We start from the raw sequence: 46,926 nt of genomic DNA, 5'->3' as shown, positions 1-46,926 counted from the left end.
GGGCAACAATCATGCCGGACCCGACAGGCCAACTCCCTCAGATACTCACACCATCCGAGGTTACAAACAAGGTAACGGGGGATCTGGGCGCGCAGAAGGATAACGTTCAGACCCAGGACGGCCGCGAACGGCGGCAGGGCGATGGGGGCGAGCAGTAGGGCGCCGACCGCTCGCGGCCAAGGCACGTCCCCGAACGTGAGCGCTCGGGCGGCAGCCGCCCCGAGCGGCGTCGCGACGATCGCCACGATCAGGCTGAGGACGAGCGACGCCCCGAGCGCCGGCACCGCCCCCTGGGCAATCGCGCTCTCGACGCCGTCGAACCCCCACGCGGTGGGCACCGCCGCCGGAAAGGACCACCGATCGGCGAAAGCCCACAGCACGAGCGGCGCGAAGGGCAGTAGGAACCATGCGGCGACGAGCATCGAAGTGAGGATGCGCACCAGCCGGCTTGGGCCGCGAGAGCGCGTCAGCGTGCTGCCGGAGTCTCCCAGCAGACGGATCCGCTCGCCCGTCGTCGCTACACCGCCGTTTTCCGCAGTGCCCGGAAACAGAGGCCGACGACCAGGAAGGAAACCAGGGTGCTGAGCACAGCCGCCGCGGCGGCTTCAGGCCGGGCGGTGAGCGTCACGGAATTGAACAGACGCAGGGCCATCACCGCGAGGGGCTCCGGGTACGTGCGCCCGAGAAGCCAGGCCACCTCGTAGGAGCCCAGTGTGTACACGAACGCGATCGTCGACGAGATGGCCAAGGCAGGCAGGGCCAGCGGCAACATCACGAAGCGAAACCTCGGCCAGCGTCCCGCGCCCAGCATCGCTGCCGTCTCATCGAAGCGGGCGACGCGGGTGATCAGTGTTCCGGCGACAACCAGTCCGATGAAGGCGGATTCCTTCCACGCGTACTCGGCGACCACGGCTATCCACCAGGGGTCGCCGACCAGAGCTCTGCCGGCACGCCGAGCACCCGGGTGAGCAGGCCGGAGTCGGCCAGAAGCATTCCCACGGCAGCGGCCCCGATCAGGTGCGGGATGGTCACCGTGGCGGCGCTGGTCGCCGCCACGATGCGGCCGCACCACTGACCGTCGACGATTAGAAGCGCCGTTGCCATTCCCACGAGCGCGGCGATCACGGTTGAGGCCAGCGCGATGGCCAGGGAGAGTCCGAGTGCACGGATCAGCTCGTTGGCCTGACCGGTGTAGGCATCGAGGCTGAGCCGCACGGGTCCGACCAGCGGCATGAGCCCCAGGCTCTGCAGCGCGGCCGCGCCGACCCCGCCGACGACCACGAACACGGCCGGGACCATAGCAGGCAACACCAGGAAGGCGCTGCGCATCCGTGCCCTGCGCTTCGACGTCGCTTCCCTGCTCGGCGTGCCGCGTGTGGTCGGTGTCATCGGACTGACTCGGCGGCTATTTGCCGGCGAGCACGGAGGTGAGCCAGCCCTCATCGAGCAGGGGCACCCAGGCCGCCGCCAGCTCGGGGTTGGCGTTCCTCGAGAGCACGTCGTACGGCGGCACCACGGGGGAGGACGGCAATGAGTCGAACTTCGCCCGGTCCTCTGGGGTGAGGGCGTCCCGGTCGAGCACCGTGAACTGGCCCCACGTCGTCGGGTTCGCCTTCGCCAGCTGCTGCTCCACCGACAGGGCGACGTTGGTGACGACCATGGCGCCGGCTGACGATGCTGCGTTAGCGGGGATACTGAGGAAACTGGCGTTAACCACGGTCCCCTCCTCCAGCGTGAGCACCCGGGTCCCCGGCGGGAAGGTGCCGTCCTCGACGAGGTCGGTCAGGGTGGCCGGGCCGTAGGTCATGGTCAGGTCGATCTGACGGTCGGCGAAGAGCTTGCCCAGTTCCTGTTCGTTCGCCGGGTAGGTGCTGCCCTGCCGCCAGAGCGACGGTGCCAGATCGCTCAGCCGGTCGAACAGGGCCGGCGTCAACGCGTCGTAGGCGGCCTGATCGAACACGACGGGAACGTTCTCGTACCCGCCGGAGACGCTGTAGAGAACCTCGCGGGTGAAAACGGATCCGGTGAAGTCCGGCGGCGCCGGGTAGGTGAAACGACCCGGATACGCCCGGGACCACTCGAGGACGCCCTCCAGCGTGGTCGGCGGGTCCACTATGACGTCGGAGTTGTAGACGAAGGTGAACTGGGCTTTGCACCACGGGGCCTCGCAGCCGTCCACGGGGGTACCGAAATCGTTGGTGAGGAGCGGGTCGTCAGCTCTGGTCAGAGCCAGGTTGGGCATCAGGCCCGTCCAGTCGCATAGCCACGCCCCGGCTTCCTTCCCCGTGCGAAAATTGTCGCCGTTCACCCACACCAGATCGACCGTGCCGTCGTCGGTACTCCCGGCCTGCCGCTCGGAGAGAACCCGGTTGAGCGCGTCCCTCGTGTCGGTCACTGGCACCCGCTCCAGGGTGACGCCCTCGGCGGCCACGGCCGGGGCGAGCACCTCGTCGATGTAGGCGTTAGCCTGCGTGTCACCGCCGTACATCCACAGTCTGACGGTCTGGCCCTGGGCCGCACTGACGACGTCGGCCCAGCTGCCGAACGTGCTGCGGGTACCCTCGCGGGCGGGAGCGGCGCACGCGCTTAGCGTGAGGGCCGCGGCAGTGCCGAGGCCCACGAGCATGCCGGCTCGGGCTCGGCGGGAACCCCGACGGCGGCGCGGGGTCAGGGCGAGATGCATCGGTTTGTCTCCATTCGAGCGGAACAGGATCGGGCAGTGACCGGTTGAATCACGAAGAGCGACCGATGCTGCTCGACTCGGGTAAGCCGCGGAAGAAAGCATCTATTCCACCGGGAGGACCAGTTAAGCAGCCACAGGGAAGACCCCGGGAGTACTCCGGCCTCCGTTTCGGCCTCACTGACGGGCCGCCGGAGAGCACTGTGGCGCCTCGTCGTGCTCGCAATCTTCATCGTTGCGGTGATCGTGGTAGGAATCGTGGTGCCGGTGCCCAGCGTCGATCAGATTCGGGCCGCCGCCGCCAGCGCCGGAACCGTGGGGGTCCTCTTCTTCGTCCTGGGCTATGCGGCCCTCACCCTCACGCCCATGCCGAAGAACGTGCTCAGCATGGCCGCCGGGCTGACCTGGGGGTTCGCTGGCGGAGCGCTTCTCGTCTACCTTGGCGCCCTGCTCGGGGCGACGCTCGCCTTCGTGATCGGGCGCTCGCTCGGCCGCGACGCGGTCGAACGGTTCACGGGCGCCCGGGTGGCCCGCGTCGACGCACTGCTCCGTCGTCAGGGACTCGCCACGGTCATCGGCGCCCGGCTCATTCCCGTGCTGCCGTTCACTGTCATCAACTACACCGCCGGCCTGACCGCGGTACGACGCGGCGACTACGCGATCGGCACGGCCCTGGGAATCATCCCGGGCACCCTGGCCTATGTCGCCATCGGGGCCTTCGGCTTCGAATTGGGCTGGCCGTTCTGGCTCGCCGTTGGCGTTCTCGGCGGCCTGACAGTGATCGGGCTGTTCTTCGCCAACCGGGCACGTCGCACCACCCGGGCGGCCGACGAGGTACCGCAGGCCGGGACTTCTGCTGTTCCCGGGGACGAAGCGGATGTTTGACACCTCCCTGCGCCGGGCGCTCGCCGCGCTGGCGTTCGACCGTGCCTGGATCACGCCCGACCGGCTGACCATCGCCGGTCTGGTCCTGGGCCTCGGCAGCGCGGCGACGGCGGCCGCCCAGCTATGGTGGGTCTCGCTCGCGCTCTGGTTGGTCTCCCGCGTCTTCGACGGCCTCGACGGCTCCCTGGCCCGGTTGCGACGGGAACGCGCTGACGCCGCGGACGGCGAGACCGGCCACAGCGAGGCCGGCGGTTTCCTCGACATCGTCGCCGATTTCACCGTCTACGGCTTCACCGTCTTCGGGGTCGGTGTCGGGGCCACCGCGGGATTCGACGCCCCGTGGTGGCCGTTCGTGCTCGTCCTTGTCGGGTATTACCTCAACGGCGGCGCGTTTCTAGCGTTCTCCTCGATCGCCGAACGCACCAACCGCCAGATCGATGACGGGCGCTCTCTGTCGTTTCTCGGCCGCATCGCTGCGGGCACGGAGACTATCATCGTGCACAGCCTGTGGCTGATCTTCCCGTTCGTCGCCTGGCAGATAGCGGTGGTCTGGGCCGTTTTCGTGGGCATCAGCGCGGTACAGCGGATGTTCGCCGGCTATCGGGCGCTGCGCTGACGCCCAGCCTCGCTCTCGAGCTCACTCCTGACGATCAGCGCAGACGAGCGCTCCGCAGCCGCCGTAGAGTGCGGGTCGCCGTGAGAACGAGGCCGGAGCCCAGTCGGTGGCGCACATCGGCCACGGCCACATTCCAGAGACCGTCGTTGTAGGTGGGGTAGGCGTGGGTGGTGCCGGCTATATCACTCGTGGTGAGCCGGTTCTTCACCGCCAGAGAGATCTCGCCGAGGGTCTCCCCGGCTCGGGGACCGACCACGGTGCCGCCGAGCACCCGACCGCGCTTGTCGACGACCAGCTGCGTGTAACCATCCGTTTGTGCCTCCGTCACGGCTCGGTCGACGTGCTGGTGGTCGCGGGTGACGATGCGGTAGCCCCGGGTTGCGGCATCCTGGGTTTGCAGGCCGACGGCGCCCACCTCGGGGTGGGTGAACGTGACCCGGGGGATCGCCGCAGTGTCGAAGCTGCGGGTCAGGCCGAGGATCGCGTTGGTCGCGGCGACGCTGGCGTTTACCCCGGCGGTGTGGGTGAACTGCGGCAGCCCGGTCACGTCTCCGGCAGCCCAGATGCGCGGGTTGGAGGTGCGCAGCCGAGAGCTGACCAGGACGTTGCCGTAGGAATCGAGTCGCACCCCCACCCGCTGCAGGTCTAGTCCGGTCGTGTTCGAGCGGCGGCCCAGAGCCGCGAGCACTCGGTCGAACGCAAGGGTACTTCCGTCGCTGAGGGTGAGCGTGCCCGAGCGGCGGTCGGCCGAGGAAACCCCGGTCACCGTGGAAGTTGTGCGCACGTCGACGCCGTCCGCGAGGAGCGCGGCCTGGATGATGGTGCTGGCCCGTTCGTCTTCCTTGGACAGGATGCGTGGCCCGCGGTGAACGAGCGTCACGGCCGAGCCGAGCCGGGCCATCGCCTGGGCGATCTCACAGCCGATCGCGCCGCCGCCGAGCACCACGAGCCGCTCGGGGAGGGTACGCAGGTCCCAGAATGTTTCGCTGGTCAGTAGATCGACCGCGTCGATTCCGGGGATGACCGGCAGGGCAGGTGTGGCGCCGGTGGCGATCAGGGCCTGCCGAAACCGGAGTTCGCGGCCGTTAACGTCGACGGTGTCGGGGCCGGTGAAGCGTGCCCGGCCGAGCACCACCTCGATGTTGTCCCGCTCGAGCGACTCCGCGGAATCAACCGGGGCGATTTCGTGCATCGCGTCGTGTACGTGCGCCATAACCTGGGCGAAGTCGACGACGACGTGGCTCGCGCTCACTCCGAGGCGAGCTGAGGATCGAGCCGTCGTGGCGGCATCCGCGGCAGCGATCAAGGACTTGGAGGGCACGCAGCCGGTCCACAGGCAATCCCCGCCGAGACGGTTGTCTTCGATCAGGAGCGCGCTCGATCCGAAGCTGGCCGCGGTGCGGCTGGCGACGAGGCCGGCCGTCCCGCCCCCGATGACGACCAGGTCCCATTCGTTCGTTTCGCTCATGACTGCGAGCGTAGACGGTAACCGGGTGCGTCGAAGGACGCCGAGGCTGATTAGGCTGACCGGAACGAAAGGCTAGGTCTGCACCATGGTGAACGTCTACGAGGCCGCGGCCAAGTTCTACGACGCGCTCTCCGGAGAACGCTGCGTCTACCGAGCCGGCCGAGAATTGGGTGTGGCGCTGCTGGCGCTGCGTGCCGGCGACACGGTGTTGGACCTCGGCTGCGGCACCGGGCTGAACCTGGCCCTGCTCGTCGACGCCGCCGGGCCCTCGGGCACCGTCATCGGGCTCGACCGCAGCCCGGAAATGCTCGAGATAGCCCGCCGCCGCGTGGAAGCCAACGGGTGGACATCCGTTCGCCTGATCAAAGCGGATGCCACCACCTTCAACCCGAGTGTCGTCGCGAAGGAGCTGCCGGCAGCGTCGGGCGGGCACGTCGACGCTGTTTTCTCGAGCTACGCGATGAGCGTCTTCGACGACTGGCACCCGGCCTGGGACCGGATGCGGGCGTTACTTTCGCCCGGGGGCCGCGCCGGCATCGTCGACATGCAGCTGCCCGTGGGCCGCGCCCGCGTGTTCTCGCCGCTCGTGCGGCTGGCCGCAGCGGTCGGCGGTGCCGACCTGGCGGCGTGGCCGTGGACCGTTCTGGAGCGTGAGGGCGTGCAGGTGCAGCACGAATCCGTGCGGGGCGGCCACATCCAGGTAGTGGCGGCCACGATCCCGTAAACGACGAATTGGGGATTATCTGTTCCAGATCGCAGAACTCCGCGCAGGGAAGATCTACAGTTCGTGGATAGATATTTCGCGGACGAAAGGTTTACTCCCATGAAGGCAGTACTCAACGGCACGGTGCTCGCCGAAGCACCCCAGGACCAGCTCATCAAAATCGAAGGCAACTGGTATTTCCCGCCCCAAAGCGTCAACTCCGACCTGCTGGTCACCAGCGCGACACCGTATACCTGCGCGTGGAAGGGCGACTGCCAGTATTTCGGTGTGAAGGACGGTGGAAGCGTGTTGCAGGACCGCGCCTTCAGCTACCCCACTCCCTATCCGGAGTCCTTCGCTCGGGTCGGCCGGGACTACAGCAACTACGTCGCGTTCTGGAAGGACGTCCAGGTCACCGAATAACACCGGTTCGTTGTGTCAGGCAGGCCGCATTCCCTCCAGCAGGGGTGCGGCCTGTTCGGACACGAGGCTGAAAAAAACACGGGGGTTGTGTGTCCCAGATCGCAGAACTCGAGGCGGCCTGGCGCTTAGCTTTCTGGCTAGAGGTACATTTCGCTAGGGAAAAAAGGTTTACTTCAATGTCCGCTTCCAACACTGGCGCACAACATCCCCGCACCGTCGCTGCCCCGTTGGGCCGGCGCATCCTGGCCGGCGTGGTTGGCGGGCTGGCCGGCGGCGTGGTCTTCGGCATGATGATGGCACTGATGGGCATGCTGCCCGTCATTGCATCGATGGTCGGGTCTTCGTCCGCCTGGGTCGGCTTCGCGATGCACCTGATGATCTCGATCGTGATCGGCCTGGGTCTGACCGTGCTATTCGGCAACTGGCTGCTTACCGGGTCCGGCCGCGGCGTCCTCGTCGGGCTGGTCTACGGTGCCATCTGGTGGGTTCTCGGACCTCTGGTGATGATGCCCCTGATGCTGGGTATGCCGATGTTCAGCGTCGACATGACCAGCGTCCTCTCCCTGATGGGGCACCTGATCTACGGGACTATTCTAGGACTCACGGCCGTTGGTGTGCTCAAAGGTCGGCATGAATGAAAGCTGCGGAGTCGACCTGATCGCCACTCCATCCGGGGACCGGCGCCCGTGGGCACCGCACGTACGAGAGGCTAACCCGTTGATGCTTGGACCCGCAGAACCGTTCAGCTGCCTCACCGAGGTTGACCTGTTTGCGGACCTGAGTACGGCCGAAATCGCGGCCATGGACCTCATGGCGCCGGCCCGGATGTTTTAGGCTGGCGACCTCGTCTTCTCGCAGAGCCAGCCGATTACCACCCTGTTCATCCTCAATGTGGGTCGGGTTCGTGTCTTCCAGGTCACCGAGGACGGCAAGGCGTTGACCATGGCCATCGTCGAACCCGGAGCTGTATTTGGGGAGATGCTGCTGGTCGGCCAGCGGATGTACGACAACTATGCCGAAGCCATCGAAGACTCGGCGATCTGCCACCCTCAGCTCAGCGTTGCCGAGGTCGAACGGTTCCTCCTGTCCGACCCGCGCATTGCCGTTCGAATCTCCCGACTGCTGGGCGAACAGGTCGTCCGGCTCGAGAAGCGCCTGACCGACCTTGCCTTGCCCCCCCTGGTGGCCCGGGTGGCGAGCACCCTGGTCAAACTCGCGGCGGCAGCGCCCCCACCCCGGTTCGGCCACGCAGCGGTCGTCACACTCACCCCTGAACAACTCGCCGGCCGGCTCGGCGCGACCCGGGAGGCGACCAGCAAGACCATGGCCGAGTTAGCCGTCCGCAACCTGATCCGGCAAGGCCGGGGACGCATCATCATCCAGGACACCGCAGCCTTACAGACCATCGCCAGGAGGACGACATGATCACCGCCAGTTACCATGGCACTGTCCTCGCGCGCTCAGCGAAACCGATCTACCTCGAGGGCAACCACTACTTCCCCCGGGAGTCGGTCACGGCCCCGGCGATCGAGAAGAGTTGGCTGCGCACCCTCTGTTATTGGAAGGGGATCGCCCGTTAGTATCACGTCACAGCCGACGAGCAGCTCCTGACCAACGCAGCGTGGTCCTACCCCTTGCCCTCCCCGCTGGCCTGGCGGATCAAGGCCATGGTTGCGTTTGACCTGGCCAGCGGCATCCGCATCGACGACGAACACACCTGAGCCACACCGCGAAGAACCAGGCGCGCCCGCTCAAAATTTCTCGACACACAAATAACGACACAAGGAGTCGCTATGCCCCGCAGTCCCGCCCACACAGTCGCCAACGCCCCCGAAAACTCGCGCGAGATCGCCGTCAAGCTGGAAAAGAAGGTCGGTAAGCTGCTTAACATCCACGCCGGAATGGCTCGCGCTCCCGCCGTGATCGGCGCCCACAACGGCATCTCCGAGACCATCGCCGCGCACGGAACCTTCGACGCCCGCAGCCGAGAGACCATTGCCTTGGCCGTGGGCAACGAAAATGGGTGCGATTACTGTCAGGCGGCGCACACCCTGTCTGGGCGTCAGGCCGGACAGTCCATGGAGCAGAGCACAGCCAGCCGGGCCGGCGCCGTCGACTTTGATCAGAAGTTGTCCGCGTTGACCCAGTTGGTGCGGGAAGCGGCTGTACACACCGGCACCGTCACCGACGACACCTGGCAGGAAGCGAACTGCACAAAGCCCTCGTCACGATCACCGATGACGACGTCTTCCACCGTGTCGGCAGGCAATTCACCTGGCCAGCAGTCTGCCGAGTGGGCCGGTCGCGTTCCAGTCGGGTCCTTGAGACTGCCACCCAGTCGCGGAGGTGCTGGCGGGCATCCGCGAAGTCACGGTGCCAGCCGAGCGGGGCTGAGCCGAGCTGGTCGGGATCGTAGGCGCCGAGCCAGTGCAGGTGCAGCGCGCTGAGTTCCCAGACGAGTTCGGGGTGCCGGTGCCAGAACGGTGGAAGAACGGATGCCGGCAGTCCGTAGGTGCGTCGCAGCCAGTTCACCCAGCGGTTGAGTTCGATCCATTCGGCCTCGGCGTCGTCGGCCCTGAGGAGGTTCCAATTGATCGGATGCGGCGGCTCCGCAGTGAGCGGCCCGTCGAGATCGTCCAACGAATTCTCTCGGAACGTGTCATCGTGATCGCGGTATGCACACTCGACTCGGGACTGTGACATCGCCGACCTCACAGCCCGAGAACGGATGCACCGGCGCGGGTGGGCCCCGCCTCATGCGTTGCCGGGGTGTCGTGCTCGGCGCCCACCGGTGCGTGGCGTGCACGGTCGACTTCGTAATTAGTGTGGGCGAGGTCGTGGCCGATCTTTTTTGGCACGAACTGTTTTCGTTCGATTGTCTCGCCGTTGTGCTCGATCTGGTACGGGTGCACGCAGCCCTCGGCACTGAAGCTGTCGCCCTTGGCGGCCGAAGATGCGCCGCCCGCTTCATGATGGCCGAATGCGACGCGGCACGGATGACCTCAGCCCGGGTCGCGATACCGGCGATGCGGTCGGGGTCAACCTTGGGTGCTAAGCCTCGAAACATGCGCTACAACCAGAATGCTGCAGTGGATGCCAGGCTCTCCAGCACGATCGCCGTCACTCAGTATGCAAAAGGGTTCAAACCCGGTGCCTGCAGCACCATCGACGGGTTTCCTGGATCGAGAAGCACGGCGAGCCCAGACTCCGGACCGCCGGCCGGTTGCGCAATCCTGGTCGCCCAGGCCGCGACGGTACCCGCAGCGCGAAGCAGCAGGGCCCACACTGCCGCACACATCAGAAGTCCGATTCCGAGGTTGGACAGCTCGTCGCCGAGCGCGGCCGGCGGTCGTTGGGTGCTCATCCGCTTAGAATTTCAGGTCCGGACCGGTGCGGCTGAACCGTCTCGTGACCGAGTATGCGAACGTCCGATCTCCGGAGAAGCAAGCCGTGGAATTCAGGAGGTCGGTCACGTCCTGCGCATCTGCGACGAGGCTTGCGATCCCCTCCTGAATGAGGCGATGGCAGCCGGCGCTCGCCGGGCTCGTCACCGGTCCGGGTACGGCGGCGACAGGTCGACCCAAGGCGTGGGCCTGCCCGGCGACGTTCAGGGAGCCGGATCGATGGCCTGCCTCGACGACGACCGTCGCACCGGACAGGGCCGCGAGCATCCGGTTTCGTTGGAGGAAGCGCCACCGAGTAGGAGCGGAGCCCGGCGGGAATTCGCTGACGAGCAGACCGCCGCTCTGTTCGATGCGTTCGAAGAGTTGCTCGTGGCCGGTTGGGTAGAGGCGGTCAAGGCCGGTGGCGAGCACGGCGATCGTCGAACCGGGGAAGGACATGATGGCTGCTCGGTGTGCTGATTCGTCGATGCCGTAGGCGCCGTCGGAGATGATCGTTCGGCCGTGGGAGGCGAGTTCTGAGGCGCGCTCGTGCCGAGTTGCTGCAGTTCGCCGGGCCAATCGATGTCATCTGGTGTCAGCATCCGCAGGTCGTGACGCTCCACGTCGGCCACGATCCGGTCGATCTGACCGGGGTTGATGCGCGGGGCCAGCCGGCGTCGCCACAGCTCGCCTTCGGCGGAGTCGATGCCGTTGGGTAGTCGAACGCCCGAGGTGATCAGCTGCACNTGGGTAGTCGAACGCCCGAGGTGATCAGCTGCACGGTCTCCGCCGAGCCGAGCCGAGCCGAGCCGAGCCGAGCCGAGCCGAGCCGAGCGGCCAAGGCTCCCGTGACGGTGTCGCCGGGCTCGGACAGCGCTGCGAGTGTCATCCTCGCTTCTCGCTGCGCATTCATGGCCAGGCCTCCTCGATACTGAATACAAGGTGCGCCTGCGATCCCGACCAAGCCTGACAGGATGGGAGTGTGCGAACGGGCGTTGAGTGGATGGAGCGGCAGCAGGTGCCGCTATACCTTGCCGCGCTCGCGGCCGGCGTCGGGATCGGCCTTCTGGCTCCCGAACTTGCGCACCCGGCGGAGATCGCGATCAACCCCGTTCTCGGCCTTCTGCTCTACGCGACGTTTCTGGGGGTACCGTTCGCGAAGATCGGGCGCGCATTTCGCGATTGGCGGTTTCTAACCACAATCCTTGTGGTCAACTTCGTGGCTGTCCCGGTCGTCGTGTTCCTGCTATCTCGGATCGTCGCCCACGACCAGGTGGTGCTGATCGGGGTGCTGTTCGTGCTGCTGACTCCGTGCGTGGATTACGTCATCGTGTTCACCGGCATCGCCGGCGGCGCCAAGGACCGCCTCCTCGCCGCCGCCCCGCTGCTCATGCTCGCCCAGATGCTGCTACTCCCGCTCTATCTGTGGTTGTTCGTCGGGGCTGAATTCGTACAGTCCGTCGACCTTGCACCGTTCGTCGACGCGTTCCTGCTCTTGATCGCCCTACCCTTCACAGCGGCCGGGTTGACGCAGCTCGCCGCCGCCCAGACCCGTGTCGGGCGGATCGTGCAGGACGTCGTGCTGGGGGCGATGGTACCGCTAATGATGCTCACCCTCGCCGTCGTGGTGGCGTCGCAGATCACCGGCGTCGGGCAAAAGCTGGCCGCGCTGCTCCTTGCTATCCCCGTCTACGTACTGTTCGCTGCCGCAATGGTGCCGATCGGAGCCGTCGCCGGCCGAATGGCACGCATCGACGTGCCGGGACGGCGGGCGATCGTGTTCAGCGGCGTCACCCGAAACTCTCTCGTCGTCCTGCCGCTCGTTCTGGCCTTGCCGGTCGCGTTCGACTTTGCCCCACTCGTCGTCGTCACTCAGACTTTGGTTGAGCTAATGATCATGGTCGTCTTCGTTCGCCTGATCCCACGCCTCATCCGCACCCAAGCGACAAAATTTTCCGGCACGAAGATGCTGTTCAACTTACGACCCCCTGTACGCGAGCCGTGATTTGTCGTATCAGCTCAGAAGCGCGAGCGTCCGACAGTAAACGCGCCGTCATGTCGAAGGCCGCGAACGTGTGTGGGGGAGTAGCTGACGATTTTGACGTTGCTGAGCTTGTTGAAGATGAGAATTGATGCATTTCTGAAGTGACGCGACTGCCTCCACTGGCTATTGCGAACTGAAAGGTCTAACAGATGAATGGAACTGTCCCGCGCCCGCTCAGGCTCGTCCTATGGATACTCGGAGGGATGTTAGCCGTGATGGCTGTATTTAGCCTCATTTCAGCGTGGCAGTCCCAAGCGGATGACTGGTGGGTGGGCGTCGGTCTCGCCATCTCCGGCGGCGTGTGCCTCACAATCGCGGCCACGAGTCACCGAACTGAGTCACGCTCCAATAAGTCGAATTAGCCTGGGTTTGCCGCGCTGCTCGGTGTAGCATCCGGAACAAGTGGCGCAGCTATTGCCCTGCCGTCATCCGCGGCGTCCTATCAAAAGTCACCAGCTCGTCGGGGTGCAGTTGATGCTGCACGACAAAGCTGCGATCTTCGATGTGCCAAAGATCCTGACCGGTACCGAGTGCTGGCAGCAATTTCTGCTCGGTTCGGCTGAGTCCGAGCGCACTCGCGGTGGATCCGAGTTGGTCCGGTTCTTACCGGTAGACGATGCACGTTTCGGCGTTCGCCAGCAGCGACGATGCGAGTGCGCGCAGGGCCGACGAGCCGCTCGACTTCGGTCAGGAGGTCCTCGTCATCCTCGGAGTTGGGGGAGAGCATGCAATCGACCACCATGGGCAGGATGGGCACTTCGGCGCTGCGAACGGCATCGGCCAGGGCGAGGTCGATCGCCGTGTGCTCGAGCGGACTGAGGGATCGATCGCGCGCGGTTTCGGTAAGGGAGCCGATCAGATCGCGTCGCCGGGCAGCCAGCTGCGCCGACCATTCGGTGTCCGAAACGGATGCTGCCCGGTGGCCTTCGTCGAGGGGATTGAGCCGGTTGCGCAGTCCGTGGCCGAGGACGATCGCCTAGCCGCCGACGGCCTCGGCCACGGCAGTGTGCTCGCCCTTCGGATCGCCCGGAACATACACACGCCGCCCAAAGGGGAGCGAGCGGGCGTAGAGAGACTTCGCCAACGTGGACCTACTGGAGCCGACGATTCCGACCAGCACGATGTTCGGAGCGGTGATCAGGCCTCGTTGGTAGAGCATCCACGAGTCGTAGATGAAGGATTCACCGGATTAGAGGTCTTGCTCGACGAAGACGCCGGCCGAGCCGAGTCCGGCCCCGGCGAGAAACGGGTAGTGGCCTGACAGCACCGCTGTCGTGTCCTGGTGTTTGGGGAGTTTTAGTCTTTCCGGGCGTGCGCAGTTGTGCGGGCACAGCCTCGCCAACTTTGGGCAGGTAGGCGCCCGATCGTGCTTCATCCCGCTCGGCCGTATGCTTACGCTCGGTTACTGCGGTGTCTTTCACAGCGTGATCGTGCGCTCGGCCATGCGCGTTGTGCGCGGGGCGGCCCAGAGATCGTCGCAACGCGGCATCGGCCTCACCGACTCCACTACAGATTCAAGCGGTTGCCACCGCAACAGAGAAACGAACCGGTACGTCCCGCTGTAGGTCAGCGCGTACAGAAAGCCGTAGTGCTCGATGGTGTGGTCGGTCCTGCCGGCCGGGATGCGGTCGTAGGTGTACCCATTCTCGAGGGCAGCATCGATCGTCGCATCGTCGAAGTCCCGTGGCTGCGGGTGATCGAACGCAGCGGATGCTCCGCTTCGGTCGATCAGGCCGAGCACCGCGTCGGCCTCAGCTCCTTGTTGACGGTGTTGACCTCTTCCCCACGGACGGTCGCACGAGCGACGTCGCCTGCCAGATCTATCTGACGCCGAATGGCCTGGCCGAAATTCCGACCCAGCAATAAATCGAGGCTGCGCTCGCCGCTCATGGATAACGCGCTTATAAGGCTACGGAACCAGAAGATTAGCCGTAAACGACCGGTGGTAATTAGTCAGCGTTCGATGTAATGTCAGCGCATGCTGACTATTGTTTCTCGGGTGGACGTGATGAACCGGTTGGGCCGAGCAATGGCCGATCCCACCAGGTCGCGAATCTTGCTGTCCCTGCTCGATGGCCCGGGATATCCGGGTGCGTTGGCTCGGGAGCTGCACTTGTCGCGGTCGAACGTGTCTAACCATCTGTCCTGCCTGAGAGGCTGCGGAATCGTGGCCGCCGTTCCGGAAGGCCGCTCGACTCGCTATGAGATCGCGGATCCCCACGTGACGAAGGCGCTAGTCGCCCTAGTGAATGTCGTGCTCGCCGTCGACGACGGTCTCGGCTGCGTCGATGAGGCCTGCGACGTGCCACTGTGCTGCGTGACCGACGAATGAGCCTCTCCGCTGACGACCGAGTCGTTGAAATTCAGCTTGACCGAACGCAGATTCTCCGTCGCCGGATTCGGTGGATCGTCGCGGTGACTATTGCCTACAACGTCATCGAAGCGATCATTGCGATCGCGGCGGGAAGTGTGGCGTCCTCAGCAGCTCTCATCGGTTTTGGCCTCGACTCCATCGTTGAGGTCCTCTCCGCGGCCGCGGTGGCATGGCAGTTCGCAGCCCCCGATCCGGAGAAGCGGGAGAAGACCGCGCTGCGAGTCATCGCGTGGGCGTTCTTCACTCTCGCCGCGTACGTGACCGTCGATGCCGGGCTGTCCTTATTCGGTGTTCAAGAAGCGGAACACAGCACGGTCGGCATTGTGCTGGCCGCGGTCAGTCTTCTAGCGATGCCCTTTCTGAGCTTCGCCGAACGTCGCGCCGGTCGGGAGTTGGGCTCAGCCTCGGCGGTCGCCGACTCGAAGCAAACTCTGATCTGCTCCTATCTCTCCGCAGCCTTGCTAATCGGGCTGCTGCTGAATACCCTTTTCGGTTGGGCGTGGGCGGACTCGGTCGCAGCCCTCGTGATCGTGGTCTTCGCCGTCAGGGAAGGCCTCGAGGCGTGGCGGGGCGACGCCTGCAAAGTACTCGTGTGTGCTCTGACTGGGGAACGCCAGGTCGAGCTACGAAGACTGCAGCTAAACCACTCACACGCTCCGACACAACGGCAGGGCCGCCGCCGTGAACGCCTGCGCCTGCTGACCCATGAGGCGCCGCGTTTCACAGGATGCTTGGATGGCGACCTGCTCGATCGACGCCACAGCACGATCGAGGTCATCGACAGTGGGCGCGGTCACACACACTAGACCGGTGGTGCGCCGCACGCAGCGCCCCGGTCAGGACGGTCATTTCCTGGCGGAGCACCGTCGCTGCGCCACCGACTTTTGGGCCGAACTTGGCTGCGGCGATGGCGACTAACGCGGCGGCGATTCCCGCGGTGGAGCAGAAAACGTAGGGATCGGTGGCGCAGCTCGCGGCGGCGTTCGAGACCTTGGCGGCGACCGCACATCACGACCGGTGGGTGGCGCTGGTACGCACGCAGGGTCTCTCGTCGGGTCAGGCTGACACGGTCATCTACCCGGATGCCTTCGGGCCGTTGACCGCGCAGCTGCGGCGAGCCGAGGCCCACTTTGTTGACGTTGCGAGCGAGCGCCGTACTCGACCACGCGCTCCTCGTTGGGGAGCCCGGCCCAGCCTCGCCACCCTTCATGCAGTGCCAACTGAAGGTACCGGCAGTGAGATAGAAGTGCCTGTTTGTTCGATTACCAGTTGTTCTATCGTGGTGACAGCTTGCGCAGGGCACTTGCCTTGTGCGCGGCTTCCGCATCCGTCTTCTCGGACTTCACGATATATTTTGGGTCATCTTTCGAGGCGTGAAACGTTGTGCCCGCGAAGTCAAAGTCGCTCGTCTTCTTGTCGACGACTTCCCCCTGTGTTCGCCCCTGAGCTGTTGCCCAACTCACCCGGTCGCCTTTGCTGAAATCTGTCATGTTCGCAGCCTACGGACGGCTGTGTCCAGGTACTAGTGGGGAGTCAACTATCAACCCGCCGACAGTTCGTCCGATGCGCGGGTATCGGATGTGCACAGGCCCAAGAATGCTCCTTTTACTGAGGCCTTTCGTGAATTTTCAGATCACGCTACTGAGCCAACACGCACTCTTGTCAATGTGAATCATCACCAGGATGATTGAGTTATGGCAGCTAAAGCGAACGATGTCGATGCGATCTGGGACGACTGGAAAAGCGCGGTCACGATGACCGCCAGTGAGATCTCGTCGTGGCTCGACACAGACCAATCCAAGGAGGTCGGACAGAAAGACGATGGTAGCGGGGAATCCATCGGGCATCGGTCCGGACGCAGGATCGTGACGATTCTTGGAACGAAGAAGGGCGATCTGACCGTGTCCGATATCGAACATATGCACAAGGTGGTCGGCTACGTGAAGCGACACACGGCACAGAAACCGGATTCGGATGTCGAGCACTCGCGCTGGCGCTACTCCCTGATGAATTGGGGAAATGATCCGCTGAAGAAAGTTTAGCGCCCCGCTACCGCGGGACCTTGGTCTCTCCACCGACCTGGCCCAGTCGGTGGGCGTTCCCGCCGAACTCAGCAGCCTGGTGGAACAGCTCTACCGCCGCACCCGTGCCCAATACGGTGACGGCGCCGGGCAGGTGAGCCTGGCGCGACTCTACGAGGATCTCAGCGGCATCAACCTGCGCCTGAATGATTCGACCCCGTCGAGCCTCGCCGATGTGGTCGCGGCCGAAGTGCCAACGACAGCCTCGATCGCCGCATCTGTTGCAGCATCCGTTGCCGTTGCGTCATCGGTCAATTCCGATCAGGCCTCCGCATGAGCGTCCGAATTGGTTTATACGGTGCCGAACGAACAATCATCGACGCCTTCCGAACACGAGACATGAACGGCCCCGAACAGGCAAACGAAGCACTCAAGCGCTGGCTGTGCCGGCCAGGATTTTAGTCATCGGAGTTGCGCAGCATGGCGAAGAGCTTCCCCAAAACGCTCCCGGCAATTCGCTCGGCGTTGGAGATTCTGCTGTGACCGCCGGCGTATCCTCGACCTCCCTGCCGATCCAGAGGCTGGCACGCGCGCAAGGTCGGAACGTCGATGAACTGGCGCGCCTCTACCCGTTGGAGAGCATGCTCACTCGAATCGCGGCTTCTCCCTTTGCCGGAGCCTTCGTCCTCAAAGGTGGCGTTAACACCTCGAGGTTTTCGCCCTCCGCTGGCCCGCAAAGGATATCCACTTCGAAGCGACGGCGTCAGGAATAACGTGACCGACGTCAGCTTCGACGATCCCCAATTGGCACAATCAGTCCGTTTCAACACGGGGTACTAGGTACGCCATGGCTACCAACTTCAGCATTATTTGTTCTTGGTTCAAGTCCAGCTGCCCCAGCTGTAAAACTCTCGGTCAAGTCGAGTTTTTTGCTACCATGACCGGTCTTAGAGCGGGTTTTGGTCATATTTTCTGAACTGTCGTGCAGATATTTGAAGTCCTTCGGTCCCCCCTCACACGCATCGAACGAGCATCCTACCCAGTGACTTCGGTCGAGATAGACGGAGACGTGGGGCGATATCGCCCTAAACGAATCTTACGATCATCGTCGGCTGCGACTAAAAGCAGCGGTATGCCGGCGTCGCTATGGCGGACAAAGTCTGCCTTGCGAAGCAGGCGGTGGCTTGGTTCTGCATGTAGGGACCGACACTGGTTGCCCTTTCTGCCGCTGTGGTCTCGTTCATTGCCGGCCCATCGGAATCGGGTTCGTGGATTAGATCGACGCGGATGCGGCGGTGGTGGTGGCGGTGACGCAGAGAGGGGCTGGCTATTGGTGCCAGCCGATCACAGTGAAAGCGATGGTTCGGGATTGTCGCAGCAGACCGGGCCGCGTCAATGGAGGTTCTTGACACCCCTCCACGGTCGTGCGAAACTCGTACTGAATGGAATGAACGATCGCCATTTGAATAAATATGCATTCCTGCAAAAGTCTGTTTCAAAGGAGAAACTCATGCACAGCATCAAATTTCGACCGACAGTTATGGTGGCTTCGGCAGCCGCGTTGTCGGTCGCCTTGCTCTTCACCGGCTGCAGTGCGACTGTCGCCCCGGCCGACGTCGCAGGAGACGGCAGCGGTAATGGAAAAACGATTGGGATCGCAGTCGCGGATCAAAAATCACTTTTCTATGTCGCAGCCGTAGACGGGATGGAGCAGGCTGCCGATGAGGCCGGCTATAAACTCGTCACCCTCTCTGCCAATAACAATTCCGGTCAGCAGGTCAATCAGGTTCAGGATTTGATCACCCAGCAAGTCGACGTCATCATTTTCATCGCTCAGGATGCGACGTCAGCAGCAGCCGGCGTCAAGCTGGCCAATGACGCAGGTATTCCGATAATTGCTGTCGACCAGAAGCCAGAGTCTGGCAACGGCAAACTTGCCACCTACATTGCGACCGACAGTGTCGCCGCCGCCGAGAAGCTGTGCACCTGGATGTTTGACCAGTTCGGCGGATCCGGCGACATAGCGATCCTTCAAGGCCCGCTCGGCTCTACCGCGGAGTTGCAGCGCAGCGAAGGCTGCGCGAACGCACTGGTCAATTACCCCGACGTTAACGTTGTCGCTCAGGAATCAGCCGGTTGGGACGAGACTAAGGCATTCACCGCCGCGCAGAATATCCTGACCGCAAATCCTAATTTGAAGGCAATCTTTGGCGAAAGCGACGCTATGGCTCTGGGCGCAGCCAAGGCTGCGCAGCAGGAGGGCCGTACGGGTCTGATCTTCGTGGGTATCGACGGTTTCCCGACGATGTTCACGGCGGTCGCCGACGGACTCACCCAGGCCACGATGGCGCAGCAGCCGTACCTTATGGGGCAAATGTCGGTGCAGGACGCGGTGAAGATTGCCGAGGGCAACGGAGCCGACATTCCCGAACTGCAGTACCAGGACACGGTGCTCGTCACGGGCGAGAACGTCGCGGACAACGATCCCGCGAAGTTCTACGGTCCCGACTTCAAGTAATCGAACAGACCGCCGGTGGGAGACGTGGTAACCGCGTTAGACCCTCTCCCACCGGTTCTATTCCGATCACCATGAATGGATGACAGTGGTACAAACACTTGCACAAACAACTTACGACGGCCCGGCGAGCGTAGATTCTGCGGGTCTCATCTGCGTGGGGCTTTCCAAAAGTTACTGGGGGATTCCAGTGCTCAAGGGCGTTGACATTACGCTCCGGCCCGGAAGCGTCATTGGACTCATCGGCGAGAACGGGGCCGGAAAGTCGACAACGTCGTCGATTATCGCGGGCATAGTTGAGGCCAATGGCGGCTCGATGACCATTGACGGCGTTCCTTACGAACCAGCTCGGCCTTCAGACGCATTAAAGAATGGCGTCGCGCTTATTCATCAAGAGATTCGTATGGTTCCGGAGCTGTCGGTGGCGGAAAACATCTTTATTGGGCGCCTACCTCGTCGCCGCGGAGTGATCGATCGCAATCGCATTAACGACGAAGCGAGGGAATACCTCGAGCTCGTCGGTTCTGAGACTGACCCTCGCCGTCTCGTTGTAGGACTTTCCATCGCGGCGCAGCAGGAAATCGAGATCGCACGCGCCCTCTCCCGCGAACCGAAATACATCATTTTCGATGAGCCCTCGGCCTCACTGGGGCAGTCCGAAACTCAGCACGTTTTCGCCCAAATCGCAGCGTTGAGACAACGTGGCGTAGGAATCGTGTACATCTCCCATCGCCTCGAAGAGATCAAAGAAGTCGCGGACATGATCGTGTGCCTCAGGGACGGCGCGTTGGTGGGAAATTGGCCAGCCGATGAGATTTCGAAAGACGAAATGGTCAAGGCAATGGTCGGCCGCGACTTCGTCTTTTCCCACCGGGCACCAAAGCCCGCTACCGACGAGATCGCTCTCTCTGTCACAGGATTAAGCAAGACCGGAGTATTTGCGGGCATTGACTTCGAGGTTCGTCGCGGTGAAATTTTTGGTTTCGCTGGTCTTGTGGGAGCTGGCCGCACCGAGGTCGTTCGAACTATCGCCGGAGCAGACCAGGCCGACGCTGGAGAGATCACGGTGCACGGAGAGATCGTCCAGATCAGAAACCCACGGTCGGGCATTGACGCTGGGATCGCGATGGTTCCCGAGGATCGGAAGGGCCAGGGACTCAACCTAGACCGCACCGGTGCCGAAAACATCACCCTTCCGTGGGAGAAAGAGCTGAGCTTCGCCGGAATTATCACCAAGAAGAAGGTGACGGCCACCGCGAACAAGCTGCGAGATTTCCTTGACATTCGGGGACGCCTAGACATTCCCGTTGGCTCTCTCTCCGGAGGAAATCAGCAGAAAGTGCTGCTGGCGAAGTGGCTCGTGAACGAGCCCAAAATCCTCATCCTGGACGAGCCCACCAGGGGGGTCGACGTCGGAGCGAAAATGACAATCTACGAGACCATCAGAGCTCTCGCCGAAACCGGAGTCGGCGTCATCGTCGTTTCGTCAGAACTCGAAGAAGTGCTCGGCCTGTCGCACCGCGTGCTCGTGATGTCTGGTGGCCTCCAGCGCGCGATTCTCGACCGCGCGGACGCGACACCGGAAGCAGTTATGGCCCTGGCACTCAGCAACGTGCCGAAAGAATCCCCACTCGAGTCGCCGATTGATGGCGAAGAAGAGTTCCAAACGCCGATCAGCACTCAGGAGAACTGAACCATGGCCATAGTCGAGCACAACGTTACCCCGTCTCGGCCAGACTCTAAGCCTGCGCACAGTGATATCCCGCCGTGGTCTGCTGCGTCTGGCAACACGAGTCGAGTCCGACAGATAATGAGTCAGATTCCGGGTCCCCTGATCGGCCTGATCGTGATATTCGTCGCTCTTTCATTTCTGTCCCCGTACTTCCTGACGCCTCGCAATCTGCTCAACATCCTTAGCCAAGTCTCAGCCGTCGGCGTCATGTCGGTCGGAGCGCTACTGATCATCCTCTTAGGAGGAATAGACCTGTCTGTTGGCTCCGTACTGGCACTCAGCTCGATGTCCATGGCCGCGATCTACAAAATGGTCGGGTGGCCTTTTGAGGTCGCTCTCCTGGCTGGCCTGGCTGTGGGCGCTCTCGTCGGCCTCCTCAACGGCATCCTCACCGCCTATGGCAAACTGCAACCGTTCATCGCAACGCTGGCTACCATGTCGGCAGCGGCCGGGCTCGCGCTGTTCATCACGAATGGCAACCCAATAACGGGGTTCCCCGACTGGTTTATTGCGATCACAGCTACGAGCATTCTCGGCATTCCAATCGAGGGCGTCATTCTCGTCGCGATATTCGCCATTGCAGCATTCTGGCTCAAGTTCAGGCCGTCGGGCCGCGCGCTCTATGCGATCGGCGGAAACGAGGAAGTGGCCCGCCTGTCCGGACTTCCCGTGCGCCGCGCCAAAATTTTGGTGTACACGATCGCAGGAATACTAGCCGCAGTAGCCGGTCTCCTGGTCACATCACGACTGGACTCCGCTCAGCCCACCGCCGGCGCTGCTGACCTCTTGAACGTTATCGCCGTAGTGGTCATCGGCGGTGCCAGCCTCTCTGGCGGCTCCGGCAGCCTTCTTGGCACGTTCGTCGGCCTCCTGATCATTGGAGTCCTGAACAACGGAATGTCGTTGCTGAACGTCTCCGCTAACCTCCAGCCAGTGGTTATCGGCGCAGTTATCGCCGCCGCGGTACTCACTGACCGAAAGTCGAGTAGAAGACACACATGAATGCATTCGCCACAATCACCGATCCCACCGACCTCGACGCGATCCGCGCGGTCATCGCCGCAACACACGACGCGGTCGAACTGGTGCCGCTCGGCATCCGCTCACTGGTAATCTCGCCCGAAGCAAGCTTCGGCTTGGTCCCGGCGGTGGAAGGCTTAGTAGCCAGCGCACCGGAGGGGCTGCGTCGAGTCGTAGTGCTGGTCGACGAGACGACCATCCTGCGCGACGGCCGCGACCTCAAGCAGCAACTGTGCGAGCTTCTTGCTGAGACCTTCGCGGTTGTGACTGTCGTGCTCGGCCATGCGGGACAGCTACACGCCGACGAAGACGCGCTTGAAACTGCGACGGCCGCCATTGAAGGTTTCGACTGCGCCGTCGCGATCGGTGGCGGAACTATTTCGGACATTGGAAAGGTGGCCACCGACCGCCAAGGCGGAATCCCGCTCGTGATCGTGCAGACCGCAGCATCCGTCGACGGATTCACAGACAACGTCTCGGTGGTCTTGCGCAACGGGGTGAAGCGCACTATCCCGTCCCGGTGGCCCGATGTCGTGCTCGCCGACACGACGACGATCGCAGACGCACCCGTTGCCATGAACACTGCCGGTTTTGGTGAGGTGCTCTCGCTGTACACCGCTCCTGCCGACTGGGAACTCGCCAACCGCCTGGGCTTCGACGACAGTTTTCGGCTTACTCCGCGGGATTTCCTACTCGAGTTTGCTGGCGATCCCGCCACCTGGGCCGCGGGGCTCGCCGAGGGTGCTCCTGGAGCCGTGCTTGACCTCACCCGAATGCTCGCCGTGCGCGGAATGGGCACTGGAATTGCAGGTACCACGGCGTGCCTCTCCGGTGTTGAGCACGTCGTTTCGCACATGCTGGACATGTATGCAGCCGCTCACAGCCTGCCCATCGGCCTTCACGGGGCGCAGGTTGGGGTTGCGACTCAGGTTGCATCCGCGGCGTGGGACCTATTACGCCGCCGGGTCGCCGAGGGTGAGTTCGCCCTACGTTTCCCCGCAGTAGGCGATCTCGAACAGTACGTGAAGCGAGCGTTCGATGTGTGCGACGCGACCGGCCGTCGAGGTGAAGAATGCTGGTCGGATTACGTCCGCAAAATCAAAGCGTGGAACGCCGATCCCGAGCGTATGAAGAGACTCGTCGTCAGTGCGGTCTCAGATGGTGTCGCCATCGCCGCCACGGTCCCCGCGCCCGCGTCGCTTTCTGCAGGTCTGCTCGCTGCCGGCTCGCCGACCACGCCCGGCGACCTTGACGACTGGGTTACCCCGGAAATCTGGCGGTGGGCTGTCGCAAACTGTCTTTTCATGCGTGACCGCTTCACGGTTATCGACCTGCTCTTCCTCCTTGGTTGGTGGACGCCGGCCGACGTGGACGTGGTGATCGAACAAGCCTTTCAGGCGGAGAGTGAGCCGACGTCATGAGCGATGATCGCGTGGTCATCGCAGTGGACTGCTCGACCACCGGCGCGAAAGCGAGTGTCTGGAACACGGATGGCACCGAGGTTGCCAGTGGGCGGGCCGAGCTTGACTTGAGTATCCCCGCGCCGGGGCGCGGCGAACAAGATCCCCGCCAGTGGTGGACAGCTATGCAAAGCGCGGTGCGCAGTGCCATCGAAGGCCTCGACGTCAACCGTGTTGTATCCCTGACCGTAACCCACCAGCGCGAGAGTTTCGTGTGCCTCGACGATGACGGCGAAGCCGTGCGACCCGCGATGCTTTGGCTCGATTCCAGGGCCGGTGAGCAGGTGGACCAGTTTGGTTCGGCCGATGTGCACACCCGCACAGGGAAGCCGCCGAACACGACCGTTTCGTACTACAAATTGCTTTGGCTGGCCGAGCATGAACCGGATGTATTGCGTCGTACGGCGCACGTCGTCGAGGTGCATGGCTATCTGGTGCACCGCATGACCGGCCTCTGGGCAACCTCGACGGCAAGCATGGACCCCACCGGCCTCGTCGACATTCGAACCGGCGATTACGATGCAGCCGTTCTGACTCACCTCCGTCTCGACCGCTCTCAACTGTCGGCCCTGCACTTTCCCGGAGAGGTGATTGGGGGCCTCACGATCGATGCCGCCGAGCTTCTTGGCCTGCTCCCTGGCACTCTCATCGTTGCGGGAGCCGGTGACGGACAGTGCGCCGGCCTCGGCGCGGGGGTCGCGGCGCCCGGGCGAGCGTATCTCAATATCGGTACAGGCCTCATCTCCGGAACGTATTCCTCTCACTACCAGCCCGACCGGGCGTATCGAGCGATGCTGGGTACGATTCCGGGCAGCTTCGCGTACGAGACGTTCGTGGGGGCAGGCACTTACATGATCTCCTGGTTTATCGATACGTTCACTCATTCCTCGGAGGAGTTTCGCGGCGGGGTCGAGGCGACCCTTGAGTCCGAAGCGTCGGTTGTACCCCGTGGCAGTGACGGCCTTTTTATAGTTCCTTACTGGAACGGAGCGCTCACACCGTACTGGGACCATGAGGCCCGCGGCATCATGGTGGGCCTTCAGGGCGTGCACCGTCGTGCGCACATCTACCGCGCAGTACTAGAGGGCGTTGCATTTGAACTGAGGGTGAGTCAAGACCAGGTTGAGCAGGCGACGGGGGACACCGTGGAAGAATTCGTGGCCATGGGCGGTGGGTCGCAGAGTCCGCTCTGGTGTCAGATTCTCGCGGATGTTTTGGGTCGGCCGGTCGTATTGTCCCGCCAGAGAGAAACAACTTGTCTGGGCGCTGGCATGCTCGCGGCCTTCGGGGCCGGGCTATTTCCCAGCATTCGCCACGCCGCCGAGGCGATGAGTGCCACCGATCTCCGATATGAACCGGACCAGACCGCGGCAGACGCCTACGAAGGCCTATACCACCGGTATGCGGCGATCTACCCCGCGTTCCGCTCCTTTTTCCATGACCGGATCGAAGTGATGGCGTGAGTGAATCGATCACGACCCGCGAAGAGTCCGGGCCGCCGACGGGGGACACTGCAGCGCGGGCACTACCAGAACGGGTCTACGACGCTTACCTGTTCGACCTGGACGGCACCATTTACCTGGGCGAGGAGTTACTTCCCGGAGCGTTCCAGCTCCTTGAACACCTCCGCCAGATGAAACGTCGGGTGGTGTTTCTCTCAAATAACCCAACGCTCGACCGGACAATGTATGTATCCAAGCTCACGAAACTCGGCATTCAGGTCACGCCAGAGGAGGTTGTCAACTCAGTGGTGAGCATGGTCGCCTGGCTCAGTCGCGAACACCCCGGCAAAATCGTTTACCCGATCGCTGAGCAACCGCTGATTACGGCCCTGCGGGATGCGGGCATCCCTACGTCGTCTAACCCCGACAAGATAGATATCGTCTTGGCGAGCTATGACCGAGGGTTTGACTATTCCAAGCTTCAAATAGCATTCGATTCCTTGTGGAAGCGGGATGCGATCCTGGTGGCTACCAACCTTGATCGCTATTGCCCGTTTCCTGGCGGTCGCGGTGAGCCAGATGCGGCGGCGATTGTGGCGGCGATCGAGGCGTGCACCGGTGCGGCCTGCGTCGCGAACGCCGGCAAGCCTAGCGTGATCATGCTCGAAACAGTGATGGCAGCTCTCGGGCTACGGCCGCAGCAATGCCTCATGACGGGCGATCGGCTCTACACGGACGTGAAAATGGCTGTGGATGCCGGGATGGACTCTGCGCTCGTGCTCACTGGAGACGCCGACCTTGACTCGGTGGCGAGCACTGCTGCAGCGGATCAGCCCACCTACATTCTTGACCGAGTGGACCATGTCATTCCGGCGGCTGTACGGCATCAACTCGGTTGGTCTGATGTCCCATCGGAATCGCTTGCAGTGGGGCTCAGAAATGCGTAGCATAGAGTTTCATAACGCGAATGAATATTCAGTCGTGAATGCAGACGAAGACGTCAAGAGAAAGGTGGTTCCCAATGGCCGAACTGGCACGCGATACCCTGCGTGAAATGCAGCTGCGAATGTTGAGAATCCGAGCGTTCGATGAGCGCGCATCCAAGATGGTGAAACGAGGCCACATTCCCGGCACCGTTCATACCAGCATCGGGCAAGAAGCCCAGGTCGTGGGCGCCACTATGGCCCTTGGCTCCGGTGATTACATGAGTGGAAACCACCGAAGCCACGGGCACCCCATCGGAAAAGGCTCACCGCTCGGCCCGCTCATGGCGGAACTCGTAGGTAAGGCGACGGGCGTCTGTAAAGGCAAGGGCGGCTCGCTGCACCTCGCTGACTTCGCGGTGGGAAGCCTCGGCGAGTCCGGCATCGTGGGGTCCTCGATCCCGATCGCCAATGGAGCAGCACTCTCGTCGAAGGTGTTGAACAACGGCAAAGTAGCGCTCGCCTTCTTCGGCGATGGAGCAGCAAATCAGGGTGTCCTCTACGAGTCGATGAACATGGCCGGCGTGTGGGAACTCCCGATGATCTTTCTGTGCGAAAACAACCAGTACGCGCTGAGCACCCCGGCACACACCGTGACATCGGGCATCATTTCCGAACGTGCCGCTGGCTTCGGGATGCCCGGAATCAGAGTTGAAGAAGGACAAGATGTTCTGGCTGTCTACGACGCGGTCTCCGCAGCAGTAGCACGGGCGCGCGCCGGGGACGGCCCCACACTGGTGGAGGTAATGACCTACCGGTACAACGAACACTCTGAAGGGCTGAGATTAGGCACGGATTACCGAAACGCCGATGAGCGCGAGGCCTGGTTGAAAAAAGATCCGATTATGCTCTTTCGCCACTATTTGGCATCGCAGGGATTTTCTGACGATGAGCTTGATGGTCTCCAAGCTACTGCGCTCGCCGAGGTCGACGCGGCTGTCGCATTCTCAGACGCGAGTCCCTACCCCGATCTTTCGGTCGCCTTCGACGACCTCTACAGCGACAAGGAGTCCGCAGCATGACTGTGATGAGCTATTTGGGTGCTATTGGCGCAGCCCAGCGCGAGGCCATGGACGCCGACGAGCGCGTCATCATCATCGGCGAAGACGTAGAAGCGAATGTCTATGGCACTACCGGCGGCGGGAAATCCCGCAGTGACAAGGGTGATTTTCTGCAGCGGTACGGCAGGAACCGCATTCGCAACACCCCGATCTCCGAGGAGGGCATTGTCGGCGCGGCCGCTGGTGCTGCGATGACCGGGTTGCGCCCGATAGTCGACCTCTCCTACTCGAGCTTCCTCTACATGGCTATGGACCAGTTCGTGAATCAGGTGGCGAAAAACCGGTACATGTTCGGCGGCCAGGCCTCGATGCCCGTGGTCTTCCGCTCTGCCATGTTCTATGGACTGAACACCGGCGCGCACCACTCGGACCGTCCATATCCGATGTTCATGAACGTCCCTGGACTAAAAATCATCGCCCCCGCCACACCCGCAGACGCAAAAGGGCTGCTCCGCTCCGCGGTCGATTCGGACGATCCAATTCTCAGCTTCGAGGCCTGCCTCCTGTGGAGCACGAAGGAGGACGTAGACGAGAACGAGTTTTGGATTCCACTTGGCGTGGCACGCACGGCGCGAGTAGGAACAGATGTCACCGTCGTAGCCATCTCAAGCTCAGTGCCGGAGGCTGTTGCTGCAGCGGAAGAACTCGCAAAGGAAGGCGTGTCCGTCGAGGTCATTGATCCACGAACGCTCGTTCCGCTCGACCGTGGTGCCATTTTACGGTCGGTGGCGAAGACGGGTCGCTTGGTCGTAGCCGAGCCGGCGCACCGCACCTGCGGTGCAGCGGCAGAGATCAGTGCGCTCGTCGCGGAAGAAATCTTTGATTCCCTGAAAGCCCCGATCATTCGTGTTACGGCACCGGATATGCAAATTCCCTTTAGCCCCTCGCTCGAAAAGCAGATGTACCCGACGAAGGCCACCATTGCGGCCGCCATCCGGCGCGTCGTCGACCTGCCGGCGCTTCAGCCGGTCGCAGCCGCAGTTTAATAACGAAAGAGGAATCAGATGGCGCGTATAGATGTATTGCTGCCCCAGTGGGGAATGGGAATGAGCGAGGGGGCAATCGTCGAGTGGCTCAAGAAGGTGGGCGATCACGTCGATGAAGACGAACCCCTGGCGGAGGTTGAGGCGGAGAAGGTTGAGGAAACCCTCGAGTCACCTGCCACGGGAACCCTGGTTGAGATCTTGGTTGAGGAAGGTGCCTCAGTCGAGGTCCGCACCATTCTCGCTGTGATCGAAACCGACTAAACGCGAGCCTCAACGAAAACAACGAAGCAGGAGGAGCCATGAGCGCATCTTTAGTGAACGCCGGGGACACCCGCGCACCCTATGACCTCGTCGTCGTGGGTGCCGGAATTAATGGACTCGGCATAGCGCGCGACGCTGCTGCGCGAGGCTTGCGAACCATTGTCATCGATCAGGAAGACATTTGCAGCGGTGTGTCCGCGTGGTCGGGGCGACTCATTCATGGTGGTCTCCGATACCTGGAGCATAAGGACTTCGCCCTGGTTCGCGAATCCCTGAAAGAGCGCGAGCGTCTCTTCACGCTCGCACCGCACCTCGTGAAGCCTGTACCGCTTCTCATGCCCTTCTACGCCCGCAACAAGCGGCCGTCGTGGTTGATTCGCCTCGGCATGATCGCCTACGACGTACTCTCGTGGGACAAGAAGCAACCCAATCACAGCATTCTGACGAAGCGCGCGGTGCTGTCCCGCTTCACCGGGATGGAGCCGGCCGGACTCACAGGTTCCGCAGTTTTTATCGACGGACAGGTTGAATACGCTGAGCGCCTTTGTGTCGAACTCGCGGTAGCAGCAAAGAGTGACGGGGCCGACATCGTCACCCACTCCCGAGTCGATGGGCTGCTGAAGTCCGACTCTCATGTGACCGGCGTCGAGTACACCGATTCCATCACGGGAGAACGTCATTCCGTGCACGGACGCGTGGTCATGAACGCCGCAGGCCCGTGGGTCGACCGCTTGCTGGCTGGCTTTGGGGGAGTCAATTCACCCCGATTCATCGGCGGCTCCAAAGGCAGCCATATTGTAGTAGCCCCGTTCCCCGGGGCGCCTCGCGACGTCGTGTACTACGAGTCGCAGGCGGATGGCCGTCTGGTCCTCGTCATACCGTGGATGAAGAGATATCTCATCGGGTGCACCGACAACCTCTACAACGAGGAACCGGACTCGGCTCGCGCGGAACAATCGGAGATTGACTACCTACTCAACGAGGTCAACACTCTCGTGCCAGGTGCGAAACTCAGCACCGACGATGTTCTTTACACGTACAGCGGAGTGCGACCATTGCCGTACGCACCGGGTGTGCCCGAATGGAAGATTCCGCGCAGTCACATCATCCACGACCACGCTGAAGACGGTGTCGAAGGCCTCTTCTCTGTTATCGGCGGCAAGCTCACGACGTTCCGACAGCTCTCTGAGGACGCCGTCGACTTGGCGCTTCGCAGCCTTGGGGCCAAGAAGATCAAAACAATTACTCTGACCAGTCCCCTTCCTGGTGCGCGAGTCGCAAACTACGATGCATTCTCGAAGGCGTTCATTGCGAACGGTGCTCTGCCAACGTCAGTGGCGAAGCGCCTCCTCGCTCTGTACGGAGTACGGGCAGCGAACATAGTGGCTCTCGTGAGTAACGATGCCAGTCTTGCTGAGATCGTCGACGAGAAGTCAGGGGCTCTGGCCGCTGAAGTGGTCTTCGCCATCAATGAAGAATTTGCCCGAACTCTCACGGACGTTATGGCCCGACGTCTTTTACTGGCGTTTGAACCGGATCACGGTATTCAGGGCGCCGAACGGATCGCGGAGATCATGGCGGCAAACAACGGCTGGGCTGAAGACCGTATCCAGAATGAGATCGACGGCTACGTCGAGTGGCTCGGCCACCTAGCAGTCCCCGGCCGACCCACAGCGCAAATTCCGGGTCGTGCGACATCCGATGCACGGGAAAGCGAGTTGACCGTCGACGACGTCGGTCTCCAGAGCGGCCGGGCAGACCTATGACAGGCCGCTATGTTCTCGCGCTCGACGAAGGATCGAGCAGCGCGAGGGCGGTACTCGTCGATACGGACGGGCGGATCGTCGCCGAGGCATCAAATTCGCTCACGCCCCTTTTTCCCAACCACGGCTGGGTCGAGCTTGACCCGGCCCAGCTGTGGACTGCGATGCGGGCAGCAATCGACGAGGTAATGGATCGGTCGGGGCTGACGGCGCGCGATATCGCAACGGTCGGGGTGACAACTCACCGGGAGACCTGTCTGATCTGGAACCGATCCAATTCCATCCCCGTACACAACGCGATCATGTGGTCTTCTCATCAGACCGATGAGATCGTGCAGCGCTGGTCAGACATGGGGCTCGACGCGGAGATCCGAACGCGTACCGGCCTGCGAAACGACTCGTTTTTTTCAGCGCCAAAACTGGCCTGGTTCCTCGAAAATGTCCAAGGACTCAAAGCGCTGGCAGGCACGGGCGCCTACGCTGCCGGAACAGTCGACACCTGGCTTGTCTGGAACCTCACTGGCGGTCGAGAGCACGTCACCGATGCGACATCGGCGTCGCGGACGGCATTGCTCAACATTGACGATCTCGTGTGGGACGAGAGGCTCTGCGACGTATACGGAATCCCGCGGGAGCTACTCCCCGAGGTTCGCGCTTCCAATTCGCACTTCGGCTTCCTTGACCCCAGCATTTTGCCCGGCGGCGTCGGCCATTACATACCCATCCATGCGATCATCGCTGATCAACAAGCTGGGCTCTTTGGGCAGGGATGTTTCGACGAGGGATCAGTCAAGAACACGTTTGGAACCGCTGGCGTGCTCGTCGCAAATGTTGGCCGTAGCCCACTGCTCCTGACCGGAATGACTACCAGTGTGGCGATGAACATTCCCGGGCTCACTTCCTATGAGGTCGAAGGGGTGGTATTCCACAGTGGGCAGACGCTTCATTGGTTGCGAGACAAGATGCGGGCAGTCGGATCCGTTGCGGAGATGGAGCGAATCGCAGAACGTGTCACGGACACTCAGGGCGTCTATTTTGTTCCCGCTTTCGCCGGTCTCTGCGACCCATACTGGGACAAGAACGTCCGTGCATCGATTTTTGGGTTGACTCTTGACACAGGCATCGACCAAATTGTTCGCGCGGCGCTGGAAGCTATGGCCTATCAAACGCGCGACAACCTTGATGCCCTGCGCGCCGGCGGCATGAACGTGACATCGCTCAAGGTAGATGGAAAAGCGGTCTGCAATAACTTTCTGTGCCAGTTCCAAGCAGACATTCTCGGCCTGCCGGTCGTTCGGCCGGAGGGCCTCGAGCGCACCGCTCTCGGAGTTGCCTATATTGCCGGAGCAGAGGTGGGTCTGTGGAACGCGCAAGATCTTGTGCGCGAAACGTGGCGCGCGGAGCGAGTATTCGAGCCCCGCATGAGTAGAGACCGACGCGACCAGCTTTACGGCGGTTGGCAGGCCGCCGTACGATCCGCGCGCATGATGCAGCCGGCACCGCCTCACCCGACTAAAGGGAGGGTCTCAGATTCCGTCCCGATACTGGCCGAACACTGACGTGTTGGTCGAAAAACTGAACCAACCGAGAGGATCATCATGACCACGAAGACAGCCGAAAACTACGTTGCCCGAGCCCGAGCAGGGGGCTATGCAGTCGGTGGTTTCAATATGCACAACTCCGAGACCGCGCAAGCGCTGATCGAAGCGTCAAATCGCGCTCAATCACCAGTTTTCCTGCAGGTTGGGCGGGCGATCGTTCCTCATATGGGCCTCGAGGCGGCCTACCGCATGACTCGTCGTGAACTCGATGGTTCAAAAGCGGATGCGGTCATTCACCTCGACCACGGTACGTACGAGGAGGTCTTCGAAGCCTTGCGCCTCGGATTTGACTCGATCATGTTCGATGGCTCCCACTTACCGTTCGAAGAAAATTTGAAAACTACGCGTTACGTCGTTCAGGTAGCGCATTCATTCGGCGTCCCGGTGGAAGCAGAACTGGGCAGTATCCCCGATGCATCCAACGGGATTGACTGGTCAGCGCACTACACCAACGTCGACGAAGCCGAAAGATTCGTGGCAGAAACCGGTGTCGATTTCCTGGCGATCTCGGCAGGTGTGATGCACGGCATCACATCCGGTGATCCTCTGCCCCTGGACATCGAACGAATCCAGCGCATTCGCGATGTCACGGGCGTTCCCCTCGTTCTGCACGGTGCTTCGGGAGTGCCGGCGTCGGATATCAGAGCCGCGATCGCGGCTGGTGTGCACAAGCTGAACGCCGATACCGATCTCCGCCATGCCTTTCGCCGCGGTATTGAAGAGACCTGGGCCCAGGGTGACCGCCAGCTCGAAGACGCCATGTCTGAAGGAAAGCGCCAGATGATCGAGGCGACGATCGCAAAGATGCGCGAGTACGGGTGTGCCGGTGTCTCGACGACCGCCGTTTTGACCGAAGCGCGGGCGTGATGACGCAACCACTCGATCTCGACGAAGGCCAGAGAACCGAATTGAAGGGCATACGTCGAACCGCGGCACGGCGCATGGTCACGGCGTGGGAAGCGCCCGTGTTCCACCTCACGGTGGAGGTCGACATGACGGAGGCATCGCGTGCCAAGGTCGTCGTGCCGGGGGCGACCGTGACTGACGTGCTTGTTCTCGCAACCGCCCATGCTCTGACCGTTGTGCCGGCGGTAAATGTTCACGTCGACGGAGAAGCGGTCGTATCTTTCCAACGAGCTCACGTCGGAATAGCGGTCGCCACAGAGAAGGGTCTGACAGTACCGATTATTCATAACGCCGATCAATTGGATCTTGACGAGATCGCTGAGCGCAGGCGCGACATCGTCGGTCGTGCGCGTTCCGGCGGGTTGGGGCGCGACGACATTACTGGAGGGACCTTCACGATTTCGAATCTCGGCATGCTCGGCGTGACCCGCTTCGATGCCATCGTTAATGCGCCCCAGGCTGCGATCCTGGCGGTTGGAGCCACGATCCGCCGAAATGTCTGGACTGAAAATGGTGGGGGTTGGCGGCCCATCGCCGAATTAACCCTGACATCGGATCATCGTGCCCTGGATGGAGCGATTGCGGCCGAGTTTCTTTCTGCGTTGAAATCTAAACTGGAAGCTCCGGTATAACAACGTGCATGCAATGTCGGCGGGGGCTCGCAGTGCGGGCCGCCGCTCACTTGGCATCACTCTCGCAGTAGTCGCTCTGCCGTTTCCATATCCGTGACAAGGGTGTCGATCCAATGACCGCGCAGGGCCGCGCGCACAGCCTCGTATTTTGACCTTCCGCCAGCGACGGCAAATCGTCCGCCATGAGCGGGCAACTGTGCCAAGGTTACGCCGATCACCAGGGAATCGAGCTCGCTCTCGATCGGGATTCCCTCCGCGTCGATGAATCTCAGGTTGATCTGTCCGACGGCGCCAAGTGACTTGACCATTTCGAACTGTTCTACCGTGAAAAAGTTACCGCCCGGTTCAAGAGGCGCATCGATATTGCAGGTGCCGATACCGACAAGGGCCACGTTCAGCTCGTCCAGCGCCGCGATCGCTTCGCGAGTGTGCACGTCGTAGTTCATCATCGCGTCACGCACTTCCGCAGAAGACAGAACCCCGGGAGCGCGGATGAATAGGGGCGTTCCTCCGACGAGGTCGGCAAATCGCTGGGTGGATTGGGTGGAATCATGCTGCAGCTGTGGCGGGCCGACGTCCCCAAGCATCTCAACGATGCGAGTGGCGTCGGACCTTTTCTTCGACGGTTCGAGGGCAGCCACGAGCGAACGCAGGGACCGGCTCCACGAAGTAAAACCAATAGTTTTCCCCGACAGTTGCATTGCCCCAAGGATGAGCGCGGCGGCCTCACCGAGGTCGCGGTTGATGCCGGCCTCATCGCTCGGATCCAGCGCCTCCACGACGTGAACTTGGGACAACCCATAGCGAGCCTGAAGATCCTCTTCGATCTCCGCGTGTAGACCCTCCGGGATGACGACAATCGTTCGGACAATCTTCGCTTGCTCGGCTGCTTGAAGAAGCCGGGAGACGCGCGCCTGCGATATGCCCAAGCTTGACGCGATCTCGATCTGACGAATGCCGTGCGTGTAGTACATGCGCGCCACTTTTGTCATGAATCGGCGCAGTTCCAAATCAGCAGCCACGACCCCTCCTATCAATAAGTAACGCAAGTGTATCAAGATTCGCCGCTTGCAAGAATATACATATCGATCTAGGCTCAATACTTAGATTAATCTAATTCACCGGGCAAGGAGGCCGACGGATGGCGATCCCACGGCGTGTTCGCACTTGTCGCGTTCGTCCAGCCTCGCGTTTTGGCCGCGAAGGCAGCCAAGATTGCGCCGGCAAGGGTTCCGTTCTGCGTTTTTCGGTCAAGAATCGACGTGACAACATCTTCGAGTGGCACCCAGCGCAGTTTGATATTCACTTCCTCCGCAGTAGGAAGAAAATCGGACACTTCTGCCGACAGTTTTCATGCAAGAAAGACTCGGATTGCTTCGTTGCTGCCGCCTGGCGTGGGGAAGAAATCCAGCAGCAGTTCCCAACTCGTGGCGGCAAGTCCAGTTTCTTCCAACAATTCTCTCCGGGCGGCCGCTGTAGAGTCTCCGTTAGCAGCATCGAGAATGCCAGCTGGCAGCTCCCATTCACATGCCCGTATGGGATGGCGATACTGCCGAATCAGGAGGACACGATCGTCCTCGCCCAGGGCCACGATCACAACCGCACCGCGATGAGAGAGATAGCGCCGGGTCAAGATCGTATCGCCATATATGACCTCGTCGGATCATATATCCCACACCAGCTCCTCCAAGTCGGTCTTGGTGGAACGTACCTCGTGGTGCTCATGCACATCCGCCAGCTGACTAGACAATCGAGCGATTCCCTGTTTCTGAATTCAGAATTTGAGTCTTGCGCGTCATGACCGAGGCGAATCAGCCGGTGCCCGCTCGCATGCCGAAGTTATCTCTGGGCCGGATCGGCAGCACAGCGCAAGAAGACATCGATGAATCCTTGCGCGCGCTGCGCGAGATGCAACTGGACGTCAACGCGCACGCTCGAATCAGGGCCTATCGCCCACTTCCTACCGTGGCATTCAGCCGACGTGAGAGCCTGATGCCTGAATTCGCCGAAGCCTCGGCGGCCGCTCGTAGCTTCGGCTTTGACCCAGTGATCCGCCTCGCGGGAGGACGAGCAGTGGCGTACGACCAGACGTGCCTGATTATCGATCTCATGGCGCCCTTGGAGTTCTACAATAATCACATAGCGGCCTTTGAGGCTGGAGCTGGTTGTTTCCGGGATGTACTGGGTGACCTCGGCCTGGACGCTCGAGTAGGTCCAGTCGTGGGGGAATACTGCGCGGGTGACCACAGCGTCAACGCGCGTGGGCAGGTGAAGGTCGTTGGAATCGCTCAACGGGCCATGCGGCGGGCCAGACTTTTGACCGCTTGCATCGTGCTGGAAACACCCGAGCGCCTGCGGCCAGTCGTGGACGCTGTCTACGGTGCAATGAAGCTTGAGTGGTCGCCAGCGAGTTTGGGGAGCGTGCGTGGCGAGGGGGCGCAAGGAACACTCGACGAAATCGTGCGCGAGCTCGTGAGCGGGCTCCAACAACGACACGCCGAATGGGCGTTCCCGCATTTAACTCAAATTGACGATGCGGGTACGTAAGACCGCTTGCTTTTGAGCGCAGAGGACTCCGCGAAGTATTTCCGTCAGTTGCGCATCATTAAATGTTGTACAGGGCCCTCGCCTCGTCCGGGGTCGCTATGGGCCGGCCGACTTCTCGCGCGATTTCCTGGGCCTGCTGAAGCAGCTCTAAGTTCGTCGGATTTCGAGCCGGATCATAGAACAATTCCAGTCCGGTTTTGATGTGGCCTCCGAGCTCGATTGCCCTGCGGAGGATCGAGGTGTCGTCGAGTGCTCCCTGACCCCAGATCGAGATGTACCAGGGATGTTTGACTTTCGCTTCTTCGATCATCCATAGGTAGTAGTACAGGCTCTCAAGACTCGGTTTCATGCCGTTCGTTCCGATGGGATCTGTAGCAGTGAGACCGTAGTCCCCGATGAGGTAAAAATCCCACATGGAGCCCGGCGTGGAGAGCCCTTTGTTGACGTAGTGCATGGCGTGGCGAAGGTGCCCGGGTTCGTAGACGCCGAAGACCATGGGGGTGCCTTGCTCACGCAACATCCTGATTTGGCTGCCAACGCGTTCGTAGTTGAACCCGAATTCTGGGCCCGCGAGGTATCCCTCGGCATCCGCTTCTGTAGCGAACAGCGTCAGCCCAGTGTCGACACAGGCAATCCGAACGTTCGCCTTCTCGACCAGGAAAGGAATGTGTTGGAGACCGTTCTCGTCCCCTTTGAGGCGCAGGTTGTTACAGGTCGTGGGGTACCAGGTGATGTTGGGGTGCTTGTGCAGCACCTTGTCCCAGGTGCGCATGTAGTCCTTGAAGGCGTCTTCGCCCATGAGGTCGAAACTGGTGTTGTGGGCATGGATCGCACCGGCTCCGGCTTCCCAGCACCGAATCGCTTCTTCCGCAATCTCGTCATAGGAAATTGGGGTGTTGGGGTTCATTTCTTTCGTACGGATCCCATTGATGTGAGACTCGATAATCACCGGGTAGTCCCAGTTCGGCTTCATGTCCGCATACTTGTCGAGGGCAGTGCCCATGGTTCACTTCTCTTTCTCACGATGACTTCATCTGCAGCGATGTAGTGCTTCGGCAAAACCGAACAATGAATTTGGACCCAGTCCGCAGACATTCGCCCGACTGCAAATCAAGAAGCCTTCAAACGAGTGCCGGACGGACGTAGTGTTTTCCAGTCAGAGTGTGCAACACACATGAAACGCGAACGCGATTGGAACTGGGCACCGTCAGCGACATCGCTGATGGGCGCTTCCGCGGGCATCCCCGTTCAAGTTGTGTTTGTTCAAAAAACCTTCCAACAGTTCGCGCCTCGATCGGCGTCATCGGCTGAGATGTCAACCGATTCCACCAGACGGCGCAACACGCTGATTTTTCGTACCGAGCACTATTCGTTGACAGATATATCCCGGTTGGGATATAAAATGAATATACACGCAGTTATTGAATAAAAACATACTTTGCTGGTGCGACGCAGAACTAGGAGGTTCTAAGTTGTCGAATTCGTTTGATGTTCGTCCGTACGAGATCCGCATCCCCGACGCAGATCTTGACGACATGATCCAGAGGCTGAAACGAACACGATTCCCTCAAGACTTTGGGAACGAAGACTGGCGCTATGGCTACAATACCGAGTACCATCGCACCCTCATCGACTACTGGATCAATGAGTACGACTGGCGCGCAGTAGAGCGCCAGATGAATGAACTCCCGCACTTCAAGGTCAACGTGATGGGTGTCCCGCTGCACTTCATCCATGTACGCGGCAAGGGGCCAAACCCGAAGCCGCTGCTTCTCCACCATGGCTGGCCCTGGACTTTCTGGGACGTGCGCAAGATCATAGGGCCTCTTACGGACCCGGTGAAGTTCGGCGGCTTGGAGTCTGATTCGTTTGACGTGGTTCTAATCTCCCTGCCCGGCTATGGGTTTTCCTCCCCGCTAACGGAGACGGGATGGAATTTCTGGAAGACCGCCGATCTCGAGAACGTCCTGATGAAGCAGATTCTTGGATACGACCGCTACGCCACCGCGGGGGGGGATTGGGGAGCGTTGATCGCACAACAGCACGGACACAAGTACGAATCCGACGTCATCGGTGTCTATACGCACTTTCCAGCGCAGATGTCGCATTATCTCGCAGATCATCCAGATCAGCCCGAGGGCGTGGCGTACGACTCTGCTTTGGGATTGCCAGCGGCAAGCGAATACTCCGATGACGAATCCGGCTGGTTCGATCGGGGCAAGTTGTTCGTCGAGAATGAGAGCGGCTACGGGGAGCTTCAGCTGACGAAGCCACAGACGCTCGCGGCGCTCGTCGCCGACTCACCTGCAGCCCAGCTGGCATGGATCACCGAGAAGCGGTACTTCTGGGGCCTCGCAGAGCGTGGCAGCGGCACAGAATTATTCGAGCGTGTTTGGCCAAAGGAAGACTTGATTACGACCGCCGCGGTGTACTTTCTCACGGGAACGGGCGGGACCTCCTCCCGGTACTACTGGGAATGCCGGGCGAACCCGTGGACGCCGAGTCATAATCGGTTTCCGGTCGTGGGAGTACCGACCGCGGTTTCGATATACCCGGGCGAGATTTACAAGCCGCCGAAAACCTGGACGGAGAAGTACTTTAACCTGCAGCAGTACCGGGTCCATAGCAGCGGTGGTCACTTCGCTCCTCTTGAAGAACCCGATATCTACGTGGCGGACGTCCGTGATTTCTTCCGAACTCTGCGCTGACGCAGGATCTTCGGGCGCCACATCGTAACGAAACGGTCACGTGTGGGCTGTCTGTCAAAATTCTCTTGCGTGCACGCGAAACGACCCTTAGTATCGCAATGAATCATTATTGATTTGTTGAATAAAAATGCACAACACCTGAATCTAGGCCTTACCCACGACAAAGGAGTCAAAGATGTCTCTCAGAAACAAACGCGGCGTGATCCGCCTCGCCGCCTTCGCGGCTGTTGCTGCGCTCGCACTCGCCGGGTGCACGTCGACCGCAGGTGGAGCCGACACGGCTTCCTCTGGGCCGATTGCCAAGGAGGACCTGGTCCTCGTTGCATCCGTGATCAACACCACCAACCCTTACTTCATCGCCAACATTGAGGGGGCTAAGGCTCTCTCCAAAAAACTTGACATTCCGCTCGAGATCATCGATTCACAGGGGTCGTCGCAGACTGAAATCTCAAAGATCCAGGCGATCTTGGCGCAGGGCAAGAAGGTCGTGATGTTCGTCAACACCGTAGCGAGCTCGGACACTCCGACGATCGTCGACGCCGTGAAGCGTGCCGGTGGCTTCGTATCGATCTGGTGGAACAAACCGGACAACTTCGAGCCCTGGGACTCGGGCGACAACTTTGTGGCCTTCCAGAAGCACGCTGGTGTGGATTCAGGCCGCTGCAACGCTAAGGCAATCGGCGACTCGCTGGGAGGTAAGGGCAACGTAATCATGTTCCCCGGCGTTGAGGACAGCACGACCAGTGCGACGCGTGTCGCCGGCTTCGAGGCTGAGATGCGTGAGAACTACCCTGACATCAAAATTCTCGAGAAGCAGGCTTCGAACTGGGATCCGCAGCTTGCTAACCAGAATTCAAAGGACCTGATCGCGAAGTACGGAGATCAGATCAATGGCGTCTGGAGCGCCGATGACGGCATGCAGCTCGGCGCGATCCAGGCCTTCGAGGATGCGGGTTTGCTGGACAAGGTCAAGTTCGCCTCCGACGGCCTTTACCCCGACACGGTGAAAATGATGAAGGAGGGCTACGGCAACAACGCCATTGTCGGGGAAACCTTCCACCGCGGCTACATGGCCTCCGCCATCGGTCTGTACACGGCCTACCTTGCCGCGACCGGAGAGATCGTCCCGTCCGAACTACCCAAGGACAAGCGCACGAGCTTCTTTGACATCAAGTGCGTAACGCCCGACACTCTTGGCGACTACCTTCAGTACGACGGTGCTGATGCTGCAGATAATTTCGTTGACGATCTCATCGCAAACGGCCCGTGGGACACCGAGCCGGCGACCCTTGTCGGCGGCGGTGGACCCGAGGTTCTGCCCACGCCGTAGCATTACGGCCAGCCTGTTCCCGGCCCTCGTCGATCAGACGGGGGCCGGGAACAGGCGCATAACCATTATGTGATCGGTATCTGCGAGGAGAATTCTCATGGTTCACAAAGTTTTAGCGGAACAGGTCGCGGGCGGCATGAACACCACCGCAATCAGGATCCGCGAATCTGGCATCGAGCGGCGCGCCCGGTTCCGGGGTCTAGCCGAACCGTTGAGTCTACTCGCGGCGCTGGTCGTCCTTATCGGTGTCTTTTCCCTGTTTAACGAGCGCTTTCTGACGGCGTCCAACCTTCAGAACGTGCTCACCCAGTCGGCTATCCCCTTGATCGTTGCCGTGGGGGCGACTCTGGTCATCCTTCTCGGATCCATCGACCTGTCCGTGGAGGGGGTCATGGGGGCGACCGGAATGACTTGGATCCTCCTTAGCGCCAATTCGCGCGGAGGAGCGGACCTGGGACCATGGGCTTGGGTCATCGCGCTCGGCGTGGCCCTCGTGCTGGGTGTCGCCAGCGGCCTCATTTTCACCGCGCTGAAGGTCCCATCATTTATCGTCACGCTGGGAATGTGGTATATCGGGCTCGGAATCGCCACAATGCTCTACGGGACCGACCTTCTCCCTCGCCTCGAGGACGAGGCGCTCAGCGGCTGGACTTCGCGCATTACTTTAGGGCTGCCTAACTCGTTCTGGGTGGCGCTGCTCGTTATTGGCCTCGGCATACTTGTTCTACGCAGTACCCGGATCGGCCGGGTAACTCTCGCCATTGGAAACAGCGAGACGATCGTGCGCTCGGCGGGCCTTCCCGCTTTCCGCGTCAAGGTCGCCGTCTTCGCCATTGCCGCTGTGCTCAGTGGCCTCGGCGGAATCCTTGCCACTGTCCAACTCGACATCGGTTCGCCCACTGTCGGTTCTGGTGTGCTCTTCATCGTCATCCCTGCTGTTGTCATCGGAGGTACGCACCTCGGCGGCGGAAAAGGTGGAATTTTGCGCACAGTGCTGGGCGTGTTCCTGCTGACAATCCTCAACAACGGACTCATCCTCTCCGGTGTCGAGTCGAGTTATCAGTCGGCGGTCACGGGAGTGATCCTGGTCGCAGCAATCGTGTTCGCAGCGTGGTCGCAGCGCGACAGATTACGGGTAGCAAAGTGATCGACATGACCACAACTCCCGCAGTGCTTCACCTGGACGCCGTCTCCAAAAGCTTTGGATCGAATCATGCCGTTCGCGGTGTGTCCCTCAGCATCCGATCCGGTGAGGTTATCGGACTTATTGGAGAGAACGGCGCTGGCAAGTCCACGCTATTGAAAATCCTTTCGGGCAACTATCGGCACGATGAAGGAACAATCGCCGTAAACGGACGAGAAGTCCAGTTTCGTGGACCAGCCGATGCCTTGCGGGCGGGGATCGGTGTCGTACACCAGGAGCAATCACTGTTCACAAACCTCACCGTCGCCGAAAACATCGAAGTCAATACTCCAATCGGCCGTGGCGGGATCAACCGGTTGGGGCTATACAACTGGCGACGCCTCTACGCGGACGCGGCCAAGGCACTCGACCTCATCGGATCGCACTTGAATCCGAGGACGCGAGTGAGTGACCTGTCGTTCGTTGACCGCCAGATGGTGGAGATCGCACGGGCGATCCGGGTCAGTGCCTCCAGCGACACGACTCCTCTCGTAATCCTCGACGAACCGACCGCGATTCTGGAGAGGACGGAGACCGAAATTCTAGAGAGGGAAATTTCCAAGCTTCGCAACATTGGTTCGGTAATCTTCGTCTCGCACCGACTCGACGAGGTCATGCGTATCTGCGATCGCGTCGTAGTCATGCGCGATGGCGAGTTGATTGCCGACCGGCGAGTCGATGACGTGACCGAAGATGAACTATTTCGACTCATGGTCGGTCGGGAGACGCACGCTGCTGTTCAAAGTCGGCGAAGTATTGAGCCGGCGAGCAGCCCGGTCATCTCGATTCACGACATCACCAAGGCAGGCGCCTATGCGGACGTGTCGATCAACGCCTACCCGGGCCGCATCCTGGCCATTCTGGGTACCAGCGGCTCCGGCCGTGAGTCTGTAGCGCGAGCGATCTTCGGGGCAGAAAGCTTCGATTCCGGATCCATCTCGATCGCGGGTTACTCCGGGCGCCACTTGTCCATCAAGAAGGCCGTCGCCCTTGGCGTGGGATATGTTCCCGCGGAGCGCAAGACGGAGGGAATGGTCGGGGAAATGCCGGCCGATCAAAACATCGCACTCACGCATCCAGGTTCCGCCGTCATCGGGCCGTTCGAGCTTCCCCGACGCAGGCTGGCTTTGGCACGTATGTGGTTTGAGAAGCTGGACATCCGGCCTCGAGAGCCAGAGCACATGCTGCAGGACTTTTCTGGCGGCAACCAGCAGAAGGTCGTCCTCGCCAAGTGGTTGAACTCTTCGCAGCTGAAGGCGCTCGTGCTTGACCACCCGCTCCGAGGCCTCGACCCGGGCGCGGGCGAGACAGTCAAAGCGCAGATCCGATCGGTATGCGATGACGGAACCGCGGTCATCCTCATTCCCGACACGATCGAAGAGGCGCTAGATATTGCCGACGACATCGTGGTGATGCGAGACGGACGGATCTCAGGCGTCTACGACCTTGGGCACGATAATCCCGCCACTCTGGACCTGCTCGAAAGGATGCTGTGATGACCAAGACTGACAACGAGACAACGAAGATCGCCGTGCCTACCCGCAGACGGTTGCAGGCCGTGAAGCGCATCGGAGGCTGGCATGCGATTGGCCCGATCGTCATCTTCCTTGTGATCCTCCTCGTCGTTGCGATCCTCACGCCAGCATTCATCGGGAGCGGAGGACTCGCGATTATCGCGTCGTCGTCGGCCCCTATCCTGTTGCTGGCACTCGGGCAGGCGATGGTGCTCAACGTTGGGTCGATCGACCTGTCGAATGCCGCGATTGGGCTGCTGGGAGCAATCCTTCTCGCGCTGACGCTCGGGCCAGTAGCCGGACTGTCTCCGCTGATCGTGCTCCTTGCCACCACCGCTTTTGGAGCCGTGAACGGTTTGATCCTGGCATACGCACAGGTACCGTCCTTCGCGCTGACACTGGGCACGCTGGGAATTTTCCAAGCAGCCGCGCTCGTGGCCAGCAACCGGACGACCGTCTACGTGGCCAGCAACGGGGAGAGCGTTCGCTCGTTGTACGAAAGCGGAATCGCCAATGTGCCGATGACGTTCTGGATGGGCGTCTTGCTTGCGGTCGCTCTCTGGGCGCTTCTGCGGTACACCCGCATCGGCCGAGGGATGACGGCAATCGGAAAGAACGAGTCTGCCGCGATCTTCTCTGCGGTGCGAACGCGCTCGCTCAAGGTGCTCGCCTTCGCGCTCTCCGGGTTTGCCGCCGGACTCGCTGGCATCGCGATCATCGCGCAGGCAGGGTCCGCGTCACCCACAGGCCTGGGCAGCGATCTGCTACTTCCCGCCATTGCCGCAGCTCTGATTGGAGGAACGTCGATCTCCGGAGGTGTAGTTAATCCGCTCACGGTGATCTTCGGAGCGCTGACCGTTGCCCTTGTTCCCATCGCGACGACCGCAGTCGGCATCGAGGCCCAGGCGCAGAGCTTGGTCTACGGTGCGGTCATCATCGCGGTGGTTGCCCTCACCATGTCGCGCAACAAGTCAAGCATTGTCAAGTAACAAACGAGAGGGAACATACATGTCTGCTGCGAACATCATGGAAGCGACCAACTCTGGCGTGCTCAAACACCTCGAGCCCCGCGAGGTGTTCCGATTCTTCGAAGTACTCACCAGCATCCCGCGAGGCTCGGGTAATGAGGAGCAGATCGCCAACTGGGTTGTAGATTTCGCGCGCTCGTGTGGACTTGAGGCGACGAAGGATGACCTGCACTGTGTCCTCGTGCGCAAGCTCGGTCAGGGTGGCCTTGAGAACGCAGCGCCGCTGATCCTGCACGGCCATCTGGATATGGTCTGCGAAAAAGCCGAAGGTGTCGAGTTCGACTTCGTGAACCAACCGCTGAGCCTCATCGTCGACGGCGACTACATCTCGGCGGCGGGAACGTCTCTGGGGGCGGACAACGGAATCGGAGTGTCCTACATTCTCGCGCTGCTGGAATCGAAGGATATTCCTCATCCACCGCTGGAGGCAGTCCTCACCGCTATGGAGGAAAAGGGCAAGGTGGGGGCCGGACAGTTTGACGTCGGGCAACTCGCCGGGCGCCGGATGATCGATTTTAACTGGATCACGGACGAGGAGATCCTCGCGGGGTGCAGTGGGGACATGACGTTTACCGTTGATGTCCCAGGTGAGTTTGAGCCAGTGCCTGTTGACTTGAGCAGTGCGCGCTCGCTCGAGGTACGCGGGCTCAATGGCGGTCACTGCGAATTCGACATTCAGTTCGAGCGGGCGAACGCCCTGCAGGTCCTGGCCCGCGCGATCCACAAGCTGGCGGGCGCGTACGACCTGCGCATTGCCGCCCCTTTCGGAGGCGCTCAAAATAGCGCTATCCCGGCCGATGCATCCGCTGTTATCGTCTTCAACGACAGGGACACGAATTCGATTGCGGTTCTCATCGCTGAGCTTGACGTAGAACTCAAGAGTGAGTACCAGATTTCTGACCCCGCGATTCGGGTCGAGCTCAAGACTGCGGAGCGTCCGGATGTTGCGTTTTCGCGCGCCGCCGGTCTCCGGCTGATGTCCATTGTGCGTCTTATTCCCCAGGGGGTGATCAGCTGGAATCTGCACGTCCCCGGTCGCGTCGAGACGTCGAACAACGTCGGAACGGTTCGGCTGACTCCTGAGGGTGCACGTGTGATGTCGACGGTCACGTCGGCCCTCACCTCGCGGAAGCACGAGCTGATCGAACGCGTACAGGCGCTCGTAGCGCTCGCAGGCGGCGGTGCCGTGTGCGAGCTCTACGGCCTCGACGCTCCAGAGTTTCCGTATCGTCCGCAATCTCAACTTTTGGCGACGGCATCCGAGGCTTACCGTGACGTGCTCGGCAAGGAGCCCAACGTAGAGGTGTCGCAGTGCTCTCTTGAGCTCGGTATGTTCAGCAGGCGGGTGCCGGTCGCCGATATCATCTCGATCGGCACCGAGCTTCAAGCTCTGCATTCCTCCGCCGAGAGGGTCAGCTACAAGTCTGTGGAACGCGTCTGGCCGCTGATCAAGGCGGTCGTGTCGCGACTGGGATAAACGGAAGCGTTCCGGGAAGGACGGGGGGCGGGATATAAGCTGGTGAGTTTTTTCAGTCCCGCGTCAGACTTCACATCTTCTTCGCCTAATTATGCGCCGCAGTCAGGGCAGCCGTACTGATGCGGTCTAATTGGTCGATTTTTTCGCGTTTAAGACTTTTCCGTCGAGTTGCGTTTTCGGGANGGTCTCGGGCAACAGCAACCTGCGACTCTGCAATCGATCATGAACAGGCCCGACCTGTGGCATTCCCTCTCCGATTGGAAATAAAGCTCAGATTTCGGTTTCCTGGCACACGAGGCAGGGGGCAATCTGGTCGGTGCGGCGTGGGTGAGGTTCATGACCGCCGAAGATGCCGGATATGGATTCGTTGACGAGGGTATTCCCGAACTAGGCATGGGCGTACCGAGCACTCATCGAGGCCAGGGCGTGGGCTGCGTTCTGCTGGAGCGCACCATACGGGCCTCAGCCGATCGTGGCCTCCCAGGCTGAGCTTGATTGAGTGTCGAGGGCGAAAACGTACGAGCCCGCGCTCTGTACAAGAGCAACGGCTTCGTCGTCGCGGGCCGGATCTTTTGCAGTTGTTTTGGGCGCGCATGCAGGCAGACGCCACACAGTATCAACGGGACGTGACAGCGATAACCTCTTTAGTGGATGCTCCTATTGATGTCAAGCGGCCTTTGGGGTGGGTTTCGATTGCCGGGATTGGTCGTCGAGCCAGGCGCTGAAGCTGGTTTCCAGGTCGGTGTCGGCGCGTTGTCCTATCTCGAGTCGACGTAAGCGCTGGTAGGGAACGTTGAGCTGTTTGGCCGCGTCGGTAAGGACGATGCCGAGCGTCTGGCGGCGTTGCCGTAGCCGTGGTCCACCGGGCAGAGGGACAGCGGGATTTTTTGGGTGAGCAATGCAAATATTTCGTTGGCGACGTGGCGTTTGAGGCAACGGACGATGTCGCGGTCGGAAAGGCCTTCAGCGGTGCGTCGGGCGATGTAGGCCATAGTCCGAGGTTCCTTGTGGCGTTTGCGGAGCAGGACAATACGGTGCAGGGCAGCGTTAGCTTGCCGGTCACCACCGCGCGAGAGACGAAAACGCTGCCGCTTTCCCGAAGATGCCGGAATAGGTGCAACGCCGCAGAGGGCAGCGAACTGGGCCTTGGTGGAGATGCGATCTGGGTTGTCGCCGGCAGTGGTGAGCAGGTGCGCGGCAACAAACGGGCCCACACCGCTTGCGGCCATGAGAGCCGGATTCTGCCGGCTGGCGAGTTGGCCGAGTTGACTGTCGATAAGAGCAATATCCGCCGTCAGTACCTGATGGCGTTGCGCGAGGCGTTTCGCTGATGCCCGCACGATCAGCTCCGGCGTGGTGCCCGGTGCGGGTCGTGTGCGCGCGAGCGCAACCGTGAGTTTATTACCGTCGTATCGGCGAAAATCCTGCCGGATGACCTCGGGCGCGCTCACCAACAAGGCATGGATTTGATTGATACTAGCCGTGCGCGCCTTGGTGGCAGAGCAGCGTTCGGCAAGTAAGACCCGCATCGACTCGACGTCACCATCGCGTTGTTTCGGGGTTGATAACCCGCGCCCGGCCAGAACCGACATCGCCGCTTGGTGGGCGTCGAGGGGATCGGATTTGCCGCGCAGTCGACGCTCGGCACGGTTGGCGCGATTGACCTCGAGAACGCGCATTCCGGCATTGGCCAACACGCGGGCAAGTTCCGCACCGTAAGAGCCGGTGCCTTCAACGCCAACAGCATCCACGATGCCGTAGGCGTGGAGGAACTCGATGATTTTCCGATAGCCGCTCCCGACTGCCAAGAATTCCCGGTCGGCGATCGGTTGTCCATGGTCGTCAACGATGGCGACGTAGTGCGTGTCTTTGTGGGTATCAACCCCGGCGAAGATGATTCGTGGTGACTCGGCCGCGATGGTGATTTGTGGCGGTTCAAGAATTGCAACTGTCATGACTTCGGTACTCCCGTTTCGTCGTTGAAGGGAAATCACCGTTGGGTCGGGAGGGCAGACAGCACAGAGGTGAGACTGTTGGCCAGGCTCCTATCAAGTCATGTCGCCCCGATCAAGCGGCATTAGCGGCTCTGGTGCGGCGGACAGATCCACTCAAAGACAACCTCGAAAGGAGTCAGTGTAATTTTGAGTCACCCCGCACCAGAGTCACATCCAGTATCTCTG

The 46,926-nt window shown here is 61.3% G+C and carries 47 protein-coding genes and 6 pseudogenes; 36 read left to right on the top strand and 17 right to left on the bottom strand.

Features of this window, described 5'->3' with window-relative positions:
• The 4 genes and pseudogenes from CXY71_RS05270 to CXY71_RS05260 all read right to left on the bottom strand — a co-directional run.
• Positions 1 to 440 (bottom strand): annotated as a pseudogene (locus CXY71_RS05270) (hypothetical protein); the annotation flags it as partial.
• A 77-nt stretch (positions 441 to 517) separates the two neighbouring features.
• Entirely contained in the window at positions 518 to 910 is a 393-nt protein-coding gene (locus CXY71_RS21415) for an ABC transporter permease subunit (RefSeq protein WP_199184219.1), read from the bottom strand.
• Positions 911 to 912: 2 nt separating this feature from the next.
• Entirely contained in the window at positions 913 to 1,389 is a 477-nt protein-coding gene (locus CXY71_RS21410) for a hypothetical protein (protein ID WP_199184218.1), read from the bottom strand.
• 16 nt (positions 1,390 to 1,405) lie between these two features.
• The gene (locus CXY71_RS05260; protein WP_199184217.1) at positions 1,406 to 2,683 is read right to left on the bottom strand and encodes an ABC transporter substrate-binding protein; all 1,278 of its coding nucleotides are present in this window, start codon (positions 2,681 to 2,683) and stop codon (positions 1,406 to 1,408) included.
• A gap of 213 nt (positions 2,684 to 2,896) precedes the next feature.
• On the opposite strand from CXY71_RS05260, the gene CXY71_RS05255 reads away from it, so the two are divergent.
• Complete coding sequence (locus CXY71_RS05255) at positions 2,897 to 3,565, top strand: TVP38/TMEM64 family protein (protein ID WP_104134618.1); 669 nt, start codon at positions 2,897 to 2,899, stop codon at positions 3,563 to 3,565.
• On the top strand, positions 3,558 to 4,181 hold the full coding sequence (locus CXY71_RS05250) for a CDP-alcohol phosphatidyltransferase family protein (protein ID WP_104134617.1): 624 nt from the start codon (positions 3,558 to 3,560) through the stop codon (positions 4,179 to 4,181). The genes CXY71_RS05255 and CXY71_RS05250 overlap by 8 nt, the downstream gene beginning before the upstream one ends.
• Positions 4,182 to 4,215: 34 nt before the next feature.
• Here the strand turns inward: CXY71_RS05250 and CXY71_RS05245 are convergent, their stop codons facing one another.
• On the bottom strand, positions 4,216 to 5,649 hold the full coding sequence (locus tag CXY71_RS05245) for an NAD(P)/FAD-dependent oxidoreductase (RefSeq protein WP_104134616.1): 1,434 nt from the start codon (positions 5,647 to 5,649) through the stop codon (positions 4,216 to 4,218).
• An 85-nt stretch (positions 5,650 to 5,734) separates the two neighbouring features.
• On the opposite strand from CXY71_RS05245, the gene CXY71_RS05240 reads away from it, so the two are divergent.
• The 8 genes and pseudogenes from CXY71_RS05240 to CXY71_RS22570 form a co-directional block, all read left to right on the top strand.
• On the top strand, positions 5,735 to 6,373 hold the full coding sequence (locus CXY71_RS05240) for a class I SAM-dependent methyltransferase (protein ID WP_104134615.1): 639 nt from the start codon (positions 5,735 to 5,737) through the stop codon (positions 6,371 to 6,373).
• Positions 6,374 to 6,472: 99 nt separating this feature from the next.
• The gene (locus CXY71_RS05235; RefSeq protein WP_104134614.1) at positions 6,473 to 6,775 is read left to right on the top strand and encodes a DUF427 domain-containing protein; all 303 of its coding nucleotides are present in this window, start codon (positions 6,473 to 6,475) and stop codon (positions 6,773 to 6,775) included.
• A gap of 176 nt (positions 6,776 to 6,951) precedes the next feature.
• Positions 6,952 to 7,413 (top strand): hypothetical protein, encoded by a 462-nt coding sequence (locus CXY71_RS05230; RefSeq protein WP_233198212.1) that lies wholly within the window; start codon positions 6,952 to 6,954, stop codon positions 7,411 to 7,413.
• Positions 7,406 to 7,609 (top strand): hypothetical protein, encoded by a 204-nt coding sequence (locus CXY71_RS21850; protein ID WP_233198213.1) that lies wholly within the window; start codon positions 7,406 to 7,408, stop codon positions 7,607 to 7,609. Before CXY71_RS05230 ends, CXY71_RS21850 begins: the two co-directional genes overlap by 8 nt.
• 12 nt (positions 7,610 to 7,621) lie before the next feature.
• Positions 7,622 to 7,810: pseudogene (locus tag CXY71_RS22345) on the top strand (Crp/Fnr family transcriptional regulator); the annotation flags it as partial.
• 147 nt (positions 7,811 to 7,957) lie between these two features.
• A complete protein-coding gene (locus tag CXY71_RS22340) occupies positions 7,958 to 8,200 on the top strand; it encodes a helix-turn-helix domain-containing protein (protein ID WP_255412620.1) in 243 nt (80 codons plus the stop codon).
• Positions 8,197 to 8,496: pseudogene (locus CXY71_RS21845) on the top strand (DUF427 domain-containing protein). Before CXY71_RS22340 ends, CXY71_RS21845 begins: the two are co-directional and overlap by 4 nt.
• A gap of 72 nt (positions 8,497 to 8,568) precedes the next feature.
• A pseudogene (locus CXY71_RS22570) lies at positions 8,569 to 8,856 on the top strand (carboxymuconolactone decarboxylase family protein); the annotation flags it as partial.
• A gap of 41 nt (positions 8,857 to 8,897) precedes the next feature.
• On the opposite strand, the pseudogene CXY71_RS05210 reads toward CXY71_RS22570, so the two are convergent.
• From CXY71_RS05210 to CXY71_RS05195, 4 genes and pseudogenes are all read right to left on the bottom strand, one after another.
• Positions 8,898 to 9,478: pseudogene (locus CXY71_RS05210) on the bottom strand (hypothetical protein).
• A gap of 8 nt (positions 9,479 to 9,486) precedes the next feature.
• The gene (locus CXY71_RS05205; RefSeq protein WP_104134612.1) at positions 9,487 to 9,687 is read right to left on the bottom strand and encodes a hypothetical protein; all 201 of its coding nucleotides are present in this window, start codon (positions 9,685 to 9,687) and stop codon (positions 9,487 to 9,489) included.
• Between the two features lie 212 nt (positions 9,688 to 9,899).
• Complete coding sequence (locus CXY71_RS05200) at positions 9,900 to 10,139, bottom strand: hypothetical protein (RefSeq protein WP_104134611.1); 240 nt, start codon at positions 10,137 to 10,139, stop codon at positions 9,900 to 9,902.
• A gap of 4 nt (positions 10,140 to 10,143) precedes the next feature.
• The gene (locus CXY71_RS05195; protein WP_104134610.1) at positions 10,144 to 10,737 is read right to left on the bottom strand and encodes a DNA-processing protein DprA; all 594 of its coding nucleotides are present in this window, start codon (positions 10,735 to 10,737) and stop codon (positions 10,144 to 10,146) included.
• 403 nt (positions 10,738 to 11,140) lie between these two features.
• Between CXY71_RS05195 and CXY71_RS05190 the strand changes: the two genes are divergently transcribed.
• Complete coding sequence (locus CXY71_RS05190) at positions 11,141 to 12,163, top strand: arsenic resistance protein (protein WP_104134609.1); 1,023 nt, start codon at positions 11,141 to 11,143, stop codon at positions 12,161 to 12,163.
• Positions 12,164 to 12,613: 450 nt separating this feature from the next.
• Here the strand turns inward: CXY71_RS05190 and CXY71_RS21840 are convergent.
• Together CXY71_RS21840 and CXY71_RS05175 are read right to left on the bottom strand one after the other, a co-directional pair.
• Positions 12,614 to 13,587 (bottom strand): annotated as a pseudogene (locus CXY71_RS21840) (hypothetical protein); the annotation flags it as partial.
• A gap of 32 nt (positions 13,588 to 13,619) precedes the next feature.
• On the bottom strand, positions 13,620 to 13,943 hold the full coding sequence (locus CXY71_RS05175) for a hypothetical protein (RefSeq protein ID WP_104134607.1): 324 nt from the start codon (positions 13,941 to 13,943) through the stop codon (positions 13,620 to 13,622).
• 237 nt (positions 13,944 to 14,180) lie between these two features.
• On the opposite strand from CXY71_RS05175, the gene CXY71_RS05170 reads away from it, so the two are divergent.
• A complete protein-coding gene (locus CXY71_RS05170; RefSeq protein ID WP_104134606.1) occupies positions 14,181 to 14,534 on the top strand; it encodes a helix-turn-helix transcriptional regulator in 354 nt (117 codons plus the stop codon).
• Entirely contained in the window at positions 14,531 to 15,382 is an 852-nt protein-coding gene (locus tag CXY71_RS05165; RefSeq protein WP_233204420.1) for a cation transporter, read from the top strand. Before CXY71_RS05170 ends, CXY71_RS05165 begins: the two co-directional genes overlap by 4 nt.
• Positions 15,383 to 15,850: 468 nt before the next feature.
• On the opposite strand, the gene CXY71_RS05160 is transcribed toward CXY71_RS05165, so the two are convergent.
• Entirely contained in the window at positions 15,851 to 16,066 is a 216-nt protein-coding gene (locus CXY71_RS05160) for a DUF2945 domain-containing protein (RefSeq protein ID WP_104134605.1), read from the bottom strand.
• A 204-nt stretch (positions 16,067 to 16,270) separates the two neighbouring features.
• Between CXY71_RS05160 and CXY71_RS05155 the strand changes: the two genes are divergently transcribed.
• The 15 genes from CXY71_RS05155 (at position 16,271) to CXY71_RS05085 (ending at position 32,959) form a co-directional block, all read left to right on the top strand.
• The gene (locus CXY71_RS05155) at positions 16,271 to 16,618 is read left to right on the top strand and encodes a DUF3140 domain-containing protein (protein ID WP_104134604.1); all 348 of its coding nucleotides are present in this window, start codon (positions 16,271 to 16,273) and stop codon (positions 16,616 to 16,618) included.
• 49 nt (positions 16,619 to 16,667) lie between these two features.
• Complete coding sequence (locus CXY71_RS05150; RefSeq protein WP_104134603.1) at positions 16,668 to 16,934, top strand: hypothetical protein; 267 nt, start codon at positions 16,668 to 16,670, stop codon at positions 16,932 to 16,934.
• 1,110 nt (positions 16,935 to 18,044) lie between these two features.
• Complete coding sequence (locus tag CXY71_RS05145) at positions 18,045 to 19,115, top strand: substrate-binding domain-containing protein (protein ID WP_233198215.1); 1,071 nt, start codon at positions 18,045 to 18,047, stop codon at positions 19,113 to 19,115.
• 79 nt (positions 19,116 to 19,194) lie between these two features.
• A complete protein-coding gene (locus tag CXY71_RS05140) occupies positions 19,195 to 20,805 on the top strand; it encodes a sugar ABC transporter ATP-binding protein (RefSeq protein ID WP_104134602.1) in 1,611 nt (536 codons plus the stop codon).
• A 117-nt stretch (positions 20,806 to 20,922) separates the two neighbouring features.
• Positions 20,923 to 21,846 (top strand): ABC transporter permease, encoded by a 924-nt coding sequence (locus tag CXY71_RS05135; protein WP_233198217.1) that lies wholly within the window; start codon positions 20,923 to 20,925, stop codon positions 21,844 to 21,846.
• Positions 21,843 to 23,285 carry an iron-containing alcohol dehydrogenase gene (locus tag CXY71_RS05130; RefSeq protein ID WP_104134600.1) on the top strand — a complete coding sequence of 481 codons (1,443 nt, stop codon included), beginning with the start codon at positions 21,843 to 21,845 and terminating at the stop codon, positions 23,283 to 23,285. Before CXY71_RS05135 ends, CXY71_RS05130 begins: the two co-directional genes overlap by 4 nt.
• A complete protein-coding gene (locus CXY71_RS05125) occupies positions 23,282 to 24,787 on the top strand; it encodes an FGGY-family carbohydrate kinase (RefSeq protein ID WP_104134599.1) in 1,506 nt (501 codons plus the stop codon). Before CXY71_RS05130 ends, CXY71_RS05125 begins: the two co-directional genes overlap by 4 nt.
• Positions 24,784 to 25,713 (top strand): HAD-IIA family hydrolase, encoded by a 930-nt coding sequence (locus CXY71_RS05120; RefSeq protein ID WP_233198218.1) that lies wholly within the window; start codon positions 24,784 to 24,786, stop codon positions 25,711 to 25,713. Before CXY71_RS05125 ends, CXY71_RS05120 begins: the two co-directional genes overlap by 4 nt.
• Positions 25,714 to 25,787: 74 nt before the next feature.
• Complete coding sequence (locus CXY71_RS05115) at positions 25,788 to 26,771, top strand: thiamine pyrophosphate-dependent dehydrogenase E1 component subunit alpha (RefSeq protein WP_199184216.1); 984 nt, start codon at positions 25,788 to 25,790, stop codon at positions 26,769 to 26,771.
• Entirely contained in the window at positions 26,768 to 27,796 is a 1,029-nt protein-coding gene (locus CXY71_RS05110) for an alpha-ketoacid dehydrogenase subunit beta (protein WP_104134598.1), read from the top strand. Before CXY71_RS05115 ends, CXY71_RS05110 begins: the two co-directional genes overlap by 4 nt.
• 18 nt (positions 27,797 to 27,814) lie before the next feature.
• Complete coding sequence (locus tag CXY71_RS05105) at positions 27,815 to 28,057, top strand: biotin/lipoyl-containing protein (RefSeq protein WP_092341282.1); 243 nt, start codon at positions 27,815 to 27,817, stop codon at positions 28,055 to 28,057.
• Positions 28,058 to 28,095: 38 nt separating this feature from the next.
• Positions 28,096 to 29,823, top strand: coding sequence for a glycerol-3-phosphate dehydrogenase (glpD, locus tag CXY71_RS05100; protein ID WP_104134597.1), 1,728 nt, complete (start codon positions 28,096 to 28,098; stop codon positions 29,821 to 29,823).
• Positions 29,820 to 31,379: a glycerol kinase GlpK gene (locus CXY71_RS05095; RefSeq protein ID WP_104134596.1), complete on the top strand. Its 1,560-nt coding sequence runs from the start codon at positions 29,820 to 29,822 to the stop codon at positions 31,377 to 31,379. The genes glpD and CXY71_RS05095 overlap by 4 nt, the downstream gene beginning before the upstream one ends.
• A gap of 39 nt (positions 31,380 to 31,418) precedes the next feature.
• Positions 31,419 to 32,288, top strand: coding sequence for a class II fructose-bisphosphate aldolase (locus CXY71_RS05090; protein WP_104134595.1), 870 nt, complete (start codon positions 31,419 to 31,421; stop codon positions 32,286 to 32,288).
• Positions 32,288 to 32,959, top strand: a complete 672-nt coding sequence (locus CXY71_RS05085) for a 2-oxo acid dehydrogenase subunit E2 (RefSeq protein ID WP_104134594.1) — start codon at positions 32,288 to 32,290, stop codon at positions 32,957 to 32,959. The genes CXY71_RS05090 and CXY71_RS05085 overlap by 1 nt, the downstream gene beginning before the upstream one ends.
• Before the next feature lie 56 nt (positions 32,960 to 33,015).
• Here CXY71_RS05085 and CXY71_RS05080 read toward each other — a convergent pair whose 3' ends face one another.
• The 3 genes from CXY71_RS05080 to CXY71_RS21825 all read right to left on the bottom strand — a co-directional run bounded on the left by CXY71_RS05080 (position 33,016) and on the right by CXY71_RS21825 (position 34,592).
• Complete coding sequence (locus CXY71_RS05080) at positions 33,016 to 33,969, bottom strand: sugar-binding transcriptional regulator (protein WP_146072749.1); 954 nt, start codon at positions 33,967 to 33,969, stop codon at positions 33,016 to 33,018.
• Positions 33,970 to 34,067: 98 nt separating this feature from the next.
• Entirely contained in the window at positions 34,068 to 34,295 is a 228-nt protein-coding gene (locus tag CXY71_RS21830) for a hypothetical protein (protein WP_233198219.1), read from the bottom strand.
• A gap of 15 nt (positions 34,296 to 34,310) precedes the next feature.
• On the bottom strand, positions 34,311 to 34,592 hold the full coding sequence (locus CXY71_RS21825) for an NUDIX domain-containing protein (protein ID WP_255411372.1): 282 nt from the start codon (positions 34,590 to 34,592) through the stop codon (positions 34,311 to 34,313).
• A gap of 155 nt (positions 34,593 to 34,747) precedes the next feature.
• Here CXY71_RS21825 and CXY71_RS05070 point away from each other — a divergent pair, with 155 nt between their 5' ends.
• Positions 34,748 to 35,506: a lipoate--protein ligase family protein gene (locus CXY71_RS05070; protein WP_146072748.1), complete on the top strand. Its 759-nt coding sequence runs from the start codon at positions 34,748 to 34,750 to the stop codon at positions 35,504 to 35,506.
• Positions 35,507 to 35,564: 58 nt separating this feature from the next.
• Here CXY71_RS05070 and CXY71_RS05065 read toward each other — a convergent pair whose 3' ends face one another.
• Positions 35,565 to 36,509: a 3-keto-5-aminohexanoate cleavage protein gene (locus CXY71_RS05065; RefSeq protein WP_104134591.1), complete on the bottom strand. Its 945-nt coding sequence runs from the start codon at positions 36,507 to 36,509 to the stop codon at positions 35,565 to 35,567.
• A 469-nt stretch (positions 36,510 to 36,978) separates the two neighbouring features.
• Here CXY71_RS05065 and CXY71_RS05060 point away from each other — a divergent pair, with 469 nt between their 5' ends.
• The 7 genes from CXY71_RS05060 (at position 36,979) to CXY71_RS20965 (ending at position 45,235) form a co-directional block, all read left to right on the top strand.
• Positions 36,979 to 38,214: an epoxide hydrolase family protein gene (locus CXY71_RS05060; RefSeq protein ID WP_104134590.1), complete on the top strand. Its 1,236-nt coding sequence runs from the start codon at positions 36,979 to 36,981 to the stop codon at positions 38,212 to 38,214.
• 175 nt (positions 38,215 to 38,389) lie between these two features.
• Positions 38,390 to 39,544 (top strand): sugar ABC transporter substrate-binding protein, encoded by a 1,155-nt coding sequence (locus CXY71_RS05055; protein ID WP_104134589.1) that lies wholly within the window; start codon positions 38,390 to 38,392, stop codon positions 39,542 to 39,544.
• A 97-nt stretch (positions 39,545 to 39,641) separates the two neighbouring features.
• Positions 39,642 to 40,691, top strand: coding sequence for an ABC transporter permease (locus CXY71_RS05050; protein ID WP_104134588.1), 1,050 nt, complete (start codon positions 39,642 to 39,644; stop codon positions 40,689 to 40,691).
• Between the two features lie 5 nt (positions 40,692 to 40,696).
• Complete coding sequence (locus tag CXY71_RS05045) at positions 40,697 to 42,223, top strand: sugar ABC transporter ATP-binding protein (RefSeq protein ID WP_146071693.1); 1,527 nt, start codon at positions 40,697 to 40,699, stop codon at positions 42,221 to 42,223.
• Entirely contained in the window at positions 42,223 to 43,230 is a 1,008-nt protein-coding gene (locus CXY71_RS05040) for an ABC transporter permease (RefSeq protein WP_104134586.1), read from the top strand. The genes CXY71_RS05045 and CXY71_RS05040 overlap by 1 nt, the downstream gene beginning before the upstream one ends.
• 19 nt (positions 43,231 to 43,249) lie before the next feature.
• Complete coding sequence (gene pepD / locus CXY71_RS05035) at positions 43,250 to 44,746, top strand: beta-Ala-His dipeptidase (protein WP_104134585.1); 1,497 nt, start codon at positions 43,250 to 43,252, stop codon at positions 44,744 to 44,746.
• 285 nt (positions 44,747 to 45,031) lie between these two features.
• Positions 45,032 to 45,235, top strand: coding sequence for a hypothetical protein (locus CXY71_RS20965; RefSeq protein WP_368665858.1), 204 nt, complete (start codon positions 45,032 to 45,034; stop codon positions 45,233 to 45,235).
• Between the two features lie 269 nt (positions 45,236 to 45,504).
• Here CXY71_RS20965 and CXY71_RS05025 read toward each other — a convergent pair whose 3' ends face one another.
• Positions 45,505 to 46,701, bottom strand: a complete 1,197-nt coding sequence (locus CXY71_RS05025; RefSeq protein ID WP_233204418.1) for an IS110 family transposase — start codon at positions 46,699 to 46,701, stop codon at positions 45,505 to 45,507.
• Positions 46,702 to 46,926 lie beyond the last annotated feature (225 nt).

Source organism: Cryobacterium sp. Y62, assembly GCF_002929785.1.
Lineage (GTDB): Bacteria > Actinomycetota > Actinomycetes > Actinomycetales > Microbacteriaceae > Cryobacterium.
The sequence above is the reverse complement of the archived record's forward strand: the minus strand, read 5'-3'. Positions and strand labels throughout refer to the sequence as shown.

Bases quoted from the DNA above. Each gene is read 5' to 3' on its own strand.
- CXY71_RS21410 (WP_199184218.1), bottom strand. From the start codon at position 1,389: ATGACACCGACCACACGCGGCACGCCGAGCAGGGAAGCGACGTCGAAG.
- CXY71_RS05260 (WP_199184217.1), bottom strand. From the start codon at position 2,683: ATGCATCTCGCCCTGACCCCGCGCCGCCGTCGGGGTTCCCGCCGAGCC.
- CXY71_RS05250 (WP_104134617.1), top strand. From the start codon at position 3,558: ATGTTTGACACCTCCCTGCGCCGGGCGCTCGCCGCGCTGGCGTTCGAC.
- CXY71_RS05245 (WP_104134616.1), bottom strand. From the start codon at position 5,649: ATGAGCGAAACGAACGAATGGGACCTGGTCGTCATCGGGGGCGGGACG.
- CXY71_RS05240 (WP_104134615.1), top strand. From the start codon at position 5,735: ATGGTGAACGTCTACGAGGCCGCGGCCAAGTTCTACGACGCGCTCTCC.
- CXY71_RS05235 (WP_104134614.1), top strand. From the start codon at position 6,473: ATGAAGGCAGTACTCAACGGCACGGTGCTCGCCGAAGCACCCCAGGAC.
- CXY71_RS05230 (WP_233198212.1), top strand. From the start codon at position 6,952: ATGTCCGCTTCCAACACTGGCGCACAACATCCCCGCACCGTCGCTGCC.
- CXY71_RS21850 (WP_233198213.1), top strand. From the start codon at position 7,406: ATGAATGAAAGCTGCGGAGTCGACCTGATCGCCACTCCATCCGGGGAC.
- CXY71_RS05200 (WP_104134611.1), bottom strand. From the start codon at position 10,139: ATGAGCACCCAACGACCGCCGGCCGCGCTCGGCGACGAGCTGTCCAAC.
- CXY71_RS05170 (WP_104134606.1), top strand. From the start codon at position 14,181: ATGCTGACTATTGTTTCTCGGGTGGACGTGATGAACCGGTTGGGCCGA.
- CXY71_RS05165 (WP_233204420.1), top strand. From the start codon at position 14,531: ATGAGCCTCTCCGCTGACGACCGAGTCGTTGAAATTCAGCTTGACCGA.
- CXY71_RS05160 (WP_104134605.1), bottom strand. From the start codon at position 16,066: ATGACAGATTTCAGCAAAGGCGACCGGGTGAGTTGGGCAACAGCTCAG.
- CXY71_RS05155 (WP_104134604.1), top strand. From the start codon at position 16,271: ATGGCAGCTAAAGCGAACGATGTCGATGCGATCTGGGACGACTGGAAA.
- CXY71_RS05145 (WP_233198215.1), top strand. From the start codon at position 18,045: ATGAACGATCGCCATTTGAATAAATATGCATTCCTGCAAAAGTCTGTT.
- CXY71_RS05140 (WP_104134602.1), top strand. From the start codon at position 19,195: ATGACAGTGGTACAAACACTTGCACAAACAACTTACGACGGCCCGGCG.
- CXY71_RS05135 (WP_233198217.1), top strand. From the start codon at position 20,923: ATGAGTCAGATTCCGGGTCCCCTGATCGGCCTGATCGTGATATTCGTC.
- CXY71_RS05130 (WP_104134600.1), top strand. From the start codon at position 21,843: ATGAATGCATTCGCCACAATCACCGATCCCACCGACCTCGACGCGATC.
- CXY71_RS05125 (WP_104134599.1), top strand. From the start codon at position 23,282: ATGAGCGATGATCGCGTGGTCATCGCAGTGGACTGCTCGACCACCGGC.
- CXY71_RS05115 (WP_199184216.1), top strand. From the start codon at position 25,788: ATGGCCGAACTGGCACGCGATACCCTGCGTGAAATGCAGCTGCGAATG.
- CXY71_RS05110 (WP_104134598.1), top strand. From the start codon at position 26,768: ATGACTGTGATGAGCTATTTGGGTGCTATTGGCGCAGCCCAGCGCGAG.
- CXY71_RS05105 (WP_092341282.1), top strand. From the start codon at position 27,815: ATGGCGCGTATAGATGTATTGCTGCCCCAGTGGGGAATGGGAATGAGC.
- glpD (WP_104134597.1), top strand. From the start codon at position 28,096: ATGAGCGCATCTTTAGTGAACGCCGGGGACACCCGCGCACCCTATGAC.
- CXY71_RS05095 (WP_104134596.1), top strand. From the start codon at position 29,820: ATGACAGGCCGCTATGTTCTCGCGCTCGACGAAGGATCGAGCAGCGCG.
- CXY71_RS05090 (WP_104134595.1), top strand. From the start codon at position 31,419: ATGACCACGAAGACAGCCGAAAACTACGTTGCCCGAGCCCGAGCAGGG.
- CXY71_RS05085 (WP_104134594.1), top strand. From the start codon at position 32,288: ATGACGCAACCACTCGATCTCGACGAAGGCCAGAGAACCGAATTGAAG.
- CXY71_RS05065 (WP_104134591.1), bottom strand. From the start codon at position 36,509: ATGGGCACTGCCCTCGACAAGTATGCGGACATGAAGCCGAACTGGGAC.
- CXY71_RS05055 (WP_104134589.1), top strand. From the start codon at position 38,390: ATGTCTCTCAGAAACAAACGCGGCGTGATCCGCCTCGCCGCCTTCGCG.
- CXY71_RS05050 (WP_104134588.1), top strand. From the start codon at position 39,642: ATGGTTCACAAAGTTTTAGCGGAACAGGTCGCGGGCGGCATGAACACC.
- CXY71_RS05045 (WP_146071693.1), top strand. From the start codon at position 40,697: ATGACCACAACTCCCGCAGTGCTTCACCTGGACGCCGTCTCCAAAAGC.
- CXY71_RS05040 (WP_104134586.1), top strand. From the start codon at position 42,223: ATGACCAAGACTGACAACGAGACAACGAAGATCGCCGTGCCTACCCGC.
- pepD (WP_104134585.1), top strand. From the start codon at position 43,250: ATGTCTGCTGCGAACATCATGGAAGCGACCAACTCTGGCGTGCTCAAA.
- CXY71_RS05025 (WP_233204418.1), bottom strand. From the start codon at position 46,701: ATGACAGTTGCAATTCTTGAACCGCCACAAATCACCATCGCGGCCGAG.